The organism is Paucisalibacillus globulus (genome assembly GCF_900184735.1).
Classification (GTDB): domain Bacteria; phylum Bacillota; class Bacilli; order Bacillales; family Amphibacillaceae; genus Ornithinibacillus; species Ornithinibacillus globulus_B.
Window position 1 is genome coordinate 1 of sequence record NZ_LT855385.1, and the last position, 57,671, is coordinate 57,671.

Genomic DNA, 57,671 nt, shown 5'->3' on the forward strand with positions numbered 1-57,671 from the left:
CCCCGGAAGAGCTTTAGCTCTGAGGAGGCTCACCAGCCGCCCGTGGAAAGCGTAGTATATTTCCGGAGCGGGTCTATGCGCTTTTCATGTTCGTTCGGATTTTAATCAACTAAAACTCTTTTGTCCCAGCCTCAATTTTTAGTTCTTTTTATACAGATTTAACATCTCGAATCGCAGAACGATCGTATGTAAGTTTAGAACCATCACCTGCTTGTAACACGACTGTGCCTTCATCTAAAGCATGAATCACACCGTGAAATCCACCAATCGTTACAACAGAGTCACCTTTTTTAAGTTCAGACTGCATTTGTCTAACTTGTTTTTGACGCTTTTGCTGCGGACGAATAAGCAAGAAGTAGAAAATAACAAACATAGCTATTAACGGTAATAAAGTAGCTAATCCTTCCATGTATATGTCCCTCCTTTCCAGACAATTCGTTTAGATAACATGAAGCCCTCTAAACGTTCATTAAAAATTCTTTGCATCCGGTTTATTCAATCCGTATTGTTCAAAGAATTCTTCTTTAAAATCACCAAGTCGATCTTCGCGTATTGCGTTTCGTACTTGCTCCATTAATTTTAGCAGAAAATAGAGATTATGATAAGTAGTAAGTCTAAATCCGAATGTTTCGTTGCATTTTATTAGATGGCGAATATAGGCACGTGAGTAATTTCGGCATACATGGCAATCACAATTTTCATCAATTGGACCAAAATCCCGAGCGTATTTCGCATTTCTTACCACAAGTCTACCATTCGAAGTCATACATGTTCCATTACGAGCAATTCTTGTAGGTAGTACACAATCAAACATATCTATTCCTCTAATAGCGCCATCTATTAAAGCATCAGGAGACCCAACCCCCATTAAATACCTAGGCTTATTACTTGGCATTAATGGAGTCGTAAATTCTAGGACTCGGTTCATGACTTCCTTTGGTTCACCTACAGAAAGTCCCCCTACCGCATAACCTGGAAAATCTAGCGAAACTAAGTCCTGAGCACTTAATCTACGCAAGTCTTCATATTCTCCACCTTGAATAATTCCAAAAAGCCCCTGTACATCTTTTCGTTCATGAGCATTTAGACATCTTTCTGCCCATCTAGAAGTTCTTTCCACAGATGCTTTCATATATTCATGTGTTGCAGGATATGGCGGGCATTCGTCAAATGCCATCATAATATCTGAGCCAAGAGCATTTTGAATCTGCATGGCTTTTTCAGGAGAAAGAAATAACTTATCTCCATTTAAATGATTTCGGAAATGAACTCCTTCTTCTGTAATTTCCCGCATATCACTTAAACTAAAAACTTGAAATCCGCCTGAGTCAGTTAAAATCGCTCCGTCCCAATTCATGAATTTATGTAAACCACCAGCCTCTTTAATAATGTCTTCGCCTGGTCGTAACCATAGATGATAGGTATTGGACAGAATTATTTTAGCTCCCATTGTTTCTAAGTCTTCAGGGCTCATAGTTTTAACCGTTGCAAGAGTTCCGACGGGCATAAACATAGGTGTCTCAAAAGAGCCATGTGGTGTATGTACTCGTCCAAGTCTTGCTCCAGTTTGTTTGTCTGTTTTAATTAATTCATAGCGTATAGGTGAATTCATTCTATCTTTCCTTTACTAAATAATGAACATCGCATCTCCAAAACTAAAGAAACGATATTTTTCCTTAACTGCCTCATTATATGCTTTTAGTATAAAATCTCGGTCACTAAAAGCACTTACTAGCATAATTAATGTTGACTTCGGCAAATGAAAATTGGTAATTAAGCCGTCTATCGCTTTAAATTCAAATCCCGGATATATAAAAATATCTGTCCAACCACTAGACTCAACAAATTCTCCATTATTATCACGTGTAATGGTTTCGAGAGTTCTTGTGGAGGTTGTACCAACCGAGATAATTCTTCCCCCATTATCTCTTATTTCGGTCAATGTATTCGCTGTTTCTTTTGACATCATATAAAATTCGGAATGCATCTGATGATCATCTATATTTTCGACACTTACTGGTCTAAAAGTACCAAGACCCACATGTAGTGTTATAAATGCAATCGTAACACCCATCGATTTAATCTCTTCTAGCAATTCCTCTGTAAAGTGAAGCCCAGCTGTCGGCGCTGCTGCAGAGCCTTCTTCTTTTGCATAGACTGTTTGGTAGCGATCTTTTTCTGGCAATTGTTCTTTAATGTATGGTGGTAGCGGCATCTCTCCTAGTTCTTCGAGGACTTCATAGAAAATACCATTATATTCAAAATCCAAAATTCTTCCACCGTGTTCTAGTATTTCTTTACACGTCGCCTTCAGTTGCCCATCTCCAAATATCAATTTCGTTCCGACTTTAATTCGCTTTGCAGGTTTTGCAAGGACTTCCCATGTATCTCCTTCATTTTGTTTCAAAAGAAGAACTTCCACTTTACCTCCAGTATCTTCTTTTACCCCATAAAGTCTAGCTGGAAGCACCTTTGTATCATTTAAGACTAGACAGTCCCCACTCTTTAGATAATCTTTTATATCAGTAAAGTGTTTGTGGTCTAATTCTCTAGTCGCTTTATCTAACACCATTAGTCTTGAAGCACTCCGATTCTTTAACGGAGTTTGTGCAATCAAGTCTTCTGGTAACTCAAAATCAAAATCCTCAATATTCATGGGTGTTTCTCCTTCATGTAGATTTATCGAAATCTTCCTAGAATAAAGAAAATGAGCGATAAAACAATACTAATAATAATAGATGTCATAATTGGAAAATAGAAGGTAACATTTCCTTTTTTGAAGGATATATCACCTGGTAATCGACCAATAAAAGTCCAAATTATTCCGATTACAAGAAAAACAATACCAATTATAATGAACATCTTACCTAGATTCATGTTTCATCATTCACCTTCATACCAAAATGTTGATATGCCTTCTGTGTTACTATTCTTCCCCTAGGAGTACGTTGGATAAAACCTATTTGTAATAAATAAGGTTCATATACATCTTCTATTGTCTGAGATTCTTCCCCAATGGTAGCTGCAATAGTATCTAAACCAACTGGACCGCCTTTAAAGCCCTCTATTATACCTTTAAGTAATTTATGATCGATATGATCAAGGCCCACATCATCGACTTGTAGCATTCCAAGAGCTATTTCTGTTGTTTCAAGACTGATTTCGCTTTCTCCCTTCACCTGGGAAATATCACGAATTCTACGTAATAATCTATTTGCAATACGTGGTGTGCCCCTTGAACGTCGCGCAACTTCTACAGCAGCTTCTTTCGTGATTTTAGTTTCAAAAATCTCTGCCGTACGTTCGACAATTGCACATAAATCCTTGGTTTCATAATACTCTAATCGAGATAACACTCCAAAGCGGTCTCGTAATGGTGCTGATAATAGTCCGGCTCTGGTAGTAGCTCCGACAAGTGTAAAAGGTGGTAAATCAATTCTTACAGATCTTGCGCTCGGACCTGTACCAATCACAATATCTAAAAAGAAATCCTCCATTGCAGAGTATAACACTTCTTCTACTGCCCTGGGTAAACGATGAACCTCATCAATAAATAAGACGTCGCCAGCCTCTAGCGAAGTTAATATAGCAGCAAGATCACCAGCTCGATCGATTGCGGGTCCGGATGTGGACCTGAATTGGACTCCCATTTCATTCGCAATAATTGCGGCTAGCGTTGTTTTCCCTAGTCCTGGAGGCCCATATAGTAAAACATGGTCAAGTGGCTCATTTCGCATCTTAGCAGCTTGGATAAAAATCGTTAAATTTTCTTTTACCTTATCTTGACCAATATATTGGTTCAATGTCGTGGGGCGTAGACTAAGTTCTACATAGGATTCCTCATCATGTAATTCGCCAGTAACCATTCGCTCATCCATACTACCTGCCCCCTTACTATTTTTTCATTAGTAAACTCAATGCTTTTTTAATAATTTGATCTGTATTTGAATCATTTGTTACATTCTTTTGCAGTTCTGGTATGATAGCCTTTACTTCTCTATCCATATATCCTAATGCTTTTAAAGCCTCTAAAGCTTCTTTTAATTCAGCCGTTTGATTTGATTTTTTATCTGTAGTTTCTACTTCTTCTTTCGTAATGTTAAAGTTTGCTACTAATTTTCCTTTTAAATCTAAGATAATCTGTCTAGCAGTTTTTTTACCAACGCCAGGGAAACTAGTTAAAAACTTATCATCTTCCCTTTCAATTGCGGAAACAAATTCTGGTATATTCACACCAGATATAATTGCTAATGCTCCTTTTGGTCCAATTCCAGATACAGACAGTAACCTAGTAAATAAATACTTCTGGTCTAAATTTTTAAAGCCATATAAGATTTGTGCATCTTCTCTGACATGGAAATATGTATGTATGTGAAGTTCATTATCTAAATGTTCCTGAAAAACGAATGGATTCGGACAGATTACTTCATATCCAACACCATGGACATCCAAAATCACAGCTTCATCTTGAATAGAGACTAACTTACCTCGAATATAAGAAATCATTATATCTTCTCCCCACTATAAATCCTTTTCCTATTCTATCACAAATCTACAATGAGAGCATAGGTTTGGGACTATGCGGTCAAATTACAAAAAGCCTTTGAAAAAACAAAGGCTTAATTATTGTTAAAGAATTCATTTAGATTATTCTCAACATCCCGGTCCAAGTCTTTCGGGTTACTATTCAGATTTCGCATATGATCCCACCATGCTTTATCCGTATAAACCACTATTTCTTTATCCGGTACTATCTCTTTGACTTCCCTTGTAATGATCTCAGGTAATTCGGGAAAGTACTGATTTCCTGTCATCACTGCAACAATAATTCGATCATCAGTTTCTGCAATTTGTGATTGGACAATCTCTTTTCTTTCAGATAAATATTCTGAAATTAAATATGTTCTTTCACTTGTATATTGGTCCTCATTCTTCGCTTTAAAATTTTTATCCCCTTCATTAACATATTCTTGATCACTTTGTTTATATCCACCGATTTCTCCAATTGATTTTTCTCGGTCATTTGAGCGACTTTCTTGCTCCTTTGGTGTTTCATAATTAATTGGTTGAATACTCTTTTGGTTCACATCTGTATTCATCCCTTGTTCATTCTCATTGCCGCATGCTGCAATTATTAACAAACTAGATAGGATAATAATTATTTTTCCTCGCATCATAAAAACCTCCCTTATAGCTAGTTTGCTAAAAGAGAGGTTATTTACTACTGGTTAAATTATCCTGTTCAATTAAATTTATTACTTAAGAATTAACTTAGCTTTATTTAAAAATTCCTTACGACTAATCCACTCTAACTCCATTGTTTCCATATAATCTTCAATGCTTACACGACGTTTCCTTGTAAGAAAATGTAACCATTCACGGACTAAGTCACTCGGAATAAAAACAGAGTTTATAAACTTCTCCAGTTCTACATCTTCAACCATGTCATAGCCTAATAACGTCTCAATATCCCAATTAATATATGGTAAAAACCGTTGACCTAATTGAATATAATCATATATCTGAGGAGTACAGTGTAATAAATCAAAGTCTATCATGTAAGTTTTTTCATTTTGAATGAAATTATGAGAGGCTACATCACCATGTACCCATGATCCGTTTCGTTCGGCATCTAACTGTTCTTTATACCAAGAATAGGACTCAACAATTTCGAGATACTTTTTCATCATATAAGATATATCATTATAAAGAGTTAAATAGCCATTACGTTCAAAAATTTGTTCTGTTTCCAAAAACCTATAGAGCCTTGCATGCCACCTCTTATAAAACGGTTGTTTCCTCAATAACTTTTTTACATATATTTGATTTGCTTCAGCATGAAATCTTTTTAGTAATATCATTACTCTTTTTCTGTCTTCTGCGGTTTGATAGTTCAACTTTCTTCCTGAAACATAAGGTGAAATGGTCCAACTATAATTGGTCCCGGTTGTAATTTCTTTCTTACCGTTTGGGTATCTTTCGAATGGAACAACATTTCTTGATTGAATTCGTTCAAAAAATTCCCATTGTTGTCTCATATTGGAAGTGTTGGAATGACCTTTTAGTACATATTTTTCTCCTGAAGCAATTTCAATATAATAAATGTTACGTTTAATTGGGTGAATCTTTTTTGCCTCCAAGTTCCCCTCCCAATATAAAAAAGAAGAGAGACGATTGAATGGTTGATCGTCTCTACTTAGATGGTTGCTCAATCGGAGGATTCATCCTCGTTCATTCTTAACTCACCAAAACCTGGAGGGGTAGGAAAACCATTTGCCTGGAATCCAGACATTCCTGGTACTGTCATATTGGGTCCCATTTGTTGCATATTTTCCTGAAATTGTGAATTATACATGTTCATATTACTCATGCCTAAATCAAATTGAGGCATTCCACCCATTTGTGGTACTTGATAATTATTTCCACCACCACAACCACAATCATTATTATCCTCCTGCATCGGCATCATCATTCCCGGATGAGCCATCGGGCCAATTCCGTGTGGATGGTACATTGGCATTCCATGATGACCAACTGGTGGCATACCATAACAGCATGGATGTACAGGATAACAAGGAATCATTTGTACTGGTTGATACATTGGTTGATGGAAAATTGGTTGTTGTTGTGGTTCTACATGGTGCATACTTTCAGACGATTCACTTTCTTGAAAATTAAATTGCATATATAAATCTTGTTCAATTGTTGGAGCCTGCATCATTGGAGGTGTCTGCATTTGTGGAATTTGCGGCATTTGTGGCATCGGCATTTCTGGCTTCAAGTCCATTTGAGGCATAAGATCATCTTCTTTAACAACCGGCATTGGTTTAGGTGAAATATCTTTATATGGCGTTTCTACTTTTTGTTCCTTAATTGGCATTTGTACCTGTTGTTCTTTAATCGGTGCCTCTTTTTTCACCATTTCTTTTTTTACTGTTTTAGCTGATGTTGGAATACGAATCTTCATCCCCGGCATAATCATATCAGGGCTTGATAGTTGTGAATTTGCACTTTTTAATGCTTCAAAATCCACCCCATATTTCTTAGACAGTTCCCATAATGTATCTCCTTTTTGGACAATATGAATCTTCAATGTTAAATCGAACTCCTTTCACTTCTGAATTCTGGGCTAATCACTCTATATCAAGATATGCAAAATAAATCCAAATGTTGAACAGAAAGTGAAACTTCATTTGAATATGTATTTCTCCTTATTATTAAAGGAATGATTACTTCATAAAAAGTTGTAGTTGCTCAAGTTAAGTTAATCTAACAGTTAGTCGATAGAAACTGTGCGGTAACTAGGGATTTTGTGTAGAGCAACATACCCGCTACGGAAATACACTCCGCTTTCCGCGGGCGGCTGGTGAGCCTCCTCGTGCTACGCACTGCGGGGTCTCACCTATGCCTGTCCTCCCGCAGGAGTCTCCGTGTATTTCCTTCGCTAGTAATGAGTGAATGAGAATAATAATGCCAAATAAATCCAAAACATGATTCAATAACTAACAATAATTAGAAAACAAAACTAGCGTAGGCAGAATACGGAGACTCCTCGAAAATAAAGAACAATTTTCTTCGTGCGATGTATACGCTGACGAAGCATTCCTTGTCCTACGGGAATAGCACGTGTCCGAAGACCCCGCTGAGGCCGTGCCCGTGGAAAGCGGAGTATTCTGCCGTAGCGGTATCGTAAAGCTATACTTATTAATTATGGGATAAAATTGCAGTAGTTACCGCACAGTTTCTATAAAATAAAAACAAACTGTACTAAAAGAGCCAAAAAAAGTCGTTCTCCATTTGGAGAACGACTTCATTTATTAATCAACAAACTCAAATTCAAATTGTAAGATGCGAATTGTATCGCCGTCTTCTGCACCCCTCTTACGAAGTTCCTCATCGACTCCCATAGAGCGCATTTGACGAGCAAATCGACGTACTGCTTCGTCTCGATTGAAATCCGTCATCTTGAATAATTTTTCGATTTTCGGTCCTGAGATAACAAAAGCACCATCATCATCACGATTAATTTCAAATCCTTTATCTTCTTTCTGATAACGATATACCACTGTTTCATCTGTTTCTTCTACTTCAGGTTTAAATTTCGGAATAGTTTCTAATAGATCCGCCACAGCAAAGAGAATATCACGTAAACCCTCTTTTGTTAAAGCAGATATTGGATAAACCGGAATATCGTCACCAATCTTTTCTTTAAATTGGTTTAGATTTTCTTCTGCATCAGGCATATCCATTTTATTAGCAGCGATAATTTGAGGTCTAGTTATTAACTTCTCGTCATATTCACTTAATTCCTTATTAATCTTTTGATAATCATCAAAAGGATCACGACCTTCAGTACCTGCCATATCGATTACATGAATGATTACTCTAGTTCGCTCTACATGTCGTAGAAATTGATGTCCCAGACCAACTCCAGCATGAGCACCTTCAATCAGCCCAGGTAAATCAGCTAAGACAAAACTACGGTTGTCTGCTGTATCAACAACTCCTAAATTAGGAGCTAATGTTGTGAAATGATAATCCGCTATTTTGGGTTTTGCAGCACTTACTACAGATAAAAAGGTTGATTTACCTACACTCGGAAACCCAACCAGTCCCACATCGGCAATTAACTTCAATTCAACTTTTATATTTTTCTCTTCACCAGGCTCACCATTCTCTGCAAAGTCTGGTGCAGGATTGCGAGGGGTAGCAAAACGTGAATTTCCTCTTCCTCCTCTACCACCTTTTGCAATTACTGCCTCTTGTCCATGAATAGTAAGATCGGCAATTACTTGTTCTGTGTCTTCGTCAATAACGGTCGTTCCAGGAGGGACAGACACTACTAGTGGTGCTGAGTTTTTACCGTGTTGGTTCTTGCTCATCCCATTCTCGCCGCGCTTCGCTTTAAAATGACGGTTATAACGGAGATCCATTAAAGTATTTAATCCTTCATCAACTTTAAAAACAACATCTCCACCATTACCACCATCTCCACCTGCTGGTCCACCTAATGGAACATATTTTTCTCTACGATAAGCTACAAGACCATTTCCTCCATCTCCAGCTTTCACATAGACACTGACTTGATCGACAAACATATTCTCACCTCATCTAATCGGCAAAGGGAATGGTGAATATAATTCTTACTTCAGATTCCAATTCCTCTACCTGTATCAACACATTATTTAGCTTATCTGCCAAATGATTTTTCCATGCATCACAATCAATTGTTGGACTAGTTACTCTCACGGCCAAATCGATTGAATTATCATTGTATTTTAAGTTAATTTCACCTGTTATCGTATCAAATTTACTTGCTAATATATAATCCTCTACGGCATGTCCAATTTCCGCTAGAGAACTATCATAATGGAGTAAATTTTTATTATCTGTAAATATATCGTATGTAAAATGAATATGTTTATGTTGTAATTTCATTTGAATTAACCACAAAGCAAACTCTGGACAATTTGTATTCATTAGCGTTCTTTCTTGATTAAGGGTTCCAATAATATTGTTTACTTTCAATTTGACTTTGTCTGTCTTTCCCATACTTAAATAGCCATGAACAATTTGTAGATCATTCATCAAATCATGTCTTTGTAATCGTAATAATTGAATGATGTCTTTTGCTTCCACTTTTATCCTCCCCCAATAAGTAGAATTATAGCAGAAAACGGGGACGAGTTCATTTTTAGTTAAGAGAAGTTTGCAATTTGGGACGTACCAAGCTCATGTAGAAAGTTTTATTCGAAGTAATCCCTTCATTTATCCTAGCTCCACAAAAAAACTCCAACCACTAAATGATTGGAGTTTTATATGTCATATTATGCTTCTTGAGCAACTGGGTATACACTTACTTTTTTGCGGTCACGACCATAGCGTTCGAATTTAACAACACCGTCGATTTTTGCATAAAGAGTGTCATCTCCACCACGGCCAACGTTTTCACCTGGATAGATTTTCGTACCGCGTTGACGGTAAAGAATAGATCCACCAGATACGAATTGACCGTCTGCACGTTTAGCACCAAGACGTTTGGACTCAGAGTCACGACCGTTCTTTGTACTACCTACACCTTTTTTAGACGCGAAGAACTGTAAATCTAGACGTAGCATTAGAGCACCTCCTATTTACTTTGTATCTTAATAAATTGACTATAATCACGTTCAATTGTTTGAAGTGAAACAATCATTGCTTCGAACAGGAGTTGTACCTTTTCCTTACCTTCTGTATCTACAGAGTTAGGGATAGTTACACGAAGATAGCCACCTTCACTCCCTTGTTCGATGGCTAGCTCGATATCAGTAAGTTCCAAAACAGCGTTAACCGCTCCAAATGAAACCGCTGATACTCCAGCACACACCAAATCATATCCGTAGGGTCCACTTTCTGCATGGCCAGATAATTCAAAAGAAGTTATTCGATTGTTATCTCGGTATACAGTTACCTTTATCATGGCAGAAACCCTTATTGGTTAATTTTTTCGATTACTACTTTTGTATAAGGTTGACGATGACCTTGTTTCTTATGGTAGTTTTTCTTAGCTTTGAATTTGAAAACAGTGACTTTCTTTTGACGACCATGTTTTTCAACTTTAGCCGTAACAGTAGCACCTTCAACGTAAGGAGAACCAACTTTAACATCTTCCCCACCTACGAAAAGTACTTTGTCAAACGTAACAGTTTCATCAACATCAGCTGTAACTTTTTCTACGTAAACTACTTGGCCTTCTTCAACTTTAACTTGTTTACCACCAGTTTCGATAATTGCGTACATAACTGCACCTCCTTGTTAAACTCAGACTCGCCATACAGGTAACTTATGTAAGTTTTAATAACCTGTTCTGTGCGGTTGTAGCACGGGTGCTACGATGAATAACATACAAATGTTATCACGTGAACTAATCTTTTGTCAAGCTTATTTCTATATTGTAGTTAAGGATGCTACCTCACCAATTGTTTTATGATAGCTCTTATCAAAAAAATAAGATCTTAAACAATCGGTTTCGTCTATTGCCAGTCGCCTATCATTAGGCATTTGGATATAAATAGAATGTTTCACATCTCTTTTGAAATGTGAAAACACCTCCATAAGTGAAGAATTAGAGGGCACGATAATAGGCTTTACGGATTTAATCCAATTATTACCTTTGTATCGATTTAATAGAAATCGAATAAATACGAAATGCCTATTTTTCCATTCTGATCTATTTTCTATTATTAGGAAGACCATGATTAAAAATGCACTTAATGTAAATGGAAGAAATAATAATTGAACGATTATTATAATAAAACATAGCGCCATTGATAAGATGATAATCACATGATAGGCTTTTTGAAAAGATAATTTTTTAGAAATTAAAAAGAACAATATCTTACCTCCGTCAAGAGGCCATATTGGTAACAAATTAAAGACAAAAATAGTTGTGTTATAGATAAGTATCGTGCTTATTATCGAAGATGGAAGTAGTGATAGGGATGATATTATGAGCATAAAAAAATAAATTATGACATGTTGAAAAGGACCTGCTATAGTAACAATAAACTCTTCGATAACAGGTCTATTACCATGCTCATCTGTGTCCATAACCCCCCCAAATATCCAAAGCATCACTTTATTCACTCGCCATTTAAAATGTGCTGCAGCTAGATAATGACCAAGTTCATGCCATAAAACGATTCCTAGGATTATAAACATCTCAACAAATGTACCGGTTAGGAAAGATATGATAATAAAGACAAACATTATTGGGTGAATATGTATAGGAGGTAGAGTTTTATGGATTGTCATCAACTTCAACCACCTGAACAGGGTCGACATATTCATTATTTTGTTCAATAGCAAAATAGACCATTTCATTTGCTTCCGTAGGATTGAATTCACCTATTCGCTGGTTTGAATTAACAACTTGGTACAAATGAACATCAATAGAACTTAGAAAACCATAAGTAGTTGTAGTATTATCGGCATGCTGTACAACAACTGTTTTATTCGTATCTGATTTCTTTCCAGAAAAAATTACGACCCCTTCCCTAAGGGCGGATACTGATGTTGTTTCATTCGGAGCAATCATAATTCCTTTACCATTAGCTTGAAATGTCTCAATAACATTCCCGGATACAGGCAGTGCTAGAGCAGCCTCTTCGATATTCTCTGATTCCTTGCTAGGTGTAAATGCTAAGGGTGTACCAAATGAGTCCTTATACCACTGATAAACACTGGCAAAGGGAAACTCCTCTGTTAAAACATTACTTGTCCATTGCTTTGGTTTTTCAAAAATATCTGCATCGTTTTGCCATATGATAGCAATGGAAAAGAACAGCATGACAGAAAAAATACCTTTAAAAATAATACCCGTAATCGTGTTACTTCTAGATTGGTTGGATACTGAAGGATCGATAAAACTTGGATAGAATCCATGCTTCTCTTCTTCTTGCGGTAGAGAAGGCATAATAGTGCTCACTTTACCTCTATCCGTTTTCGATGGTATGCCTCGAAGTTTTTTACGATCGTTTATGGACTTCCGAATTTGTTTTATATCTTTTTTCATTCTCCTCATTCCCTCATTCCTTGTTTATACAAGTGTATGAAAGAGGTGGACAAGATATGATTGGACGTAACCACATAAAATTGTACTGAACTATTTATATATATAAATTAATAATCACAGAAGAAAAGAAGTTACCTAATAACAAGTCTTTCACCACAATGCCTGCAATAATGCACATGGTTTTTAGCATACATTAGTCTTTCAAGGTTTTCAAAACCTTTACAATGAGGACATCGTAATTTATTTTTATCTAAAATAAAGTAAGCTACTATAAATATCCCGGAAAAAAATAGTAATGTCCAATTGATTATAGTTAATCCTAACATTAATCCAGATAAAATAATCAAGACAAACCCGAGATTAATTTGATTTCTTGAAATAAATTTCATATTTCTCCTCCCAATATTGTCTTAGGTCAAAAAAAGAGCTCTAAAATCCATGATGATTTTAGAGCTCTTGATAGATTAGCCAGTATTTATAATGAATAATATATATTAACTTCTAATACCAAAAAACTTTTTAACCTTTTTAAACATTCCTGATTCATCTTCTAATGATTGCAAAGGTACTGACTCCCCAAGAATTCGTCTTGCAATATTTCTATACGCAATGGAAGCTTTTGTATTTGGTTGAAATGCTACAGGTTCGCCGTGGTTAGATGCTTTTATAACCTCATCATCATCTAGTACAATACCGATTAGATCAATAGATAGAACTTGTACAATTTCATCAATATCTAGCATATCACCGTTTTTCATCATGTGCTTACGAATTCGGTTAATTACTAGAGTTGGGGGATCTATATCCTTCTTTTCTAATAAACCTATAATCCGATCAGCGTCACGAACACTAGATTTCTCAGGTGTTGTTACAACAATAGCTCTATCCGCTCCGGCAACAGCATTTTGAAAACCCTGTTCAATACCAGCCGGACAGTCAATGATAATATAATCATATTCTGTTTTTAATTCTTTAATAATTTCTTTCATACCTTCTGTTGTCACAGCAGATTTATCACTTGTTTGAGCAGCTGGGAGCAATGACAAATAATCAAATCGCTTGTCTTTTATGAGGGCTTGTTTTAATTTGCACCGGCCATTAATGACATCCACAATATCATAGATTATTCGGTTTTCTAACCCCATTATGACATCGAGGTTTCTAAGTCCTATATCCGTATCTATTAAACAAACTTTCTTATCCAATAACGCTAGAGCAGTCCCTATATTTGCAGTAGTAGTAGTTTTCCCTACCCCACCCTTACCAGATGTGATAACGATTGCCTCACCCATTGATTATTCTCCTTTCAAATGCCCGTAGACTTTTACGTTTATGGGCTAAAACTTGTAATCTATCAATTATTATTTTATCTTTTTCGACATCGACTAGACCACATTCCATGTATACACCATCTGATTCATAATCTGGAGCACGGCTTATATAATCAGCTATCCGAAGTTGGCTTGGATTCATGTAAGAAGCAACTATGATTGCATTCTTATCACCCTTTGCACCTGCATGAGCAATCCCATGCAAACTTCCCATGATATATATATTACCAGTTGATATAACTTTACCACCTGGATTCACGTCACCTATTAATAGTAAATCCCCTTTTACTTCTAATACTTGTCCAGAACGAACAATCCGATTTTCAATTTTTATATCAGTATCTTCAAGCATTTCAAGAGCATCACTTCTTAAAATTACGTTAGACTCTAACCTTTGTACTGTAAATTGACTTTCATCTGAAATAATTTTCTCCAGTTCTTCCTTTTGATCATCATAGAGATAGCGATTACCTAACTTAATCGTAACCGGTACCTCCTGTTCCTCTTTTTCAGGCCGATTAACTGCTAGCTTGTCTATTAGCTCCCTACACACATCCTCAAAGGAACAGCGATCATCGATGAATAGTGTAAGCCCATCACGAGTGCCTTTAATAGTTACATATTGTTTTGTTTTTGTATCCTGCATACTTTTCACCTCTGGTACCTGCTTCATATTTAGCGCGTGTAGGGTTTTATAAAATTGATTGTATTCTACTTTATCTTACTATTTTTCCATTTATCCAGTCGTTTTGCAAACAATGGATATATGATTAACAAGAAAATAGAATTTGCTAAAATGGATGGCAATAAGCGTTCCATCAAATAATCTATCCAAATCGAATCCATTATGCCTACAACATAATAGATAAGATTAATAATTAATTCAGCAATTGTTAAACCTATTATACCAAACAATAGGGAGGAATAAATATTACTATGCAATAAATTTCTAAGTTCATGAATAATGTAGATTACCACTGCATAAGTAAACATGTAAACGCCTAATATTCCCGTATAGGCAATATCTATTAGTAATCCAGAAAACACTGCGTAGATAATTGAATGATATGAATTACGGCTGTCATAGAACATTGCAATTAATACTAAAAACATAAGCACCCAATGTGGAGTTATTAAAATGTTGCCATCAATGAGGCTACTAGGTAAGATATCAAGTGCAACCCCTTCTAATACAACTAAAAACAGCAGAATAAGAGGTAGGAATATATGTCTCATTCCTCCTCCCCCTCTTCTTCTCCTTCTAATACACGATCTACTACAATAACATTATTAATGTCATACATATTGGCTGCAGGTTCTACTAACGCAGTTCTAGTTAACCCATATTGATCTGGTACAACTTCCTTCACTGTTCCAATTGGTAACCCTGCTGGAAATACGCCACCCATTCCAGAAGAAACAACAAGTTCTCCTTCTTTCAAATCTTTGTCCGACTCTTCGATTATCCTAAGAAAAAGAGAGTTTGTTTCTTCGTCATATTCTTCAATTAATCCAAAGATATCATTTCCATCTTTCCGAGAAATCGTAGCAGAAATACGATTAAATTCATCGAAACCTGTCAATAGTTGAACCGTTGAGGTTAACTTAGAAACACTTTGGATTTTTCCAACCATACCTTCTGCTGTTATGACTGCCATATTTTCTTTAACTCCTGCAAGTGACCCTTTGTTAATTGTGACTTGATCAATCCAGCGTTCTGGAGACCTAGCTGTTACAGTTGCATGTATAGGATTATAAGAACGAATGGTATCTGCCTTATCAACTATGTCTCTGAGTTCCTTATTTTCTTCCTTAAGCTCTTGGACCTCATAAATTAATCCTTTATATTGTGCTAGTTTTTCTCTCAATAATTGGTTTTCATCATATGTGTTGCGAATATCGTCAATATTTTCGAAAATATTCGTTACATATTTTACTGGAGTGGAAATCACATTTTGGACCATGCCAATTATGTCACTCACGAACTGTTCTCCAGTAGTTAAATTAGTCCTATCCCTAAGTGAATACCCTATTAAGACGACTAAAATAATAATTCCAATCAATATTGTAAATAATCTCTTTTTGCGAAACATAAAAACACCTACTTATTCTACTGTGGGACGAGTTGAGACGTTGGGTTGTGACTTAAAGTGTTGAATATAATCCAGGGATTTACCTGTTCCAATAACAACACTATCTAGTGGATTATCTGTCACAAAGACTGGCATCTTTGTCTCATCACTTAATACACGGTCTAAATTTCTTAATAAAGCTCCACCGCCAGAAAGCACTATACCTCGGTCCATAATGTCAGCAGCTAATTCTGGTGGGGTTTTTTCTAATGTCACTTTTACAGCTTCAACGATGGCATTTACTGTGTCTTGTAATGCCGTTGATATTTCTTTACCATTTATCGTAATCGTTTTTGGTAATCCTGTCAGCAAATCTCTACCACGAATCTCCATTTCAGCATTTTCCAAGTTTTCGTCACTTGCTGAACCTATTTCAAGTTTAATCTGCTCCGAAGTTCTTTCACCAATCATTAAGCTATATGTTTTACGAATATGATTGATAATTGAAAGGTCCATATTATCACCAGCATTTCGAATCGACTGTGCTGTTACAATTCCACCTAAAGAAATAACCGCTACTTCTGTCGTTCCACCGCCTATATCGACAATCATACTTCCAGTTGGCTCCCATACCGGAAGGCCAGCACCTATAGCAGCAGCAAAGGGTTCGGCTATTGGAAAAGCCTCTTTAGCACCAGCTTGTTTTGATGCATCAATTACTGCCCTTTCCTCAACCATAGTAATTCCAGAGGGAACACAAATCATTACATTAGGTTTTTTTGCAAAAAAGGAACGGCTTCTCATAGCACGTTTAATATAGTATTGTATCATTGTAGCAGTTGTATCATAATCTGCAATGACCCCTTCCTTCATTGGCCTAATGACAGAAATTGTACCTGGATTCCTACCTATCATGTTTTTAGCTGAATTTCCAACAGCTTCAATTTCACCTGTTTCCACATTTTTGGCGACTACAGATGGTTCTCGTAAAATTACACCTTTACCTTTTACAAAGACAAGTGTATTAGCTGTACCTAAATCAATACCTAAATCTTGAGAAAAGCCAAAAATCCCCAATAAAATCTCCCTCTCCAGTATTTCTTTATATAAAGCTTGACCCCTATTTTTAGTTTATGTGTTACTCCCCATAATATAATCCAAATATCAATCTCCAAAACGAATATGTAATTTATTTTACCTTTATTCAACTAATAAGCGCCACTTTCAGTGATAATGAAAATGGCGCAATGTACCCATCTATACAATTATACGAAAAAAAGCTAAAAATTGATAGTGCTATAAGTATCCTTTTTCCTTAAGCGATACAAATTTACGATCACCAATGACAAGGTGATCCAGTAACTCAATCCCAATCATTTTTCCTGATTCTGCTAATCTTCGCGTAACATGGATGTCTTCCTGGGATGGCGTAGGATCTCCGCTTGGGTGGTTATGCGCTACAATGATAGAGGCCGCGGAACGTTTTACAGCTTCACGGAATACTTCACGAGGATGTACAATGGAGGCATTCAAACTACCAATAAAGATAGTTTGACGATGGATAATCTGGTTCTTCGTGTTTAGAAAAAGAACAACGAAATGCTCTTGATTAAGGTTCCGCAGCTCTTCCATTACATAATCTGCACCATCTTCTGGTGACCTGATGACGTATCTTTCATTTGGTTTATACTGGCTTAATCTTTTACCCAGTTCCAAAGCAGAAAGAATCAATACCCCCTTCGCACTACCAATACCTTTAATTGCTGTTAATTCTTCAATCGTTGCATCTTTTAACAGTTTTAATCCTTCAAAATGCATTAACAATCGGTTAGATAAGGCCATTACAGATTCTTCTTTAGTACCACTACCTAATAAAATTGCTAATAATTCTTGATTGGATAGATGACTAGCTCCTAAATTGAGTAGCCGCTCCCTTGGACGATCTTCTTTTGGAACATCTTTAATCATAATGGATGTTGATTTCAATAAGATTACCTCCTTCTATTCTAAATTAGAATAGCTCAGATAAATATACCTTACAAATCTATTAATATTAAAATTGCAATTGCATCTAACCATTAAAATATAAAAAACAGTATTGAAAGTAACCATTTTCCAATACTGTTTCATTCTAGAAATTTAAATTTATATATTATTCAAGGTTCATTTGTTCAGAAGATATAAATTCGTCATACGACTTCCACATGGCTAACAATAGTTGACCTGGATTATTATCGTTAAAACTAGTTAATTGTTCTTTTAAGCTAGTAACAAAACTATTAAATGATTCTGTCCCCTTAGGAGCTTGCTCCACCATTTTATTCCATGTATCAACTTCTATTAAGCCTTTACCTGTGGCAATATTCCATTGATCTTGGAAAGAACTAACCCAGTTCGATTCTTCTTCTGAAAGCTTTATTTTACTCTCGCCTATTACCCATTCTTTTGCATAAACATCTATGCCACTACCTACCAGGACATTTATGTCATCCTGTAAATCCTCTTTTGATAGTCCCGAACTAACCAGAAGGTAATACTGGCTATCCTTCTCCCAAATAACTGGTGAATATCCTTGGTCTATAAACTTACTTGACTCAGCTTCTGCATTAGATGCACTTGAAAAAACACCGCCCTGCAGAACAAACGCGGACATTGGATCAAGGGTAATTAATGTGCCTCCACTAGTAGTCTCGTCTTCAACACTTTTATTTTGATCATCTTGGCCTTGTCCAGGTATTGTCTGATAGGCCGGAGTAGCATTTACGTCATTATCAAAATTCACTATAATTTTTAACATTACAAAACCCATAATAGAGCCGATAGTAATAGCAGAAATTATTGCAATGATAATAGGTTTAAACATATTTAAGTTAGTATTCTGGTTCTTAGTTTTAGATAGCTTTAAGGTCGGATCATACTCTCTAGCAAAAGTATGGATATTATTTTCACTAGATTCTTCCATTGCTGCCGCCTCTTCGATTCCTATCTTTTCTACGACTTCTATATTACGATTTCGTTCTCTATTAAACTTTTCCTTTGCTTGTTTTCCATCTATCCTGACAACAATCGGTTTCTTTGCACTCATATTGTGTCCCCCACTTTGCTAGATTAGTTTAATCAACTCTAGCACAGTCAAACTGAAAAGTAAGGAGAATATTGTCATGTCTAATACAATTTATTTCAACATAAATTGCAATAACTTTACATCAGTTGTTTGTTATATAATCTCGAATTAATCCAATAAATGTAAGAGATCCTGCAAAGAAGTAGTGTTGATCCAGTTCACCCTGTTCCAAAATAAGGTCTACCTTCTCCTTCCAACTCGCAACTGATATTCTTTCAGATAGATTTTTAATGATATTCTCAACCTTTTCAGCTCTTGGATGGTCAAATGTGGTTACAGTAACTGTATCAAAATAAGGTAATGCCATCTTTAGCATGTTAGTTAAGTCCTTATCATGGAATCCAGCAAAGACTAAATGTTTCCTTCTATGTTTATATAGGTTATGTACTGTATTAAGAAAAGCGGCCATTCCATCTGAATTATGAGCACCATCCAGTATTATCTCCGGTTTGTCATATATTTTCTCAAACCTGCCTGCAAGTTGAGATGAACGAAAAGACTCCAATACATTTTCACGGTCTAAAGGAAATGCTAAATCTTGCAATATTTTTAATGCCATTAATGCGACTGATGAATTCTCAATTTGATGCATGCCTTTCATTTTAATTTCAATAGGGATTCTTAGTTTATCGTGGTACCATCTAAAAGTCTGCTTATCCTTTATATTTGACACTTCGTCATAAAAGAAATCCTTTTCTAAACAATAGATGATCGAGTTTTTGTTACTTGCTTCCTTTTCAATTATAGAGAAACAAGGATAATCAACCTTCCCCACAACAGTAGGCACATCTTGCTTAATGATACCTGCTTTCTGATATGCAATTTTTTCAAGAGACCCTCCTAAATAATTAGCATGGTCCATGGCGATATTTGTTATAATAGACAAAATAGGTCGAATACAATTTGTCGTATCTTCCCGACCGCCCATTCCAGCTTCAATAATGGCAATATCGATCTTTTCATTAAAATACATAAAAGCAATAGTTGTAATAATTTCAAATTCGGTAGGATGCATGTCTAAAACATCCAGGTTCTGAATAGCAGGTAATAATTGATTCAACAACCTTAAGAAGTTTTCTTCACCAATTGGCTTATCATCTATTAACATATGGCCTGTGTAACCAGTTAAACTAGGCGATGTGAAAACACCTACTTTATAATTATTTTTCTGAAGAGCGTTTTTTATAAATGTTAATGTAGATCCTTTACCATTTGTACCAGCTATATGAATTGCTTTAAAATTCAAATGTGGGTTAGATTGCGATTCTAATAAGTTATACATTCGGGTAAGGCCCGGTTTAATACCAAAAGCCCTTCTTTCTTTAAAAAAACGTTCTACTTGTTCAAGATCTTGAAACATCTATATCACCATCTTTATCATCACTTAGACCTAAAGTATAGCATAACAAGAAAGGAAAATCGTTCATTGAAAACTGGTTGGATTATATATAATGGCAATTTGCCAGGTAATAAATTTAGAGATTTTGCAGAAATGCTACACGAAGCTGCAGCCAAGCAAAATTCAAAAACACATATCCTAAAAAATAATGACCTTCTTTCATCTTTCGACTCTATATATCTTGGTATTATTACTAATTATGAATTGCCAGATTATGTACTCTTTACGGACAAGGATATTTATCTAGCAAAACAACTTGAATTATTAGGAATTCCTGTTTATAACAGTTCACATGTTATTGAGACAAGCGATGACAAAATAGCAACATACCAAATTCTAGCTAAACATAAATTACCCATTCCAAAGACAGTGGTTGCACCTAAAGTTTATTATAATCGTGAGGAAAAACACCTACCAAACCTTGATGAAATTATTAATATTATTGGATTACCAATGGTGGTTAAAGAGGCATTTGGCTCTTTTGGTGAACAGGTTTATCTAATTCATACTCGTGAAGAACTAATAGAAAAGGTTCAAGAGCTCTACGGGAAACCATTTATGTTTCAAGAGTTTATTGAGACTAGTGCAGGAATGGATATAAGACTGCAGGTAGTTGGGGACAAAGTTGTCGCTGCAATGAAACGTACATCTGCACATGATTTTCGGGCAAACGTAACAGCAGGTGGGCAAATGGAATCCTATGAACCATCTTTAAAAGCGAAAGAAATTGCTATTTCAGCTTCAAAAGCAATGGGTGCAGATTTCTGTGGTGTGGATTTACTATTTGGAGAAGATGACCAATATATTATATGTGAGATTAATTCCAATGCACATATTAGAAATCTTTACGAGTGTACAGGAATTAATGCAGCAGACGCAATTGTTTCCTATATACTAGATAAATTGAGGGATTAAACATGTATCAAGGTTGGCTAATTTATAGTGAGCAAGACGCAATATACAATCAATCTTATATAAAATGGTTTATCGATGAAGCGAAAAAACAAAATATAGCTCTTCAATTAATCCTTCGTGAAGAACTGACAATAGGGGTATCTGGAAATAAGAATTCTACACTATTAAAAGGAAAGAAAACCATATTACCGAATTTCGCTATTATTCGAACGGTGGAACCTTTACTTAATTTACATTTAGAATCGCTAGGTATGCCTATTTTTAATTCATCCTATATATCAGAAGTGGCTAACCATAAAGCAAGAACATATTTTGAAGTGGCGAAACTTGGAATACCAATGGTCAACACTGCCTTTTTCAATAGAAATAATCTAACAAGTCATGTACCGATGCCCTTCCCTTTTGTAATAAAAGAGGCAGCAGGTAGAGGCGGGAAACAAGTCTATTTTATTGAAAATGAGCATGATTGGGATGTATTTATATCAAATGCTTCTCCAACTGATTACGTAGTTCAATCTACAGATGTTCAATTAGGTAAGGACCTAAGAGTATTTATAGTAGGTAAAGAAATCATTGGGGCTGTACTAAGGGAAAGCAGCTCTGATTTCCGAGCTAACTTCAAGCTAGGTGGATCTGCTAAACTATACCGACTTTCATTAGCTGAAAAGGAGATGGTTGGTAAGATTATCAATCATTTTGATTTTGGAATGGTTGGGATAGATTTTTTAATTGGTCACCAAAATGAGTTACTGTTCAATGAAATAGAGGACGTTGTTGGTTCCAGAACCTTAAGTGCAGTTAGTGATATTAATATTTTAGAGAAATATGTGACCCATATTAAAACAAGGCTGCTTTCCTAATGATTGTTGATCTTTTCTTTCATAGTTGATAGAAACTGTGCGGTACAACATTATTAGATTTGGGGAAGCTTGATGCTACCGCTCCGGCAGAATACTCCGCTTTCCGCGGGCGGCTGGTGAGCCTCCTCGTGCTTTCGCACTGCGGGGTCTCACCTATGCCTATCCTCCCGCAGGAGTCTCCGTATTCTACCTGCGCTAGTGATTTCTTTTATTTAAGCGTGTCTGCTATTAGTTTATTATCAAGACAATAATTATTTGGAATAATAAATTGCCACACATGCTAGCGAAGGAAATACACGGAGACTCCTACGGGAATAGCACGTGTCCGAAGACCCCGCAGAGGTGGTCTTTCCTCGAGGAGGCTGAGGCCGGGCCCGTGGAAAGCGGAGTGTATTTCCGTAGCGGGTATGATGCACTATCCAAAATGCTTATTACCGCACAGTTTCTAACAAATTGTGTGACTCTTTTATGAAACAAACTAAAACAAAAATAATCCAGGATTCGTAATAATTCTTATGAATCCTGGATTATGATTAACCTCGTAATTCTGCAAGTCGAGTTTTTACAGCTTCCTGCTTATCTAAATAATCTTGTTCCTTCTTCTTTTCTTCCTCAATTACCGCTTCAGGTGCTTTGGAGATAAAACCTTGATTCTGTAATTTCTTTTGAACACGTTCTACTTCTTTGTTCCACTTATCAAGTTCTTTCTCAAGTCTAGCGATTTCTTTGTCAAAATCAATTAATCCTTCAAGAGGTAGGAAGATTTCCGCTCCTGTAACAACTGCAGTCATTGCCTTTTCAGGTGCATCAACATTCGTAGCAATCACCAATTCACTTGGATTACAGAAACGTTCTAAATATCCTCGGTTTGTTTCTAGTTCAGCTACAATGGAATCATCTTTCGCCTGTATTAAGAGACTAATTTGTTTGGACATTGGCGTATCCACTTCTGCACGGATGTTACGAACGGATTTAATAATTGACACCAAGCGTTTCATTTCTTCCGCCGCTTTTTCATCATGGAAATCTTCTCGTACTGTTGGCCAATCGGCAACAGTAATTGATTCTCCTTCATGTGGTAGCTTTTGCCATATTTCCTCTGTGATAAATGGCATAAATGGGTGTAATAGGCGCATAGTTTGGTCTAATACATAAGCTAAGACAGATTGTGTCGTTTTCTTCGCTTGTTCATCGTCCCCATAAAGTGGTAGTTTTGCCATTTCAATATACCAATCACAAAGTTCATCCCAAATGAAATTATGCAGATGGCGGCCCGCTTCACCAAATTCATACTTATCGTTATTTCTAGTTACATGTTCAATCGTTTCATTTAATCTAGTTAGAATCCATTTATCTGCAAGAGATAGTTCCCCTGATAAATCAATATCCTCGTAAGTAAAACCTTCCAAGTTCATTAATGAAAAACGTGATGCATTCCAGATTTTATTAGCAAAGTTCCAAGTCGATTCTACCTTTTCCCAGAAGAAACGCATATCTTGACCAGGTGATGATCCAGTTAATAAAAAGTAACGCAGTGAATCCGCTCCATATTTTTCAATTACATCCATTGGGTCTACACCATTACCTAAAGACTTACTAAATTTGCGTCCTTGTTCATCACGGATTAGACCGTGAAGTAATACATCTTTAAATGGACGTTTACCAGTAAATTCTTTCGATTGGAAAATCATTCGCGCAACCCAGAAGAAAATAATATCATATCCAGTAATTAAAACATCAGTAGGGAAATAACGTTTTAAATCCTCTGAGTCTTCATTTGGCCAGCCCATTGTAGAAAACGGCCATAGCGCACTTGAGAACCAAGTGTCCAATACATCTTCATCCTGTTCCCAATTCTCAATATCAGTTGGTGCAACTTTACCTACATATATTTCACCTGTTTCTTTATGGTACCAGGCTGGGATTCGGTGTCCCCACCATAGTTGGCGGCTAATACACCAATCACGGATATTTTCCATCCAATTGAAATAGGTTTGCTCAAATCGTTTCGGAACAAAGTTAATTTTCTCTTCTGTATTTTGCATTTCCAATGCTGTATCAGCTAATGGTTGCATTTTTACAAACCATTGTGTAGATAAATATGGTTCGACAACTGCTCCACTACGTTCAGAATGTCCTACCTGATGAATATGTTCTTCTATCTTAAAGAGTACTCCCATTTCCTGAAGATCTTTAACAATCTGCTTTCTACATTCAAAACGATCCATGCCTACATATTTCCCGGCATTTTCATTCATTGTTCCATCTTCATTCATTACTAGGACACGTTCTAAGTTATGACGATTTCCAATTTCGAAGTCATTTGGATCGTGTGCTGGCGTAATCTTAACTGCACCGGAACCAAATTCTCTATCGACATACTCATCGGCAACAATTTTAATTTCTCGACCAACGATTGGAAGAACAACTGTCTTACCAATTAAATGCTGATACCTTTCATCTTTAGGATGAACCGCTACAGCTGTATCCCCTAACATAGTTTCTGGACGGGTTGTAGCAATTTCAATAGTTTCATCACTATCCTTGATTGGATATTTCATATGATAGAAATTACCTTTAACCTCTTTATAGATTACCTCAATATCAGATAAAGCAGTTTTGGTTTGTGGGTCCCAATTGATAATGTATTTACCACGATAAATTAGTCCTTTTTCATATAAAGAAACAAAAACTTCCTTTACAGCATCGGATAAACCTTCATCAAGGGTGAAACGTTCTCTTGAATAATCTAAACCTAAACCTAACTTTTCCCACTGTGAACGAATAAAAGATGCGTACTCTTCCTTCCAGTCCCAAGCTTTTGCAAGGAATTTTTCTCGACCGAGTTCATATCGGTTAGTTCCTTCTTCTTTTAGACGGGCTTCTACCTTCGCTTGTGTAGCTATTCCTGCATGGTCCATACCTGGTAGCCATAGTACATCATACCCTTGCATTCTCTTCATTCGTGAAATAGTGTCTTGCATCGTTGTATCCCAAGCATGACCTAGATGTAAACGCCCTGTTACGTTTGGGGGTGGGATGACGATGGAGAATGGTTCCTTCTCTGGGTCATCTTTTGCTTCAAAATATTTACCATCTAGCCAAAACTTATAACGAGAATCTTCTACTGCTTTATGATCGTACTTGGGTGGTAATGTAGTGTTGTTTTCCTGCATATTTATAGCCTCCTTTTTATAATAAAAAAACCCTCTTCATCCTAATAAAAGGACGAAAAGGGTATAATTTCCGTGGTACCACCTTTGTTTACAGGCAAATTAACTCCTGTACACTCATTGCTTGATAACGGTCATGAACCGGCAATCTCCTACTCATATTTTCAGAGTTGCTGCATCAAGGGCGACCTTCCAAAACGTTTACCTGGAAAACTCTCACCTAATGTTTTCCTCTCTTTAAAGCAACTATTCTGTACTCTTCCCTCTCACTTGCTTCACTTATAGTATTATTTTCTTATTTTAGCCAATTTCTTTTATAAAATCAACTATTAAATGGATTATTGCACGAATTAGCTTGGTTTATACATATAGTATTACAAAAAGTTCTGTTTGGTGCATCCCAATAATGACTTGAGGTGATAGTTAATGTCTAGATATTATCGATATCGTTTACCACCCTGGGCTAGAAATTGCTTGCATATCGCTGAAAAGGTAACTTTGCCTTTGCTCATTTTCCAATTAATACGTACGATTTTTATACCTACTACGTTTGATGTATTGCTTACACTGCTATTTGCTACTATTTTTATCGCATTCTACCTTAAATGGATTTAGCTTTCACTTTCATCTAACGAGACCATCTCAAACTCTTCCTCTACAAATTCAGAGAAATGAACTCCAAATAGTATTTGACGATGTAATCGTTGCAATTTAATCACATAATCTATCGTATTATCATCTGACTTTCGGTTAGCATAATGATCAATGGTTTCAAGATAGCGTTCTGGGTCGAGTAAATAAATAGCAAGTAATGTTAATTCATGATTTTCTAACTTATTCTCATCCGTGTAGACTTTTAATTTGTCTAATAACAATCGTTTGTCTGTATCATAATGCAAGCTCTTATTCTTCATTATCATCGCTAAATCTACAATTGGGTGTTGGTAGGTAGCGTGTTCCCAATTAATAAAATAGAGTTGATTCCCATGAATCACATGGGAATCTTTTAGTTTCCCATGACAAAGGCTTATCTTCCATTCTGCTATTTCATCAAGTGATTCCAAGTATTGGTTTAATCTTCTTTCTAATACATAAAACACTTGTACCAAATCACGATATTGTGTACAAACCAATAATTCTACTGGTGACATAAAATGCTGTGCTTCGAAATGTTCAACGTGGTTTAAAAGCTTTTTACGCAACTCTCCAACCTTCTTTTTATAAACCAGAAAGTTTTCACGAGAGCTATCCCGCATTTCACTAGAAAGAGATTGGACATTTCTTGTTTTAGCATGTATATAACCTAAATTTTGATAGACTTTTTCAATTGAGTAGGCTCGATTTTGAGACTCAACCCACGGGGTTAAATAATAAATATCATTCCCGTCTCTGGAATATAATTCACCTGAATGATTAAGATATACTGGTAATATATTTTGGAGGTTCTGTGATTGTGCAATCTGGTAAATCTCTAACCAGCGTGTAAGACTTTTATCATCTAAGGAAGCTTTTTTTAACGCATAACTTTGTTTATTACTTTGCACATAATAAACTCGATTGGTAACTTTATTAATGTCTACTGGAAATACTTGATAGGATTCTAGTACTCGCCTGACATTCTCCAAACTTTTACACCACCTATTGGATCCATTAATAGACCCCTTGACTAAAGACAAGGGGCAGATCAAACACTTATTTAATTTTTTACAGGAATATAGAGTAATTGTCCTTCTCTTAAATCATCATCTTCTAAACTATTTTGATTACGAATGTGTAAAGTAGATGTCTCATACTTTTCCGCTATTTTTTCCAATGTATCATTGTCCTGAACAATACAAAGTCGGACCTTTGCAAATTCTTCTTCATCACTACGGAACATATCTGCAAGGTATGTTAAATCAGCTTTTTCAGTTCTAGATTCATAGCTCTCATCTAGACTATGTGATTCAATATCTAAGTAGGATGATGATTCTTCCACAACTTCTTCGATTACTTCCTCAACCTCAGGTTCTTGGTTCTTTTGGAAAAATTCATCAAAGGTTTGTGTCTTTTGCATGAATTTCCAACGGTCACCATCATCATCACTATCTTTGACTTCTAATGTAGGAAGCTGCTCCGGTGACTCTTCTACATAACTGGAAGACTCGTTTTCTTGCTTTACTTCAAATTCAAATTGGTCACTTAAATCTCTTGCCATCAAGCTCGATTCTTCATTTTCAACGCTCTCAGATTCTTCGGCTACATCTTCTAACTGGCTATTGATACCATGAATTTCAATGGTAGATCGTAGGTAAAGATGATCTGATGCTGGTAGTTCATAATCAAATTCAGAAATCATCACCGTTACATCATCTAAATTTTCCACTCGATAGGATGGTACCGTTATTTCCACAGGGAAACGATGCATGAACTCGGCTCCTCCGAGTTGCGTGTCTGTTACTCTTTCCATGTAACGCTTTGAATCATATCCTTCTAAGTATGACTCGTCATCTTCGTTACTTAAGTTTTGGGTCTTTTGATAAGAACCTTGTAATTCCACTACTCCTCTAATAGAAATATAATCAGAAAATTCTTGTATTGAAATCTCAGGTTCTAGGGAAATACCCATAATTTCAGCGACTTCTTGGCCTTTTTCAAAATAAAGTGATTCATTTAGCTCAAAACGGAATACTGAGTTTTCGTTTACCAAGTTGATTCCTCCCTTCAAAACATGCATGCGATATGCTCTTAGCTACTAATTATCTATATGAGCCAAGACCATAGGATATGCTAAGTAAGGGAAATCTCTTTGTAAATTAAGGCTGTTTTCAAACAGTTTGTTACTGTTGATAGAAACTGTGCGGCTAATAAATTTTATTTGGGAGCACCTAACTCGCTTCGGAAATACACTCCGCTTTTACTGTCAGCACAGGTGCGACATCTGTTCGAGAAGACCTCACAGTATCTACCTTGCCGCGGGCGGCTGGTGAGCCTCGGGCCAACAGGATGTTGGTCACAAAGGCGTTGCCTCAGGATGAGGCGTTCTTAGTCTTTGAACCCCTATTTTGCTCTTGCGGGGTCTCACCGATGCTCTACCTTGCCGCGGGCGGCTGGTGAGCCTCGGGCCAACAGGATGTTGGTCACAAAGGCGTTGCCTCAGGATGAGGCGTTCTTAGTCTTTGAACCCCTATTTTGCTCTTGCGGGGTCTCACCGATGCCTATCCTCCCGCAGGACAAGGAACGCTACGAAAGAGGTACATCGCACGCAGAAAAAGTGATTTTCTTTTTCAAGGAGTCTCCGTGTATTTCCTTCGCTAGTATTGAGCGAAAAAAATTTTAGCAATTAAAATCAACACAATAATTACTTACTAACTTAAAGTTAGAATACCCAAACTAGCGCAGGCAGAATACGGAGACTCCTCGAAAATAAAAAGCAATTTTCTTCGTGCGATGATTTCGCTGACGAAGAATTCCTTGGGACTGCGATTACTCGCCCCACCGAAAACCTTTGTCCTGCGGGAAAAGCACGTGTCCGAAGACCCCTAGAGAGACGAACTTTCCTCGAGGAGGCTGAGGGCGGGCCCGCGGCAAGGTAGACACTGCGACGGTCTTTTCGAGCAGATGTCGCCCCTGTGCTGGCAGTAAAAGCGGAGTATTCTGCCGGAGCGGTGTCGTACCAATATTCACTGCAATAGAATGAGAAGATTGATAGTAGTTACCGCACAGTTACTATCTACTATTTGCTAGATCACTATCAGGATAGAAAATAAAAAGAAGGCTAACCTTTTAAAAAATCAAGGGTTAGCCTTCTTTTTATTTTAGTAGTGAAAATGCTTTTCTAGCTGCTTGGATTGTTTTTTTGATGTCTTCCTCTGTATGTTTTGTAGATAAGAATAACCCCTCAAATTGTGATGGAGGTAGGAATATTCCTTCTTCAATCATGGTTCGGTAATATTGGTTAAAGTGTTCTAAATTAGATTTAGAAGCAGTCTCAAAGCTCGTAACAGGTTCTTCAGCAAAGAAGACTCCTACCATAGATCCTGCTCGGTTAATTTGTAATGGAACATTATAGTCTTCAGCTGCTTTTTTGTAGCCCTCTACCAATAGATCCACTTTCTTACTCATATCTTCATAGGATTCCTTTGTTAGTGCATCTAATGTTTCATAACCTGCTGTCATTGCTAAAGGATTGCCTGATAAGGTTCCAGCCTGATAAATTGGTCCTGCAGGTGCAACTTGCTGCATAATTTCCCTTTTTCCACCATATGCTCCAACTGGTAATCCTCCACCGATTACTTTACCGAGACAAGTTAAATCAGGTATTACATCATAATAACCTTGTGCACAATGATAATCAACACGGAATCCAGTCATGACCTCATCAAATATTAATAAAGACCCATGGTCTTCCGTTATCTTTCTTAAGAACGGTAAAAAGTCATTGACTGGTGGTACTACCCCCATATTACCGCAAACTGGTTCAGCAATTACTGCTGCAATATTTTCACCATATTTATCAAAAGCAGTACGAACCCCTTCTTGGTCATTATAAGCGACTGTAATTGTATTTTGAGCAACTGACTTAGGGACTCCAGGACTATCTGGTAATCCTAGTGTGGCCACACCAGACCCTGCCTTAATTAATAAGGAATCTCCATGACCATGGTAACTCCCCTCAAATTTTAAGATTAGATCTCTACCAGTAAATCCACGCGCTAATCTTAAAGCACTCATCGTCGCCTCAGTACCAGAATTAACCATACGAACAACTTCAATTGAAGGTACACGTTCAATAACTAATTTTGCTAATTTATTTTCTAATACAGTTGGGGCACCAAAGCTTGTTCCATTTTCAATTACCTCGTGTAATTTACCAACTACTCTCTCATCAGCATGACCTAATATAAGAGGTCCCCAACTCAAAACATAATCGATGTATTCATTGCCATCAATATCTTTAATTTTAGAGCCCTTTCCACTTTCCATAAAAATTGGGTCCATTCCAACTGATTTAAACGCTCGAACTGGTGAGTTTACACCACCGGGCATTAAATCAACAGCTTCCTTGTATGCATCAATTGATTGATTAAATTGCTTCAATTTTTACACCTCACTATTTAGCTTCTTTAAGCCAATTTGCCACATCTTTTGCAAAATATGAAATAATTAAGTCCGCTCCAGCACGTTTCATCGATGTTAGTTTCTCTAATACAAGTTCTTTTTCATTAATCCAACCATTTTGTGCTGCAGCTTTAACCATTGAATATTCTCCACTTACATTATACGCCACAATTGGTAAATTAAAGTTATTTCGTACATCACGCACTATATCTAAATAAGACATTGCAGGTTTCACGATAAGGAAATCTGCTCCTTCTTCAACGTCTGATTCTGCCTCCCTCAATGCTTCTAAGCGATTTGCTGGATCCATTTGATATGTTTTTCGATCACCAAATTGAGGGGTACTATCTGCAGCATCACGGAAAGGACCGTAGAATGCCGAAGCATATTTTACAGCATATGACATGATTGGTATATTGGTAAATCCTGCTTCATCTAATGCCTCTCTAATTACCCGTACAAAACCATCCATCATATTAGATGGTGCAATAATATCAGCACCAGCTTCTGCTTGTGATACGGCTGTTTTGGCTAATAATTTTAACGATTCATCATTATCTACATCTTGATTATGAATAACTCCACAGTGACCATGAGACGTATATTCACAAAGACAAGTATCTGCCACAACCAAAATATTAGGATATTTACTTTTTACTAGACGTGTTGCTTCTTGCACAATACCGTGATTGTGATATGCGCCAGTACCGACTTCATCTTTGTCATTTGGAACTCCAAATAAGATAATAGACTGAATACCTAAATCATCCACTTCTTTTACCTCATCAAGTAACAGATCCATGGACACCTGAAAAACTCCTGGCATAGATGGAACTTCTTTTTTAATATTGGACCCTTCCACGACAAACATTGGATAAATAAAATCTTCTACTCTAAGATGATTTTCTCTAACCATTGCTCTCATTGAATACGATGAACGCAATCGGCGGTGTCGTTTGAAATTTGTATTTAATTCCATATTCTTCAATCCTCTCTCATAACAATATCACACATAACTTGTATCATACCTTCTATAGTAAATAAGTCTGATGAAATAACATTGTTGAATCCAAGTTGTCTCGCCCGCTCCTCGGTTGTTGTTCCAATACAAACAATTAGTGTATCATTCGAAATCTCTCTATTTGAGAATTTCACAAAAGCTTCAACTGTCGAGGGACTCGTAAAGGTAATAAAATCAAACTTAGTGGTATTAAGCACTTGCTGTAGATGTTCACTTATCTCACCATTATAAACAGTTTCGTATACGACTATTGTATGATAAGGTACTCCAGCTTCCTCAAAGCCTCTTTCGATTACATCTCGAGACCTGCTCCCTTGAACTAATAACACTTGTCCAATATTATGATAGTTTTCCAGGAATTCTTTAACCATAGTCTTTCCATCATACTTAGAAGGAATTATTTCAGCTTGATAACCGTATTGATTTAGGACTTCCCCTGTTTTGTGTCCAACTACAGCAAATTTTACGTTTGATAAATCCCAATTCTTATTGATTACTATTTCAAAAAAGCATCTTACTCCATTGACACTAGTAAAGAAAACCCACTGAAATTTTTCCAAAGGTTGTGGTAATTTTTCTATAAAATCAGTCCTACATGCTATTTTCAATAAGGGAACTTCTACTACACTAGCACCACATTCATGCAGTTGATTAGAAAACAACTTCGCTTGGCTTGCCTCTCGTGTTACCAGAACTTTCTTCCCTGATAATGGAAGAGCCATTACTTATCGAGCTCCACTTTCACTTGCTCGATAATTTCTCTGGCACCTTGTTTCATTAACTTTTCAGCAGCCTCTTTACCTACTTGCTCAGGGTCTGTTCCACGAACAACCTCATTTAGAATTGTTTTTCCATCAGGCGTACCAACCAGCGCATTTAAGACCACTTCGTCATTCTCTAAGTAAGCGAATCCCCCGATAGGTATCTGGCATCCACCTTCTAATAAATTCAAGTAAGTTCTTTCAGCAGTAACCGTTCTTACTGTATAATCATCATTTATTTTAGAAAGAATAGAACGAATCTCATCATCATCTTCACGACATTCAATTGCTAATGCTCCTTGACCTACAGCAGGAACACAGACTTCTGGTTCTAGGTATTCTGTAATTAGTTCTTCATTTAATCCAACACGCTTTAAACCAGAAACTGCAAGAATAATTGCATCATAATCTTCTTCTTGTAATTTACGAATTCTAGTCTCAATGTTTCCACGAATCCATTTAATTTCGATATCAGGTCTAGTTGCAAGTATTTGTGCTGCGCGACGTAAGCTACTCGTACCAACGATGGCCCCTTGAGGTAGATCCTTCAACAATACATTATTCTTTGAGATTAAGGCGTCCCTGTGATCTTCCCTAATCGGCATGGAAGAAATAACCAATCCTTCAGGTAATACAGCAGGCATATCTTTCATACTATGGACAGCAAAATCAATCTCTTTATCATAGAGGGCTTTTTCTATTTCTTTTACAAATAGGCCCTTCCCGCCTACTTTAGATAAAGTGACATCTAGAATGCGGTCTCCTTTTGTCATTATTTTTTTTACTTCAATCTCATTTTCTACTCCTGCTTTTTTCAATTCATTAATAACCCAATTTGTCTGAGTTAATGCAAGATTACTTTTTCTTGAACCAACAATTATTTTTCGCAATCTAATTCCTCCTAATTAAATATGAAAGTTCGATAGTTCGGTAAATAAAAAGAAATTAATAATTAAAATTAGAAATGCATAAGTGTTATATCTCGCTAATGTTTTACCTGAAAACCTACGTACAATCCGCAGTATTAGATAAACAATATATACACATAAAACTAATATGGAACCTAATGTTTTTAAATCAAACCAATAAAATTCAACATGTTCGGTATAGGCCCATACGAAACCTAAGATTATCCCTATAAATAATAATGGAACACCAATCGATATAGTACGAAAGGTGAAGTAGTCGAGCCTATCTAAATCTCCTATGCGCCACATCCATTTTATCGCTTTTTTCTCTTTTAAGAAATGATATTGCACCATATACATTAAGGACACAAGAAAGGATATTGTAAAAAATCCATACGAGATAATTGCTAAAGATATATGAGCGATTAGTATCTCATCAACAAGTTTAATACCATTACTAACAACTTGTGATTGCGCAACAAGAGATACATGCATAAGTAAAATGAAAAAACCGAATAAATTAATGAAGAAAACAATAAAATTCATTTTAAATAAACGATTCATAATGATAGAAAACGTGACAAGGACCCAAGCATAAAAATAAAGGCTATCTATTATAGTAGCGATAGGTATACTTTTTTCTATCCAAATATGTTGAAATAAAAAAAAGGTTTGTAAGACCCAAACCATACAAAGTAACCAGAAGGCGGATTGTTTTGCCTTCCGGTTTTGCTGTACAAAATCAATAAAGAAACCAATAAGACTTAAAACATAAATAAATAATATACACTCATAGATCCAACGAACATCAACCATACTACAAATCCTTTACTAATTTAATTCGTAGCGACCTTATTTATTAGAGGAATTTCATTTTTAATAGATTGTAATATAAGTTCATTTTTTTCTACTTGTTTTGCAAATTCCTCTTTTACTTGTTCTTCAATACCAAATATATCAATAAATAATTGCAATGATTCTGCAGCATTCTCAGAACCAGCTAACTCTTTTGCTTGTGTGATAGGATCTTTCAACAGCTGATTAATAATACTTTTTGTGTGTTTACTAAGAACTTTTCTTTCTCGATCTGTTAAGTCTGGCATCTTTCTTTCAATACTCTTCATTGTTTCAGCCTGAATAGTAAGAGCTTTATTTCTTAAAGCTGAGATTACTGGCACAACCCCTAATGTTTTGAGCCATTCCTTAAAAGTGACGATCTCTTTTTCAAGTAGGATTTCAATCTGTTCTGCAGCTTTTTTACGTGTTTCTAAGTTTTCATCAACAATATGTTGAAGATCATCAATATCATATAAAAACACATTGTCCATTTTACCAATAGCAGGGTCGATATCTCTAGGTACAGCAATATCGACTAAAAACAACGCTTTACCTTTGCGTTCTTTCTGGATGGATTGAAGCATTTCATTTGTTAATACATAATCATTAGAGCCCGTAGAACTAATCAAGATATCGGTTTGTGTTAGAACTTGATTGAGGTTATCTAGTTGTTCGGCCCTTGCATTAAATTGATTGGCTAGATCCATTGCTTTCTCTAATGTGCGGTTTACAACAGTGATATTCGTCGCACCAGAACCCTGTAAATTCTTCGCTGCAAGTTCGCCCATCTTTCCAGCACCAAGTATCACGACATGTTTATCTGCTAAAGTTCCAAAGACTTTCTTTGCAAGTTCAACAGCTGCATAACTTACAGAAACTGCATTTTCACCAATAGCTGTTTCTTTTTGAGCCCTTTTAGCAAATGTAATAGCTTGTTTAAACAGTTCATTAAATACCGTCCCTGTTGCTTTAATCTCCTGTGAAGCTAGAAATGCATTTTTCACTTGACCAAGAATTTGTGTTTCGCCAAGAATCATAGAGTCTAGACCCGCCGAAACTTTAAACAAATGTTCCAAGGCTCCATCGTCTTCAGTAATTCGTAGACACGAAGAAAACTCTTCCTTATCTATACCAAACCAATCAGCAAGAAACTGCTTTATATAATAACGACCTGTATGTACCTGGTCGACTACAGCATAGATTTCAGTTCGGTTACAAGTTGAAACGATAACGTTCTCTAATATACTTTTACGGTTTTTTAATTCTCTCATGGCATCCTGAAGAGAGTTTTCTGAGAAAGTTAGTTTTTCTCTAATTTCAACAGGGGCTGTCTTATAATTTAAACCAACTTTTAAAATATGCACCTTATCTCTCCTCCAAAAGTTAAGCGGTTCAAATAGGCTTGAACATTATAATGATACTTTATATTATAACATAGTAATATCGTTTAATTTTCTGCTATTGTGAACAGATTTTGAAACAATATGCTATCATAAAGATAAATACAGATGTACTCTAACATACCATGATATTAGAAGCAAGAAATCAACATGGATTCTCTTGATAGTTAAGCGAGGTGAAACAATGAAAAATAAAAATACATTAACTGCTTATATGCTAATTGGAATTGGGCTTTACTTTTTACTTAGACAATTAAAACTTCCTATTTTTACAGACTTTTATTCCTGGCCAACCATTTTAATCGTTATCGGACTTGCACTTTTAATTTACAGCTTTCAGACAAAAGAATATAATTCATTATTTAGTGGAACACTTGTTTTCGGACTTGGGATTCATTTTCACGGAATTAGACATTATAGTTTTTGGATTGACCATTGGGCAATGTATCCATTGATAGTTGGGATTGCTTTTCTTGTGCGGTACTTCAAGACAAAACAAGGATTATTACCTGGACTTATTCTTCTGTTAATTTCTTGTATCTTTATCTTCTCTATTAATATTCCGTCATGGTTTGATTGGATACATGATGTTGCTGATTTCATTGATGTATATTGGCCAGTTGTATTAGTTGTGATAGGTGTTTATCTCCTTAAGAAAAAATAAGAGTATTCTTTATCCTAACGAAAACGAATTATGCCACCTAGTTCTTTTATTTTATGTATATTCTTATTACATATTTTATAGAAACTGTACAGTAACAGAGGTAACATTATTTGATTTGGTGAAGCTTGATGCTACCGCTCCGGCAGAATACTCCACTTTCCGCGGGCCCGGCCTCAGCCTCCTCGAGGAAAGTTCGCCTCTGCGGGGTCTTCGGACACGTGCTTTTCCCGCAGGAGTCTCCGTATTCTGCCTGCGCTAGTTTGGTTTTTTAACTTTAAGTTAGTAAGTAATTATTGTGTTATATTTTTTCCGCTCAATACTAGCGAAGGAAATACACGGAGACTCCTGCGGGAGGATAGGCATCGGTGAGACCCCGCAAGAGCTTTAGCTCTGAGGAGACTCACCAGCCGCCCGCGGCAAGGTAGACACTGTGAGGTCTTTTCGAACAGATGTCGCCCCTGTGCTGGCAGTAAAAGCGGAGTGTATTTGCGTAGCGGGTATGCTCCTCTATCCAAGATGCTTATTTACCGCATAGTTTCTATCAAAATTGCAACAAATACTGGAATTTAGGCAAAAGAAAAATCCGAACTAATGGTAAGATTAGTTCGGATTTCTGTTTGACTCTTATAAAATAGAACTTAAAAATTCTTTTGTTCGTTGTTCTTTAGGGCCATCAAATATTTCTTCAGGTTTTCCGTATTCAACGATTTTACCATCATGCATATAAACAACCCTATCCCCTACTTCACGAGCAAATCCCATTTCATGAGTTACAACAACCATCGTCATACCCTCTTCAGCCAATTCTTTCATGGTATTTAACACTTCTCCAACTAACTCTGGATCAAGAGCTGAGGTTGGTTCATCAAATAACATTACTTCTGGATTCATTGCAAGTGACCTAGCTATGGCAACTCTTTGCTTTTGTCCTCCTGATAACGTTGATGGATAAACATGATATTTATCAGACAGACCAACCTTATCTAATAATACTTTCCCTTCTTCGATTGCCTGTTTTTTGGGCGTGTTTTTCACTAAAATGGGTGCTTCAATCACATTTTCTAATACTGTTTTATGCGGAAATAGATTAAAGTGTTGAAATACCATGCCAACTCTTTGACGAATTTCATTCAAATTATGTGTATCCTTTTCAACTTGTTCACCTTCCAGAAATATTTTCCCATCATCTTTAATCTCTAGAAAATTCAAGCAACGTAATAATGTACTTTTCCCAGAACCACTTGCACCAATAAGAACAACAACATCACTTTCTTCAACTTGGAGATTAATATTTCTTAACACATGTAAGTCTCCAAATGATTTATTTAATCGTTCTACCTGCACCATTAATTTTTTAGCCATTCCCTAGAACACCTCCTTAATCACTTTTCGCCAATCTTTTCTCTATTCTATTCACAACAACAGATAGGACTAATACGATGACTAAGTAATAAATAGCCGCGATGGAATAGAAAGTTAGAAAATCAAATGAATTAGAGCCTAAAGAGCTTGAAACACCAAATAACTCTTGAGCTCCAATAAAGGAAACAAGTGAAGAGTCTTTAATACCAATTATGAATTGGTTTCCTAGGGAAGGAATAGCCCTACGAAAGGCCTGTGGTAGAATAATTCTTCTCATGGTTTGTAGCTTAGTCATACCAAGTGATCTACCAGCTTCCATCTGCCCTTTTGCAATGGACTGAATAGATCCCCTGATTATTTCTGCAATATAAGCACCACTATGAATAGCTAAACCAATAGCACCCGCCCAAAATGCATCTATCAATATAATTTCAGTAATCCCATAATATAGGACAAAGATTTGTACAATTAAGGGAGTACCTCTTATTAACCAAATGTAAGCATCTGCAATCCATTGTAATGGCTTAATACTGGAGATTTTTAATATGGCAAAAAACAACCCAATAACAAATGCCATGACCAAGGAAGCAGCCGATAAATATAGTGTTATCTTTAGACCTTCCAAGAATATCGGATAGCTTTCCATAAATACATCAAAAAAATGAGACAACGTGTGACAACTCCTTATGATTTTTACAAGCTCAAGACAGTAACTATTCTAATTCTTCCGGTTCTTGAGTTATGTCGACACCTATCCATTTTTCTGCGAGTTTGGCTAGCTCACCACTGTCTTTTAACTCTTGAAGTGCTTGGTTAATTGCTTCTAATAAAGCATCATTCTCTTTATTAACTGCAATAGCTTGCTCACTAACCCCTAATTGTCCACGGTTTTCAATTTCAAGACCATTCTGAATGGCTGTTTGGCCTGTTATGTCATCGGTAATCACCGCATCATGATGTCCCTTAGCCAAAGACTGTAATGCTACAACATCACTATCAACTTGTGGAATATTGTTCGTGTATTCCCCTGCAATCTCAACATATGTGGAACCTCTTGATACGGAGATTTCTTTACCATTCAGATCGTCCGCAGATTGAATATCACTATCTGGTCTGGTATAAATAACTGGGCCAGAATAATAATAGGCCTCTGAAAAGTTAACTTTCTCTAGCCTCTCCTCTGTAATCGTATGACTAGCAACAGCAATGTCATAACGCCCCTCATTTACCCCGGTAACAATTCCAGAGAACTTCGCTTTTTGTTGAACCGCTTCAAGCCCAAGCTTCTCAGCAATTGCTTCTGCTACAGCAATGTCATAACCGATCATTTTATTACCTTCCATATAACTAAACGGCTTGAACTCTCCTGATGCAGCAAAAATAAGCTTACCTTCCTCAATTAACCCATACTCCGAACTTGTATTTTCGCTATCGCTGCTTGATGAACTTTCGTTTGGCTCTGTTGTTGATTCCTTGGAGCCACATGCAGCTAGTACCATTATTGATAATACGAAAAAAAGTGTAATTTTCAGTTTTCTCATAAGATAAATAATTCCTCTCTTCCTATTTTTGAAATGACAAAAGTCATCTCCTGCTTAAAAAGTATAACAAGTTATTAGTCGAACAACCAATTGCAAATTATCTGATAAATTAGAATTGAAAAGGAAGAAACCCGGTTATGGGCGTATAACTATATATCCCTTATAATTACTAAAGGATACTCCATGAGACTCTAATATCATCAAAAATCATGTTTATTGATGATTACATAACAAAAAAAGACCAAATTCTAAATGAATTTGATCTTTTTATCGTGATTATAGATATTTTTTTAATATACCCCAAGCTTCATCTTTACCTTCACCAGTTTCAGCTGAGAATGGCAATACTAAATCACCTTTTTCAACTTGCAACGTATTAATTGTTCTCTTTAAATGACTTGCTCGTTTACCTTTTGGTATTTTGTCCATTTTGGTTGCAACAACAATGACGGGTAGTTCAAAATGCTTTAAGAAGTCATACATCTGGATGTCATCTTTTGTGGGCTCATGTCGTATATCCGTAACAAGGAGAACCGCTTTTAAATTCTCTCTTGTCTGGAAATATTCTTCCATCATCTTGCCCCATTTTTCACGTTCTGTTTTGGATACTTTTGCATATCCGTATCCCGGAACATCCACGAAGTAAAATGCATCATTTATTTTATAGAAATTTAAAGTTTGTGTCTTTCCTGGTTTTGAAGATGTTCTAGCTAAACTTTTACGATTAATTAATTTATTGATAAAAGAAGATTTACCAACATTAGATCGCCCCGCTAACGCAATCTCTGGTAATAGATCATTTGGGTATTGTTTTTTACTAACTGCACTTATTACAATTTCAGCGTTTGTTACTTTCATGTGATTCCTCCACTAAGGCGTGCTCTAAGACTTGGTCTAAATGACTTACAGATATAAATGTGAGTTCTTTCCTTACACTTTCAGGAATATCGTCTAAATCCTTTTTATTATCTTCAGGGAAGATAATCGTTGTGATTCCTGCGCGATGGGCACTTAATGATTTCTCCTTGAGGCCACCAATCGGTAGAACTCGACCTCTTAATGTAATTTCACCTGTCATGGCAACTTCTTTTTTTACTGCACGATTGGAAAGTGCTGATACTAGGGCTGTTGCCATTGTTATTCCAGCTGATGGGCCATCCTTAGGGGTTGCCCCTTCTGGAACATGAATATGGATATCATATTTCTCATGAAAATCAGGTTCAATACCGAGTTCTTCAGCTCTAGATCGAATATAACTGAATGCAGCTTGAGCAGATTCTTTCATTACATCTCCTAATTTTCCAGTAAGAGTAAGTTTACCCTTACCAGGATAGTGAGAAACCTCTATCGATAGAGTATCTCCGCCAGCTGTTGTGTACGCAAGACCTGTTGCAGCACCAATTTGGTTTTCTGTTTCCATTTGTCCATAGCGGAAGATTGGTTTTCCTAGCAAATCTTCTAGGCTCTTCTCTGTAACAACTACACGCTTCTTCTCATCTGATACAATTAATTTGGCAGCTTTCCTGCAGATCTTTGCAATTTGCCTTTCAAGGGTCCGAACACCAGCTTCCCTTGTATACACTCTAATTAATTTCAACAATGCTTCATCACGAATTTGCAAATTGCTTTTTTTCAAGCCGTTTTCTTTCAATTGTTTTAGAACCAGATGTTCTTTTGCAATATGAAGTTTCTCAAACTCTGTGTAGCCTGATAATGAAATAAGTTCCATCCTGTCTAAAAGTGGACCTGGTATATTATTTACATAGTTTGCAGTTGCAATGAACAATACATTTGATAGATCATATGGTTCTTCAATAAAATGATCACTAAAGCTATTATTTTGTTCCGGGTCCAATACTTCCAGCATAGCTGAAGATGGATCACCACGAAAATCATTTGACATTTTATCTATTTCATCTAATAAAAATACTGGATTCACTGTTTTAGCTTTACGCATTCCCTGAATAATACGACCAGGCATTGCTCCAATATAAGTTCTACGATGACCACGAATCTCAGCCTCATCACGAACTCCACCTAAGGATATTCTGACGAAGTTTCGATTAACCGATTTAGCAATAGATCTGGCTAAGGAAGTTTTTCCGACACCAGGAGGTCCTACCAAACAAAGAATAGGTCCCTTTAAAGAATTTGTTAGCTTTTGAACAGCTAAGTATTCTAGAATCCTTTCTTTGACCTTATCCAGCCCATAATGATCCCTATCTAGTATCTCTTGAGCTAACTTAATTTCTATTGTATCCTGTGACTTTTCAGTCCATGGTAAGGCTAATAACCATTCTAAATAATTACGAATTACTGCACTCTCTGCAGATGACTGTGGAACTTTTTCATATCGCCCTAATTCCTTTAGTGCAACTTCTCTAATTCGTTCTGGCATATCCGACTCACCGATTTTTTTTCGCAAGTCGCTTACTTCACCAGATTTACCATCCTTATCACCGAGTTCTTTTTGAATAGCCTTCATTTGCTCCCGGAGATAGTACTCTTTTTGTGTTTTCTCCATGGAAGACTTTACTCGTTGACCAATTTTCTTCTCTAAGTCTAATACTTTCTTTTCATTCGATATTAATTGGATTAAATGATGTAGTCTTTCCTGTGTATTCAACATTTCAAGTAAATCTTGTTTTTCTTTTAATTTAAGAGAAAGATGAGATGTAATTATATCCGCTAATCTGCCTGGTTCTTCAATATCACTAACTGTTGTAAGAGTTTCTTTTGTGATCTTCCTAGACACTTTTACATATTGTTCAAAAAGTTTTAATATGTTACGCATTAATGCTTCTTCTTCGATTGCGTCGCCATATTCTTCCTCTAAATCTTGTACTTCTACTACGAATTCCTCTTCTTGATCGATAAATCGTATAATTTCTCCTCGGTTTAGCCCTTCCACAAGTACACGAAATGTTCCATTTGGAAGCTTTAGCATTTGTTTAATCTTTGCTAATGTACCTATACGGTAAATTTCTTCAGGGGTTGGCTCATCGATACTTACTTTTTTTTGAGCTGCAAGAAAGATAATTTGATCATCTACCATTGCTTTTTCAATTGCTGCAACAGATTTTTCTCTTCCTACATCTAGATGAAGTACCATTGTTGGAAATACTAATAAACCACGTAATGGGAGGAGGGGAACTTGTTTTGTATCACTTGACATTATGTATGTACCTCCAAACAATCAAATTTCATTTTAAAAATATGTCTATATCCTCTTAAAGTTTATAGAACTGTTATTAGTTTGTAAATTAATTGAGTTTCCTAATTAGTTTACCCTTGGTTTTAGTAACTAATTCTTGATATTACCTACCAGCCAGATCCAACCGGTCACACTTCTCTTATTCATTTAGCATCTAAATGTTTATTCTTTTCAAAACAACAGTTGATAGAAACTGCGCGGTAACTAGTTTAATTAAAACAGAATTAGTTATTGGGTATAGCTGTTCGACACCGCTCCGGCAGAATACTCCGCTTTCCGCGGGCCCGGCCTCAGCCTCCTCGAGGGAAGTTCGCCTCTGCGGGGTCTTCGGACACGTGCTTTTCCCGCAGGAGTCTACGTATTCTGCCTGCGCTGGTTTAGTTTTCTAATTAATGTTAGAGGTTAAATTACGTATTTTAATAATTAAATGCTATTAAATTTATTCATTTCCTTCTTACTAGCGAAGGAAATACACGGAGACTCCTTGAAAAAGAACATCACTTTTTCTGCGTGCGATGCATTGCTGCCGTAGCATTCCTTGTCCTGCGGGAGGATAGGCATAGGTGAGACCCCGCAGTGCGTAAGCTCGAGGAGGCTCACCAGCCGCCCGCGGAAAGCGGAGTGTATTTCCGTAGCGAGTATGGTCCTCTATCCAAGATGCTTATTTACCGCACAGTTTCTAACATATTTTGTAATCAATATTAAGCTTTAAATTAATAAGCTGATAAAAAAGGGCTGACTAGGGACTTTAATTCCGCTTCAGATGATCATCTGGTTGGGAGCAAAGAATCCTAGTCAGCCTCTTTGGTTAATGTTTGTTTATTGATTAAGCACTTTCTTTTGGTAACTTTGTAATTTCTTCCGTAACGGTTCCATCAGTAAAATACAGTTTTGGACTACCGTTTTCGTTGGTGACTGTTTCCTTGGTGATGACACATTTTTTAATATCTTCACGAGAAGGAAGTTCGAACATTACATCTAACATAATAGTTTCGATGATGGATCGTAAGCCACGAGCACCAGTATTTCGTTCAATGGCTTTTTTAGCAATTTCTACTAATGCTTCCTCTTCAAATTCGAGTTCAACATTATCTATTTGGAATAATTTCTCATATTGTTTAACTAGAGCGTTCTTTGGCTTTGTTAATATCTCAACTAAAGCAGATTCATCTAATGGCTCTAAGCTACCAATAACAGGTAATCTTCCAATAAATTCTGGGATTAATCCGAAGCGATGTAAATCCTCAGGTAAGACTTTTGCTAGTAATTGACCTTTATCCAACTCTTCCTGCTTTTCATTGGCACCGAATCCAATAACCTTTTTACCAAGTCTTCGTTTAATGATTTGCTCGATACCATCAAATGCTCCACCACAAATAAATAGGATGTTTGTTGTGTCGATTTGGATAAACTCTTGATGTGGGTGTTTACGTCCACCTTGAGGAGGCACACTCGCTACAGTTCCTTCCAAGATTTTAAGAAGTGCTTGTTGAACACCTTCACCAGAAACATCTCGAGTGATAGACGGATTCTCGGATTTACGTGCAACTTTGTCAATCTCATCAATATAAATGATACCTTTTTCAGCTTTTTCAATATCATAATCTGCCGCTTGAATTAGCTTAAGCAAAATGTTCTCTACATCTTCACCAACATATCCGGCTTCTGTTAGAGAAGTGGCATCTGCCATTGCAAATGGAACATTGAGTATTCTAGCTAAAGTTTGGGCAAGTAGTGTTTTACCACTACCTGTTGGCCCAAGCATTGCAATATTACTCTTGGATAGTTCCACATCATCATTACTCTTAGGTGAGTTAATACGCTTGTAATGATTATATACCGCTACAGAAAGGTTCTTTTTGGCCTTTTCTTGTCCAATTACATAATCGTCTAATATGTCACAGATTTCTTTTGGTTTTGGAACTTCTTTGAATTCCAATTCTTCTTCTGTTCCAAGCTCTTCCTCTACGATTTCAGTACAAAGTTCTATACATTCATCACATATATAAACGCCAGGTCCAGCGACTAGTTTACGTACTTGTTCTTGACTCTTACCACAAAACGAGCACTTAAGTTGCCCTTTTTCATCATTAAATTTAAACATTAAATTCACCCCTAAAGTTTCTGGTCGAATAACACAAAACGTTAAGTTATAATAGTTATCATATCAGAAGGTGTTTTGAAAACAAAATAATTTACCCTGAGTTTGCTATATACGCATCTTGATAGTGGTTTACTTTGTATTCAATCTAAATATAATCCATAACTAATCATTTTGTATTTCATTAGTTTATATTAGTATATGTCACTATGCCCAATAAAATTGACAATGAAACGCGCAAGATTGGACTTTGTTTTTTAATCATACTAAAAATACCTTTAAATTACTAAAGAAAAGGGTTATAATCCTAGCTTTTTTAGTAGTAACAATTATCATAGTGTAAAAAAACAAGGTACGAAATCTCGCACCTTGTTTTTTGTATCGTAACAGTTTTGTATTTAATTATGCAACTGTTTTACTATTTTCTACTAAGAAATCAATTGCTTTACGGAATAATAAATCTTCCTTAATTGCATCTAGGTTTCCACCTAGCATTTGCTTCAATTGTTCCTTATCAGTACCATACATACCTGCCATTGTTTCTAACTCAGCATTTACGTCTTCATCAGAAACGTCTAGGTTTTCAGCTTTTACAATTGCTTCTAATGTAAGGTTTGTTTTAACTCGCTTACCAGCATCTTCGCGCATTTGTTCTTTTAATGCATTCTCATCTTGACCAGAGAATTGGTAGTAAAGATCAAGCGTCATACCTTGCATTTGAAGACGTTGTTCAAATTCACGCATCATACGATCAAGCTCAGAATCTACCATAACTACTGGAACTTCAACTTCTGCATTATCAGTTGCTTTATTAATCAACTCTTCACGTTTTGCATTATCTGCATTTTGTTTCTTCTCTGATTCTAGTTGCTCACGTTTTTTAGTTTTTAATGCATCTAATGTTTCTACTTCATCATCAACATCTTTTGCAAATTCATCATCTAATTCAGGTAGTTCTTTTGACTTAATTTCATGGATAGTAACTTTGAATGTAGCTTCTTTACCAGCTAATTCTTCAGCATGGTAATCTTCTGGGAACGTTACTTGAATTTCCGTTTCAACGCCAGCTTCTTTACCAACTAATTTTTCTTCAAATCCAGGAATAAATTGACCTGAGCCAATTTCTAATGAATGATTTTCACCTTTACCACCCTCGAAAGCTTCACCATCTAAGAATCCTTCAAAGTCCATTACTACAGTGTCGCCTTCTTCAACGGAACCTTCTTCTTTTACAACTAACTCTGCATGACGCTCTCTAAGTTGTTGTAATTCGTTATCTACATCCTCATCTGTTACAGCAACTTCAAGTTCTTCTACCTCTAGACCTTTGTAATCACCTAGTTTTACTTCAGGTTTAACTGTCACATCTGCGGTAAATACTAATGCTTTTCCTCTTTCAATTTCTTTAATATCAATGCTTGGTTGATCAATTGGATCAATTCCAGACTCTTCCACTGCTTTTACATAAGCATCAGGTAATACGATATCTACTGCATCTTGATATAGAGATTCCACACCGAAACGTTTCTCGAACATTGCACGTGGCATTTTACCCTTACGGAATCCTGGAACCTGAACTGTTTTAACAACCTTTGCGAAGGCTTTATCTAAAGCTGTTTCAAATTCCTCTGCAGGAACTTCAAACGTTAATACTCCTTCATTACCTTCTTTTTTCTCCCATTTTACTGACATATAAATTCCCTCCAAAATCTATTATTTCCATTAACTACTTAAATTCATTAATTAGATTTAACCTTAAATTACAATTCACTTGTTAATTTGCAACCATCTTATTATACCATATTTATATACCCTTTCAAGCCATAAGCAAAAGTTAATGACTTAATCCTCAATGATAGATAGATATAGATGTTCACTTTTTATTATTTCATCAAGGTAGTATTTAAGATGCTTATCCATCGGGTCCTCTCCACCATGGTCTAAAATATAATTACTGAAATTCACTAAAGTCTCTGAGATTAATTCTTTATCATCACTTGGCGGAAGTATTGGATAATGTACATAAAGGTAACGATATAACGATTCAGATAAAAATATGTTCATAATTGGATTATTTTGTTCAAAGTTTCTTAGGTCATACATAATTGCTTTATATATATCTAGTTCTTTAATTTCGGGAATGTCGATAGGCTTTACCTGTAATTCTTGCCCAAGTTTATTAACCTTAACCAACTTTGAATAGCTTTGTTCTTGTAACCATATGAAAATGGCGGTTTTTATTACTGGGTGTACGCTATGATGAACTAGTAATTTAATAACCGCAGTATCAGGTTTAATATTCATTCTTCTTAGCTGCATAATATTGCGCCATTGTTTCTTATGATCAGAACTTTTAACAGCTTGTAATAATTCTTCTATGTAAAGAGATGTCTTTTCGTCCACAAGATCAGATTCCATTTTTTCACTCACATCATATAACTGTAAGAATTGTTCTCTAAGGATAGATGGCAGGTTATCAGATGTAAGTTCCTCCTCTATTCTTTCCTTTAGAAGGTCATATTTATTAGATTGAAATAAAATAGTGAGATAAATATGTACAAAATGGAAATAATGCTCATTATGTTTATCTTGGATAATTTCTTCGCACATATCTTCCGCTTCCTGCAAGCGACCTAATTCCATTAAACACATCATTTTACCAATTAGTATTTCCTGGTCAGTTACTTGATATTGAATTAGTTCATTTATCTTTTCCAAAGCTTCTTCATACCGCTTTGCCTGCAAGTCTTGAAGACTCTCTTCTTTTAATGATTCTTTCCATTTTGGAAAGAGAATAATATTTTCATCCTCTGTATGCATGTTTTCACCTCTTATCGTAGTTTTATCGATTAATATAAGTAAAATACATGGTAAACTCCTAAGCATACTTCTTAGGAATACCAAAACATTAAAAAAGAAACCTATGGAAATAGGTTTCTTTTCTTAGACGTCCCAGGAGAGATTCGAACTCCCGACCCACAGCTTAGAAGGCTGTTGCTCTATCCTGCTGAGCTACTGGGACAAATGTATAAGAGCGGGTGATGGGAATCGAACCCACGACATCAGCTTGGAAGGCTGGAGTTTTACCATTAAACTACACCCGCATGTCAGATATAAGTATTATATTATTTTTTAAACAATTCCATGCATTTTTTTGGTCACAAGAATCATTATAGGCAGTTTCGTTTTTATTGTCAACACTTAATTCTTATTCGCAAAATAAAGCATCAGTTGAAGGATATCTAAACGGTCTATCCTTCAACTGAAATCTTATAAACTCGTTACAAAAGATAACTCTTCAACCTTCTTGCCTTCTAATGTGATAAAATCAACTGCTATTTCCTCGTTTGTTTCCCAAGTTATGATTGCATAAGTTTTCTCTGATCGTGTTCTTGGCAAACGAATACTTCCAGGGTTTAGGAATAACTTTTGATTGACCTTTTCCGCTCCTGCGATATGTGAATGGCCAAAACAAACGATATCTGCACTTTTTTCTTCTGCACTATAAGCTAAATTCATCAGGTTCATTTTCACATTATGTAAATGGCCGTGCACAACAAAAAATGTTAAACCATTAATTTCCTTCTTCTGTTCATTAGGAAATTTCCCATTGAAATCACAATTTCCTGCAACTGTAATAACATTTTCTAATTCTTTGGCATCTTCTCTAAGTTCGGAATCACCACAATGAATAACAAAATCGGCTTTCTCACGATTCTTAATATGTTGAATTTCTTTTGTTAATCCATGGCTATCACTCAAGATTACTACTTTTGTCACGATATCCACTCCACTAGCCTTGATTTTTAATCCAATCCTCTAACTGACTAATTGCATTGCTACGATGACTTATCTTATTTTTCTCATCTGGAGTAAGTTCTGCCATAGTTTGCTTATATCCATTAGGAATAAAAATAGGATCATAACCAAATCCATGATTTCCTATTTCTTCCGTTCCAATTGTCCCCTCACAGATACCTTTCTTATAAAGGGTTGGTTTACCAGGTATAGAAACAGATAGCACACATACAAACCTGGCAGTACGCTCTTCTTCAGGTACATTTACTAACTCTTGTAATACTTTATGAATATTCTTCTTATCATCTTTAGGTTCTCCTGCATAACGTGCAGAATAAATTCCCGGTCTCCCATCTAATGCATCAATGATTAACCCCGAGTCATCTGCCATAACGGGGATATTTAATATCTTACATATTCCTTCCGATTTTAAAGCAGCATTCTCTTCAAATGTTGACCCAGTTTCTTCAATATCGGGCAGTTCTTCTTCTATGTCTAATAAAGAAACTGCTTTAATTCCATATCGGTCGAATAATGTTTTAAATTCTTCTGCTTTTCCAGCATTCCTTGTAGCAATTAAGATTTCTTTCATTTATTTAACTCCTTATTTACGTGTTTCACCGATACGTGTTACTAGTTCTCCCAAGGATTCTTTTTGTAATGTAAAGATTTCCTGTAAACCTTCATCTGCTAGTTTCAATAGTTTTTGTAATTGATCCATAGAAAACGTCGCTTCTTCTCCGGTTCCTTGTATTTCAACGAATTCACCTGAACCAGTCATCACAATATTCATATCGACATTTGCTTTAGAGTCTTCTTCATAGTTCAAATCTAATATCTCCGTTCCATCCGGAAGTATACCGACTGATGTAGCTGCAAGAAAATCCGTTACTGGCATTTTCTTTAATGTGTTTTTCTCTAATAGTTTACCAAAAGCAAGAACAAGAGCAACATACGCTCCAGTAATAGAGGCGGTTCTTGTCCCACCGTCCGCTTGAATGACATCACAGTCAATCCATACCGTTCTTTCTCCAATATTATCTAAATCAACTACTGAGCGAAGAGCTCTTCCAATTAGTCTTTGAATCTCCATAGTTCTTCCAGATACTTTTCCTTTAGAAGACTCACGAATATTTCTATCTTGAGTGGCACGGGGTAACATAGCATATTCTGCAGTGATCCACCCTTTTCCTTGTCCACGCATAAAAGGAGGAACCCTGTCTTCAATGGTAGCATTACAAATTACTTTTGTTTCGCCAACTTGTATTAAGACAGAGCCTTCTGGATGCTTTATAAAATTTGTAGTAATGGTAATAGGTCGTAAATTATTTACATTTCGTTGATCGGTTCTCATGTTTAAACTCCTCCTTCTCTAGAATTTAGCTTATCATATTTTACTGGAAAGATTCACCTTATTACAATCAGATGCTCAAGTAAGGATTGATGTATGTATCTCAATCCCTAAATACTTTCCTCTTTACCTAAAGATTCATCAATAATAATAAAAAAAGAAGAGCAAAATTGCCTGCTCCTCTTATCTTATACTATTATAACTTTTCAGATGGTGTAAGTGAATCACGTGTTACAGGTTCTGAGTAAACTTCTCCACTTTCATTGGCTATTTGCTCGACATTTTCAACCTTGATATTAACCGCTTCAATTGATTCTTGTTCTGTAAGGGTGCGTACCAAAGTTTCCATTACTTCATCTGCTATTACTCCATTTTCCATATCTTTTAAAATATCCTGATTAAATTCAAGCTCTAATACTCCGCTATTTAATTTAGGATTATTTAGTAACATGGTCTGATCATTAAAAACATGCATTAGATTCGTGTCATAAGCAGGCCCTTCTATAAGTGCATCTACGATTGCCTGATGAACATCTCCATCTTTGACTTCTAGGTATTGGGTTACCGGAACAAAATATTGGTTATCATCGTGTTCTGTCGGAAAATACATGGTAACCGCTTTACTGTTGATCAAATCGACTGTATCTGTCTGTACTATGTTAATTCCATTCGCTCTGGTGTATCCATTTGAAATTGGAGTACCATCAACTGGCATTGAAGATAAATCCTTACCACCAACCCGAAGCTTAACACGATCAATCGTATCAAATTGGGTTAAGGTAAATGTCATTGCTTCTAATATTCTCTTTTCATCCTTTGCTGCATACTCATTAAATTCTTCCGATAAATCAACAGTGGCCGTACCTGCTTCAATGCTTAATCCAAGTACTTCTGTTCCAGCAGGTAATACTGCTTGGAATCCATTTGGTAATAATGATGTAACCGGTCCATCCTGCACAAGATATTCTAGCACTTGTGAAGCAACTTCTTTAGAGTCCGGTACCGGTAATTCAACATTTTGTGGCGCTACTAATCCATTCGAATCTAGTAGAAATAACTGACGCATTACAGTTTGAGTCGCCTCTTCTGATTGATCAGCTTCTTCCGTTTCCTCTTGATTACCTGCCTCATTATCAGTTGCTTGATTTTCTTGTCCATCAACAGCTTCCGCATTCGGTGGTGGATCCATATCAGGCAGTGATTGCTCTCCTTGGAAACATCCAGTTAATAACATTAACGTAAATAATGATGCAAGTAATATTAGCAAATTTCGCTTTCTCATGTCATTCCCTCCTACGATGGTTTGTACTACTATGTATACGAGCCTATTTTTAATTTAGACCTTTTGAATAAAAAAAAATCTGCACATCAAATCCAATAATTTGATGTGCAAATCCATTTTTTAAAATATTTATAGGTTATATAACTGCTTTTTCAATAGCTACAGACTTAAGATTATCAATGGAACTATTAAAAATACGTTTCGTGAGTGATGTAAAGTTATCAACATCACCAGTTGTGTAAAATTGATGGTAACATGGTTCTGTTTCATCATTTAATAACTGGTTTATTTGAAGTATTGTACTTGTTTCTCTAGCAGTTTCTTCACTTGAGGAGATTAAAGTTATATCAGGTCCAACTACCTGTTGGATGACTTCTTTAAGCAATGGGTAGTGCGTACATCCTAAGATTAGTGTATCCATTTCACTAAACTGCTTCAAAGGTAATAGCCCATGTTCTACCGTCTTTTCAGCATAGCTACCGGAAAGTATACCCTGCTCCACAATTGGCACAAATGTTGGGCATGCCAAAGAGATAGTGTTCAATCCAGGCTTTAGCATTGTTAAGGCATTTGAATATGCATTACTACGAACAGTACCTTCAGTTCCGATGATACCTACATGGTTATTTAGTGTTGATTTAATCGCTGCTCGTGCTCCTGGCTGAATAACACCAACAACAGGTATTGTAAGATTTTTCTGCAATTGTTCTAACGTATATGCTGTGGCAGTATTACAAGCGACAACTAGCATCTTTATATCCTTAGTTAATAGAAAATCAACCATTTCCCAAGTAAAACGAATGATTTCTTTTTCTGTTCTTGGACCATATGGACAACGTAAAGTATCACCAAGATAAATTAGTTTTTCTCTTGGAAGTTGTCTCATTAATTCGTGTACAACTGTTAATCCACCGACTCCCGAGTCGATGACACCAATAGGTTTATTCAAAACTACCGCCTCTTCTAAGATGTTATTTTTCATTTACAGTTTTCATTTGATGATGCAATAGATTAAGAAGTTCAATCAATGTTTTCGTTTGTTCTTCAGAAAAGTTCTCTAAGACTTCATTAAGGTAATTTTGTCGTTTCAAAATAACCTCTTCAATAATACGATGACCCTTTTCTAATACATGTATACGAACGACACGTCGATCATTAGTATCTCGAACACGTTCCACTAAATCGTTTTTTTCCATGCGATCAACTAAGTCTGTTGTCGTACTAAACGCAAGCCCATTCTTAGAGGATAATTCACCAATTGTCAGATCCCCTTCTTCTCTCAGCCACTGTAAGGCAATGAATTGTGGGTTTGTAATAGGATAGTTATTTAAAATCTTACGACCATTTTGCTTGATTGCTCCCGATATATGTCGGAGTGTTTTTTCTAATTGAGCAATAGATTCTGTTGAGTTTTTGTTTTCCAAGACGTTTCCTCCCGAAATTCCAGTCATATAGTCATATTTTATCATAAAGAAACGAAAAACTTATGAATAATTTATAAAAAGTATTTTTCATAGGTAAAAGGGGGTAAGATAATATATTTTTTTCATCAATGAAATGTGCGCACCTATTAGTATTCTACACATAAGCTATTAGTGACTAAATAATTTCCCTTCATACTGCAGCTCTATGACAGCAAGGAGGGGTTAACATTTGAAGGACAACGAGTATAAACCGAAGCAATTATTAACGAAACGAGAAAAAGAAGTATTTGAGCTCTTAGTTCAAGACAAAACAACAAAGGAAATTGCCCAGGAATTGTTTATTTCTGAAAAAACTGTCCGTAACCACATTTCAAATGCTATGCAAAAATTAGGAGTCAAGGGGCGTTCACAGGCAGTTGTAGAGCTCATCCGCATGGGTGAATTAAAGCTCTAGAAAAAACCGACTTTCCTTATCGAAAGTCGGTTTTTATTTATGGATAGCTATTGATAGTTATTAATACCAAAGTTTATTAGAAACTGTGCGGTAACTAAGCATTATGGTAGCGAATCATACCCGCTACGGAAATACACTCCGCTTTCCGCGGGCGGCTGGTGAGCCTCCTCGTGCTATCGCACTGTGGGGTCTCACCGAAGCCTATCCTCCCGCAGGACAAGGAACGCTACTAGAGCGATACATCGCACGCAGAAAAAGTGATTTTCTTTTTCAAGGAGTCTCCGTGTATTTCCTTCGCTAGTAATAAGTGATTAAGGGCAATAGAACCACTTAAATCCAAAAATATGATTAATAACTAACAATAATTAGAATACTAAACCAGCGCAGGCAGAATACGGAGACTCCTACGGGAATAGCACGTGTCCGAAGACCCCGCAGCGGTGAACTTTCCGCGAGGAGGCTGAGGCCGTGCCCGTGGAAAGCGGAGTATTCTGCCGGAGCGGAATCATACCACTATACCCATTTATTTTTTTGAGAGATTAGCAGTGGTTACCGCACAGTTTCTAGCAAACCGTGTTAAATAACAATAACTTATTTAATTCGTACCACTTGTAACCAATAGTTTTTCTTTGATATCTTCACCCAGAGGTAATGGTTTTCCTGTAGCGGAATTTATATAAACTATCCGTCCTCTACCAGATAGACAAACTTCATCATCCTGATTGACACCCATATAATGAATATCGAATGATGTATTTCCTACTTGTGCTGCCTTAACATAGATCCGTAAACTATCTTGGAAAAACAATTGTCTATGATAATCACATTGTAAGTCAGCTACAATTGGAATTCCCTCTGTATTTGTATTGTCACCAAAAACACCGACTGATTTTAAATATTCTATCCGGGCTTCTTCAAAGTAAATAAAAGGACTAACATTGTTAACATGTCCAAACATATCCGTTTCTGAAAAACGAATACGAATAGGTATAAAAAAGGAAAATTCTTCTCTCCATTTAGTGAAGTCTTCAATATAAGAAATCTTACGCATGATTTACATCCCTTTCACGTTGATGAAAAAAAGACCCCTACCTAACATGCGGTAAGGATCTTGTTGTGTATAAATTTTGGAATTAATGTGCGTTATCGCTACCAAAGAAATTCTTAAATGATTGTACAGTAGCTGCACGGTTCATTGCTGCAATAGAAGTTGTTAATGGAATCCCTTTCGGACAAACTTGTACACAGTTTTGAGAGTTACCGCAACCTACTAGTCCGCCATCTTCCATCAATCCTTCTAATCTCTCACTAGCATTCATTTCACCTGTTGGGTGTGAGTTAAATAAACGAGCTTGAGAGATTGGAGCAGGTCCAATAAAGTTTGATTTGTCATTTACATTTGGACAAGCCTCTAAACAAACTCCACAAGTCATACATTTTGATAATTCATAAGCCCACTGACGTTTTTTCTCTGGCATACGAGGCCCTGGTCCTAAATCGTAAGTACCATCAATTGGAATCCATGCTTTAACTTGTTTTAACGCATCAAACATACGTTCACGGTCAATTACCAAGTCACGAACTACAGGGAATGTAGACATCGGCTCTAGTCGAACTGGTTGTTCTAATTCATCTACAAGTGCCGCACAAGATTGTCTTGGCACTCCATTGATTACCATAGAACACGCTCCACAAACCTCTTCCAAACAGTTCATATCCCATGCTACTGGTGTTGTCTTTTCCCCTTTAGCATTAACGGGATTTTTACGAATTTCCATTAACCCAGAAATAACGTTCATATTTTTACGATATGGAACATTAAATGTTTCGTCATATGGAGCAGAATCTGGGCTATCTTGACGCGTAATAATAAAAGTAACAGTCTTTTGTTCAGCCATTTTCACTTACTCCCTTCGCTATTTGCTTTCCCGTCCTAGTGTTTTGTCGTGTAATCACGTTTACGTGGCGGAATTAAGGATACATCAACATCTTCATAAGAGAACACTGGTGCATTCTCTTTTGCATCAAATTCTGCAATTGTTGTCTTTAACCATTCCTCATCATTACGCTCTGGGAATTCTGGCTTATAATGTGCCCCGCGACTCTCATTACGATTATACGCACCGATTGTAATAACACGAGCCAGATGTAGCATATTTTTAAGCTGACGAGTAAACATAACACCTTGGTTATTCCAGCGAGAAGTATCGTTGATATTAATATTTTCAAAACGCTCAAGTAATTCTTGAATCTTTTCATCGGTTTTTAATAGTTTCGGATTCTCACGAACTACTGTAACATTATCAGTCATCCATTCACCAAGTTCATGGTGAATTTGATAAGCATTTTCTTCTCCGCTCATATTCATAAGAGCCTCGAACTTCTCTTCTTCTTCTTTCACACGTTTTTCGAAAAGACTAGGGTCAATATCTTCTACGTGTTTATCTAAACCATCTGCATATTCAATTGCCTTAGGACCAGCAACCATACCACCATATATAGCAGATAGTAATGAGTTAGCACCTAAACGGTTTCCACCATGCTGTGAATAATCACATTCACCAGCCGCAAAGATTCCAGGAATACTTGTCATTTGATTATAATCAACCCATAGTCCACCCATAGAGTAGTGAACAGCAGGGAAAATTTTCATCGGTACTTTACGTGGATCTTCACCTACGAACTTTTCATAGATTTCGATGATACCACCAAGTTTAACATCAAGTTCTTTAGGATCTTTGTGAGAAAGGTCTAGATATACCATGTTCTCACCATTAATACCTAATTTTTGATTTACACAGACATCAAAGATTTCACGAGTCGCAATATCTCTAGGTACTAGGTTTCCATATGCAGGATATTTTTCCTCTAGGAAATACCATGGTTCTCCATCTTTATATGTCCAAACACGTCCACCTTCACCACGAGCAGATTCACTCATAAGACGAAGCTTATCGTCCCCAGGAATTGCAGTAGGGTGGATTTGAATAAATTCACCATTTGCATATTTAGCACCTTGTTGGTACAGTATGGATGCTGCAGAACCAGTATTAATCATGGAGTTGGTAGATTTACCAAAGATAATTCCTGGTCCACCAGTTGCCATTATAGTTGCATCTGAAGGGAATGATTTAATCTCATGAGTCTTCATATCTTGAGCGACGATACCTCTTCCGACACCTTCATCATCTAATACTGCTCCAAGAAATTCCCATCCCTCATATTTTGTTACCAAACCTTCAACTTCGTAGCGACGAACTTGTTCATCTAATGCATATAATAATTGCTGACCTGTAGTTGCCCCAGCAAATGCTGTACGGTGGTGTTGTGTACCACCAAAACGACGGAAGTCAAGTAAACCTTCAGGTGTACGGTTAAACATAACACCCATACGGTCTAACATATTAATAATTCCCGGTGCCGCTTCACACATTGCTTTTACCGGTGGTTGGTTTGCTAAGAAGTCTCCTCCGTAAACGGTATCATCAAAATGAATCCACGGAGAGTCCCCTTCCCCTTTAGTATTTACTGCACCATTTATACCACCTTGGGCACATACAGAGTGAGAACGTTTAACTGGAACAATTGAAAATAAGTCAACGCTTACACCAGCTTCAGCAGCCTTGATTGTAGCCATTAGACCAGCTAAGCCTCCGCCAACAACAGCGATTTTACGGTTACTCATTATGAAACCTCACTCCTTCTCTCTTTCCTTAAACTCCATAAGCGAATGTAATTAAAGTTCTAATACCGATATAACTAACTACTAAGAACACTAGTATTGTAGCGTATGTAACAATCTTTTGTGATCTTGGTGATTGTGCAATACCCCAAGAAACCAAGAAGCCCCATAAACCATTAGAGAAATGGAAAACAGCAGAAAGAACACCAATAATATAAAACCAGAACATGAATGGATTTGTTAAAATCCCTTCCATAAGACTGTAATCCAAGCTCGCTCCTAAAGCTACTTGTACACGAGTTTCAAACACATGCCACGCAATAAATACTAGCGTAATAATTCCTGTTACACGTTGTACATAAAATAACCAGTTACGGACAAATCCATATCTTCTTACATTGTTTTTAGCAATAAATACAATATAAACCCCTAAAATCGCGTGGAATAAAATGGGTAAATAAATAACAAAGATTTCCAATGCAAGTACGAAAGGAAGATTATGCATGAAGTTTGCTGCTTTATTAAAGCTTTCCTCTCCATATACTGCAAAGTGGTTAATAACCAAGTGTTGAACCATGAAAATCCCGATAGGAACTACCCCGAGTAACGAGTGTAATCTCCTATAAAAATACTCCCTATGTTCCGCCATGTGATACCCCCCCTTAGTTCTTTTGATGATTTTAGTAATTAGTCTGACATTTCACACAAATACAAAAAGAATATTTTTGTCTAAAATGTAGATTTTGCAACATGTTTATTGTACGACTATCTCTAATTAGCGTCAAGAAAAGGTATTCATTTTTAGTCAACGAATAAACATAAATACCATACTCAATACCCTTGCGTTTAAATTAAAATGCATGGATAATATCATTAGACTTATAATGGTACTATGTGACTTTTCTTACAGGAAGGAATCTAACGATGAAAACAAACAAAGAGACGCTTCCAATTGAATTACTGGATCAAATTCAATCAAGAGGGGCAGGATATGATCTACTGCGATATGTAAGTTTGCCAGATTTATTTGGAAATGAAGCAGAAGCATTACTATATTTCATGGGAAGAAACTTAGCTAGAAAATTTGAAATTAATGCCTTAAGTGATATTATTTATTTTTTTGAAAAAGTTGGTTGGGGCAGATTGGAGTTATTTAAAGAGAAGAATAATCAACTTGAATTCCACTTACTCTCCGATGCAGTTGTTCAGCGTTTAGCTATGCCTGTAGATGTAGAATTCCGATTAGAAGCAGGCTTTCTAGCTGAGGCCATTACTATACTTAAAGGTAAAGAGTGTGAGTGTATTGAAGAAGTCAGAAAAAAAATACATCAAGTTGAATTCACC

At 36.3% G+C, this 57,671-nt stretch carries 57 protein-coding genes, 2 tRNA genes and 2 other annotated features (1 of these 61 running past the window's edge); of the genes, 5 read left to right on the forward strand and 54 right to left on the reverse strand.

Going from position 1 to position 57,671, the window contains the following annotated elements:
* Positions 1 to 148: 148 nt before the first annotated feature.
* From yajC to BN999_RS01250, 25 genes are all read right to left on the reverse strand, one after another.
* Complete coding sequence (gene yajC, locus BN999_RS01130; RefSeq protein ID WP_042146131.1) at positions 149 to 409, reverse strand: preprotein translocase subunit YajC; 261 nt, start codon at positions 407 to 409, stop codon at positions 149 to 151.
* A gap of 60 nt (positions 410 to 469) precedes the next feature.
* Positions 470 to 1,612, reverse strand: coding sequence for a tRNA guanosine(34) transglycosylase Tgt (tgt, locus tag BN999_RS01135; RefSeq protein ID WP_096269561.1), 1,143 nt, complete (start codon positions 1,610 to 1,612; stop codon positions 470 to 472).
* 15 nt (positions 1,613 to 1,627) lie between these two features.
* Positions 1,628 to 2,656 (reverse strand): tRNA preQ1(34) S-adenosylmethionine ribosyltransferase-isomerase QueA, encoded by a 1,029-nt coding sequence (gene queA / locus BN999_RS01140; RefSeq protein ID WP_096269562.1) that lies wholly within the window; start codon positions 2,654 to 2,656, stop codon positions 1,628 to 1,630.
* Between the two features lie 23 nt (positions 2,657 to 2,679).
* Entirely contained in the window at positions 2,680 to 2,877 is a 198-nt protein-coding gene (locus BN999_RS01145; protein ID WP_096269563.1) for a DUF2905 domain-containing protein, read from the reverse strand.
* Positions 2,874 to 3,878 (reverse strand): Holliday junction branch migration DNA helicase RuvB, encoded by a 1,005-nt coding sequence (ruvB, locus tag BN999_RS01150; protein WP_096269564.1) that lies wholly within the window; start codon positions 3,876 to 3,878, stop codon positions 2,874 to 2,876. Before ruvB ends, BN999_RS01145 begins: the two co-directional genes overlap by 4 nt.
* A 16-nt stretch (positions 3,879 to 3,894) precedes the next feature.
* Entirely contained in the window at positions 3,895 to 4,506 is a 612-nt protein-coding gene (gene ruvA / locus BN999_RS01155; protein ID WP_096269565.1) for a Holliday junction branch migration protein RuvA, read from the reverse strand.
* A 113-nt stretch (positions 4,507 to 4,619) separates the two neighbouring features.
* A complete protein-coding gene (locus BN999_RS01160) occupies positions 4,620 to 5,174 on the reverse strand; it encodes a YhcN/YlaJ family sporulation lipoprotein (RefSeq protein WP_217988453.1) in 555 nt (184 codons plus the stop codon).
* Between the two features lie 81 nt (positions 5,175 to 5,255).
* Complete coding sequence (locus tag BN999_RS01165; RefSeq protein ID WP_096269567.1) at positions 5,256 to 6,140, reverse strand: phosphotransferase; 885 nt, start codon at positions 6,138 to 6,140, stop codon at positions 5,256 to 5,258.
* 68 nt (positions 6,141 to 6,208) lie between these two features.
* Positions 6,209 to 7,093, reverse strand: a complete 885-nt coding sequence (gene safA, locus BN999_RS01170) for a SafA/ExsA family spore coat assembly protein (protein ID WP_096269568.1) — start codon at positions 7,091 to 7,093, stop codon at positions 6,209 to 6,211.
* A gap of 724 nt (positions 7,094 to 7,817) precedes the next feature.
* Positions 7,818 to 9,098: a GTPase ObgE gene (gene obgE, locus BN999_RS01175; RefSeq protein WP_096269569.1), complete on the reverse strand. Its 1,281-nt coding sequence runs from the start codon at positions 9,096 to 9,098 to the stop codon at positions 7,818 to 7,820.
* A 13-nt stretch (positions 9,099 to 9,111) separates the two neighbouring features.
* On the reverse strand, positions 9,112 to 9,639 hold the full coding sequence (locus tag BN999_RS01180) for a Spo0B domain-containing protein (RefSeq protein WP_176481835.1): 528 nt from the start codon (positions 9,637 to 9,639) through the stop codon (positions 9,112 to 9,114).
* Positions 9,640 to 9,827: 188 nt separating this feature from the next.
* Positions 9,828 to 10,118: a 50S ribosomal protein L27 gene (rpmA, locus tag BN999_RS01185; RefSeq protein ID WP_042146149.1), complete on the reverse strand. Its 291-nt coding sequence runs from the start codon at positions 10,116 to 10,118 to the stop codon at positions 9,828 to 9,830.
* Between the two features lie 11 nt (positions 10,119 to 10,129).
* Positions 10,130 to 10,459 carry a ribosomal-processing cysteine protease Prp gene (locus BN999_RS01190; RefSeq protein ID WP_096269571.1) on the reverse strand — a complete coding sequence of 110 codons (330 nt, stop codon included), beginning with the start codon at positions 10,457 to 10,459 and terminating at the stop codon, positions 10,130 to 10,132.
* An 11-nt stretch (positions 10,460 to 10,470) separates the two neighbouring features.
* The gene (rplU, locus tag BN999_RS01195; protein ID WP_096269572.1) at positions 10,471 to 10,779 is read right to left on the reverse strand and encodes a 50S ribosomal protein L21; all 309 of its coding nucleotides are present in this window, start codon (positions 10,777 to 10,779) and stop codon (positions 10,471 to 10,473) included.
* Between the two features lie 13 nt (positions 10,780 to 10,792).
* Positions 10,793 to 10,866 (reverse strand) — a sequence feature (ribosomal protein L21 leader region).
* Between the two features lie 60 nt (positions 10,867 to 10,926).
* Entirely contained in the window at positions 10,927 to 11,793 is an 867-nt protein-coding gene (locus BN999_RS01200; protein WP_096269573.1) for a M50 family metallopeptidase, read from the reverse strand.
* Positions 11,780 to 12,553, reverse strand: coding sequence for a M23 family metallopeptidase (locus tag BN999_RS01205; RefSeq protein WP_096269574.1), 774 nt, complete (start codon positions 12,551 to 12,553; stop codon positions 11,780 to 11,782). The genes BN999_RS01200 and BN999_RS01205 overlap by 14 nt, the downstream gene beginning before the upstream one ends.
* A 131-nt stretch (positions 12,554 to 12,684) precedes the next feature.
* Positions 12,685 to 12,942: a hypothetical protein gene (locus BN999_RS01210; protein ID WP_096269575.1), complete on the reverse strand. Its 258-nt coding sequence runs from the start codon at positions 12,940 to 12,942 to the stop codon at positions 12,685 to 12,687.
* Between the two features lie 105 nt (positions 12,943 to 13,047).
* Entirely contained in the window at positions 13,048 to 13,845 is a 798-nt protein-coding gene (gene minD / locus BN999_RS01215) for a septum site-determining protein MinD (protein ID WP_096269576.1), read from the reverse strand.
* Positions 13,838 to 14,557, reverse strand: a complete 720-nt coding sequence (gene minC, locus BN999_RS01220) for a septum site-determining protein MinC (protein WP_373453617.1) — start codon at positions 14,555 to 14,557, stop codon at positions 13,838 to 13,840. Before minC ends, minD begins: the two co-directional genes overlap by 8 nt.
* A gap of 38 nt (positions 14,558 to 14,595) precedes the next feature.
* Positions 14,596 to 15,120, reverse strand: coding sequence for a rod shape-determining protein MreD (mreD, locus tag BN999_RS01225; RefSeq protein WP_096269578.1), 525 nt, complete (start codon positions 15,118 to 15,120; stop codon positions 14,596 to 14,598).
* Entirely contained in the window at positions 15,117 to 15,977 is an 861-nt protein-coding gene (gene mreC / locus BN999_RS01230) for a rod shape-determining protein MreC (protein WP_096269579.1), read from the reverse strand. Before mreC ends, mreD begins: the two co-directional genes overlap by 4 nt.
* Positions 15,978 to 15,989: 12 nt before the next feature.
* Positions 15,990 to 17,033, reverse strand: a complete 1,044-nt coding sequence (locus tag BN999_RS01235) for a rod shape-determining protein (RefSeq protein ID WP_096269580.1) — start codon at positions 17,031 to 17,033, stop codon at positions 15,990 to 15,992.
* Positions 17,034 to 17,252: 219 nt separating this feature from the next.
* Entirely contained in the window at positions 17,253 to 17,924 is a 672-nt protein-coding gene (radC, locus tag BN999_RS01240) for a RadC family protein (RefSeq protein WP_096269745.1), read from the reverse strand.
* Positions 17,925 to 18,108: 184 nt separating this feature from the next.
* The gene (locus BN999_RS01245; protein ID WP_096269581.1) at positions 18,109 to 19,041 is read right to left on the reverse strand and encodes an SPOR domain-containing protein; all 933 of its coding nucleotides are present in this window, start codon (positions 19,039 to 19,041) and stop codon (positions 18,109 to 18,111) included.
* Positions 19,042 to 19,162: 121 nt separating this feature from the next.
* Positions 19,163 to 20,440: a bifunctional folylpolyglutamate synthase/dihydrofolate synthase gene (locus BN999_RS01250; RefSeq protein ID WP_096269582.1), complete on the reverse strand. Its 1,278-nt coding sequence runs from the start codon at positions 20,438 to 20,440 to the stop codon at positions 19,163 to 19,165.
* A 66-nt stretch (positions 20,441 to 20,506) separates the two neighbouring features.
* On the opposite strand from BN999_RS01250, the gene BN999_RS01255 reads away from it, so the two are divergent.
* Positions 20,507 to 21,394, forward strand: coding sequence for an ATP-grasp domain-containing protein (locus BN999_RS01255; protein WP_255247375.1), 888 nt, complete (start codon positions 20,507 to 20,509; stop codon positions 21,392 to 21,394).
* Positions 21,395 to 21,396: 2 nt separating this feature from the next.
* Positions 21,397 to 22,254 carry an ATP-grasp domain-containing protein gene (locus tag BN999_RS01260; protein WP_096269583.1) on the forward strand — a complete coding sequence of 286 codons (858 nt, stop codon included), beginning with the start codon at positions 21,397 to 21,399 and terminating at the stop codon, positions 22,252 to 22,254.
* Positions 22,255 to 22,787: 533 nt separating this feature from the next.
* Here the strand turns inward: BN999_RS01260 and BN999_RS01265 are convergent.
* From BN999_RS01265 to hemA, 9 genes are all read right to left on the reverse strand, one after another.
* Positions 22,788 to 25,430 (reverse strand): valine--tRNA ligase, encoded by a 2,643-nt coding sequence (locus BN999_RS01265; protein ID WP_096269584.1) that lies wholly within the window; start codon positions 25,428 to 25,430, stop codon positions 22,788 to 22,790.
* A gap of 45 nt (positions 25,431 to 25,475) precedes the next feature.
* Positions 25,476 to 25,706: a binding site (T-box leader), on the reverse strand.
* Positions 25,707 to 26,038: 332 nt separating this feature from the next.
* Positions 26,039 to 27,052, reverse strand: coding sequence for a phosphotransferase (locus tag BN999_RS01275; RefSeq protein ID WP_176481836.1), 1,014 nt, complete (start codon positions 27,050 to 27,052; stop codon positions 26,039 to 26,041).
* Between the two features lie 71 nt (positions 27,053 to 27,123).
* Positions 27,124 to 28,116, reverse strand: coding sequence for a stage VI sporulation protein D (spoVID, locus tag BN999_RS01280; protein WP_176481837.1), 993 nt, complete (start codon positions 28,114 to 28,116; stop codon positions 27,124 to 27,126).
* 1,103 nt (positions 28,117 to 29,219) lie between these two features.
* Positions 29,220 to 30,506, reverse strand: a complete 1,287-nt coding sequence (gene hemL, locus BN999_RS01285) for a glutamate-1-semialdehyde 2,1-aminomutase (RefSeq protein ID WP_096269588.1) — start codon at positions 30,504 to 30,506, stop codon at positions 29,220 to 29,222.
* Between the two features lie 13 nt (positions 30,507 to 30,519).
* Positions 30,520 to 31,506: a porphobilinogen synthase gene (gene hemB, locus BN999_RS01290; RefSeq protein WP_096269589.1), complete on the reverse strand. Its 987-nt coding sequence runs from the start codon at positions 31,504 to 31,506 to the stop codon at positions 30,520 to 30,522.
* 5 nt (positions 31,507 to 31,511) lie between these two features.
* Positions 31,512 to 32,270 carry a uroporphyrinogen-III synthase gene (locus tag BN999_RS01295; RefSeq protein WP_096269590.1) on the reverse strand — a complete coding sequence of 253 codons (759 nt, stop codon included), beginning with the start codon at positions 32,268 to 32,270 and terminating at the stop codon, positions 31,512 to 31,514.
* Positions 32,270 to 33,199, reverse strand: a complete 930-nt coding sequence (hemC, locus tag BN999_RS01300; protein ID WP_096269591.1) for a hydroxymethylbilane synthase — start codon at positions 33,197 to 33,199, stop codon at positions 32,270 to 32,272. Before hemC ends, BN999_RS01295 begins: the two co-directional genes overlap by 1 nt.
* Before the next feature lie 15 nt (positions 33,200 to 33,214).
* Positions 33,215 to 34,033 carry a cytochrome C assembly family protein gene (locus BN999_RS01305; protein ID WP_096269592.1) on the reverse strand — a complete coding sequence of 273 codons (819 nt, stop codon included), beginning with the start codon at positions 34,031 to 34,033 and terminating at the stop codon, positions 33,215 to 33,217.
* A gap of 20 nt (positions 34,034 to 34,053) precedes the next feature.
* Positions 34,054 to 35,418 (reverse strand): glutamyl-tRNA reductase, encoded by a 1,365-nt coding sequence (hemA, locus tag BN999_RS01310; protein ID WP_096269593.1) that lies wholly within the window; start codon positions 35,416 to 35,418, stop codon positions 34,054 to 34,056.
* A 220-nt stretch (positions 35,419 to 35,638) separates the two neighbouring features.
* Between hemA and BN999_RS01315 the strand changes: the two genes are divergently transcribed.
* Positions 35,639 to 36,118 (forward strand): LiaI-LiaF-like domain-containing protein, encoded by a 480-nt coding sequence (locus BN999_RS01315; RefSeq protein WP_096269594.1) that lies wholly within the window; start codon positions 35,639 to 35,641, stop codon positions 36,116 to 36,118.
* A 624-nt stretch (positions 36,119 to 36,742) separates the two neighbouring features.
* On the opposite strand, the gene BN999_RS01320 is transcribed toward BN999_RS01315, so the two are convergent.
* The 16 genes from BN999_RS01320 to BN999_RS01395 all read right to left on the reverse strand — a co-directional run bounded on the left by BN999_RS01320 (position 36,743) and on the right by BN999_RS01395 (position 52,191).
* Positions 36,743 to 37,465: an amino acid ABC transporter ATP-binding protein gene (locus tag BN999_RS01320; protein WP_176481845.1), complete on the reverse strand. Its 723-nt coding sequence runs from the start codon at positions 37,463 to 37,465 to the stop codon at positions 36,743 to 36,745.
* Positions 37,466 to 37,496: 31 nt separating this feature from the next.
* The gene (locus BN999_RS01325; RefSeq protein WP_096269747.1) at positions 37,497 to 38,126 is read right to left on the reverse strand and encodes an amino acid ABC transporter permease; all 630 of its coding nucleotides are present in this window, start codon (positions 38,124 to 38,126) and stop codon (positions 37,497 to 37,499) included.
* Between the two features lie 67 nt (positions 38,127 to 38,193).
* Positions 38,194 to 39,021 (reverse strand): transporter substrate-binding domain-containing protein, encoded by an 828-nt coding sequence (locus BN999_RS01330; protein ID WP_096269596.1) that lies wholly within the window; start codon positions 39,019 to 39,021, stop codon positions 38,194 to 38,196.
* A gap of 276 nt (positions 39,022 to 39,297) precedes the next feature.
* On the reverse strand, positions 39,298 to 39,879 hold the full coding sequence (yihA, locus tag BN999_RS01335) for a ribosome biogenesis GTP-binding protein YihA/YsxC (RefSeq protein ID WP_096269597.1): 582 nt from the start codon (positions 39,877 to 39,879) through the stop codon (positions 39,298 to 39,300).
* Positions 39,860 to 42,196 carry an endopeptidase La gene (gene lon, locus BN999_RS01340; protein ID WP_096269598.1) on the reverse strand — a complete coding sequence of 779 codons (2,337 nt, stop codon included), beginning with the start codon at positions 42,194 to 42,196 and terminating at the stop codon, positions 39,860 to 39,862. Before lon ends, yihA begins: the two co-directional genes overlap by 20 nt.
* Before the next feature lie 865 nt (positions 42,197 to 43,061).
* Entirely contained in the window at positions 43,062 to 44,339 is a 1,278-nt protein-coding gene (gene clpX / locus BN999_RS01345; RefSeq protein WP_096269599.1) for an ATP-dependent protease ATP-binding subunit ClpX, read from the reverse strand.
* 399 nt (positions 44,340 to 44,738) lie between these two features.
* Positions 44,739 to 46,028, reverse strand: a complete 1,290-nt coding sequence (gene tig, locus BN999_RS01350) for a trigger factor (RefSeq protein ID WP_096269600.1) — start codon at positions 46,026 to 46,028, stop codon at positions 44,739 to 44,741.
* Positions 46,029 to 46,178: 150 nt separating this feature from the next.
* Positions 46,179 to 47,156: a tetratricopeptide repeat protein gene (locus tag BN999_RS01355; protein ID WP_176481838.1), complete on the reverse strand. Its 978-nt coding sequence runs from the start codon at positions 47,154 to 47,156 to the stop codon at positions 46,179 to 46,181.
* 128 nt (positions 47,157 to 47,284) lie between these two features.
* A tRNA-Arg gene (locus tag BN999_RS01360) sits at positions 47,285 to 47,358 on the reverse strand.
* 11 nt (positions 47,359 to 47,369) lie between these two features.
* Positions 47,370 to 47,440, reverse strand: a tRNA-Gly gene (locus BN999_RS01365).
* Between the two features lie 166 nt (positions 47,441 to 47,606).
* Positions 47,607 to 48,116: a metallophosphoesterase gene (locus BN999_RS01370; protein ID WP_096269602.1), complete on the reverse strand. Its 510-nt coding sequence runs from the start codon at positions 48,114 to 48,116 to the stop codon at positions 47,607 to 47,609.
* A gap of 13 nt (positions 48,117 to 48,129) precedes the next feature.
* Entirely contained in the window at positions 48,130 to 48,726 is a 597-nt protein-coding gene (locus tag BN999_RS01375) for an XTP/dITP diphosphatase (protein WP_096269603.1), read from the reverse strand.
* 12 nt (positions 48,727 to 48,738) lie between these two features.
* The gene (gene rph / locus BN999_RS01380) at positions 48,739 to 49,488 is read right to left on the reverse strand and encodes a ribonuclease PH (RefSeq protein WP_096269604.1); all 750 of its coding nucleotides are present in this window, start codon (positions 49,486 to 49,488) and stop codon (positions 48,739 to 48,741) included.
* Positions 49,489 to 49,681: 193 nt separating this feature from the next.
* Positions 49,682 to 50,767, reverse strand: coding sequence for a GerMN domain-containing protein (locus tag BN999_RS01385; protein ID WP_096269605.1), 1,086 nt, complete (start codon positions 50,765 to 50,767; stop codon positions 49,682 to 49,684).
* Between the two features lie 136 nt (positions 50,768 to 50,903).
* A complete protein-coding gene (racE, locus tag BN999_RS01390) occupies positions 50,904 to 51,716 on the reverse strand; it encodes a glutamate racemase (RefSeq protein WP_096269748.1) in 813 nt (270 codons plus the stop codon).
* 22 nt (positions 51,717 to 51,738) lie between these two features.
* The gene (locus BN999_RS01395; protein WP_373453618.1) at positions 51,739 to 52,191 is read right to left on the reverse strand and encodes a MarR family winged helix-turn-helix transcriptional regulator; all 453 of its coding nucleotides are present in this window, start codon (positions 52,189 to 52,191) and stop codon (positions 51,739 to 51,741) included.
* Between the two features lie 229 nt (positions 52,192 to 52,420).
* Between BN999_RS01395 and BN999_RS01400 the strand changes: the two genes are divergently transcribed.
* Complete coding sequence (locus tag BN999_RS01400; protein ID WP_010099041.1) at positions 52,421 to 52,645, forward strand: helix-turn-helix domain-containing protein; 225 nt, start codon at positions 52,421 to 52,423, stop codon at positions 52,643 to 52,645.
* A 595-nt stretch (positions 52,646 to 53,240) separates the two neighbouring features.
* Here BN999_RS01400 and BN999_RS01405 read toward each other — a convergent pair.
* From BN999_RS01405 to BN999_RS01420, 4 genes are all read right to left on the reverse strand, one after another.
* On the reverse strand, positions 53,241 to 53,696 hold the full coding sequence (locus BN999_RS01405) for an acyl-CoA thioesterase (RefSeq protein ID WP_096269607.1): 456 nt from the start codon (positions 53,694 to 53,696) through the stop codon (positions 53,241 to 53,243).
* A gap of 82 nt (positions 53,697 to 53,778) precedes the next feature.
* A complete protein-coding gene (gene sdhB / locus BN999_RS01410; protein ID WP_096269608.1) occupies positions 53,779 to 54,543 on the reverse strand; it encodes a succinate dehydrogenase iron-sulfur subunit in 765 nt (254 codons plus the stop codon).
* Positions 54,544 to 54,578: 35 nt separating this feature from the next.
* The gene (gene sdhA / locus BN999_RS01415; RefSeq protein ID WP_096269609.1) at positions 54,579 to 56,330 is read right to left on the reverse strand and encodes a succinate dehydrogenase flavoprotein subunit; all 1,752 of its coding nucleotides are present in this window, start codon (positions 56,328 to 56,330) and stop codon (positions 54,579 to 54,581) included.
* A 28-nt stretch (positions 56,331 to 56,358) separates the two neighbouring features.
* Positions 56,359 to 56,976, reverse strand: a complete 618-nt coding sequence (locus tag BN999_RS01420) for a succinate dehydrogenase cytochrome b558 subunit (RefSeq protein WP_096269610.1) — start codon at positions 56,974 to 56,976, stop codon at positions 56,359 to 56,361.
* Positions 56,977 to 57,251: 275 nt separating this feature from the next.
* Between BN999_RS01420 and BN999_RS01425 the strand changes: the two genes are divergently transcribed.
* Positions 57,252 to 57,671 carry the 5' portion of a YslB family protein gene (locus BN999_RS01425; RefSeq protein ID WP_096269611.1) on the forward strand. 18 nt of this gene lie beyond the right edge of the window, so 420 of the gene's 438 nt are visible here — the first part of the coding sequence; it begins with the start codon at positions 57,252 to 57,254; the stop codon falls past the right edge of the window.

Coding starts and splice junctions, on each gene's coding strand:
- yajC (WP_042146131.1), bottom strand. CDS start 409: ATGGAAGGATTAGCTACTTTATTACCGTTAATAGCTATGTTTGTTATT.
- rplU (WP_096269572.1), bottom strand. CDS start 10,779: ATGTACGCAATTATCGAAACTGGTGGTAAACAAGTTAAAGTTGAAGAA.
- obgE (WP_096269569.1), bottom strand. CDS start 9,098: ATGTTTGTCGATCAAGTCAGTGTCTATGTGAAAGCTGGAGATGGAGGA.
- mreD (WP_096269578.1), bottom strand. CDS start 15,120: ATGAGACATATATTCCTACCTCTTATTCTGCTGTTTTTAGTTGTATTA.
- sdhA (WP_096269609.1), bottom strand. CDS start 56,330: ATGAGTAACCGTAAAATCGCTGTTGTTGGCGGAGGCTTAGCTGGTCTA.
- ruvB (WP_096269564.1), bottom strand. CDS start 3,878: ATGGATGAGCGAATGGTTACTGGCGAATTACATGATGAGGAATCCTAT.
- BN999_RS01420 (WP_096269610.1), bottom strand. CDS start 56,976: ATGGCGGAACATAGGGAGTATTTTTATAGGAGATTACACTCGTTACTC.
- mreC (WP_096269579.1), bottom strand. CDS start 15,977: ATGTTTCGCAAAAAGAGATTATTTACAATATTGATTGGAATTATTATT.
- radC (WP_096269745.1), bottom strand. CDS start 17,924: ATGATTAAAGATGTTCCAAAAGAAGATCGTCCAAGGGAGCGGCTACTC.
- BN999_RS01305 (WP_096269592.1), bottom strand. CDS start 34,033: ATGGTTGATGTTCGTTGGATCTATGAGTGTATATTATTTATTTATGTT.
- BN999_RS01330 (WP_096269596.1), bottom strand. CDS start 39,021: ATGAGAAAACTGAAAATTACACTTTTTTTCGTATTATCAATAATGGTA.
- BN999_RS01160 (WP_217988453.1), bottom strand. CDS start 5,174: ATGCGAGGAAAAATAATTATTATCCTATCTAGTTTGTTAATAATTGCA.
- BN999_RS01205 (WP_096269574.1), bottom strand. CDS start 12,553: ATGAAAAAAGATATAAAACAAATTCGGAAGTCCATAAACGATCGTAAA.
- minD (WP_096269576.1), bottom strand. CDS start 13,845: ATGGGTGAGGCAATCGTTATCACATCTGGTAAGGGTGGGGTAGGGAAA.
- ruvA (WP_096269565.1), bottom strand. CDS start 4,506: ATGATTTCTTATATTCGAGGTAAGTTAGTCTCTATTCAAGATGAAGCT.
- yihA (WP_096269597.1), bottom strand. CDS start 39,879: ATGAAAGTAACAAACGCTGAAATTGTAATAAGTGCAGTTAGTAAAAAA.
- BN999_RS01265 (WP_096269584.1), bottom strand. CDS start 25,430: ATGCAGGAAAACAACACTACATTACCACCCAAGTACGATCATAAAGCA.
- BN999_RS01405 (WP_096269607.1), bottom strand. CDS start 53,696: ATGCGTAAGATTTCTTATATTGAAGACTTCACTAAATGGAGAGAAGAA.
- BN999_RS01210 (WP_096269575.1), bottom strand. CDS start 12,942: ATGAAATTTATTTCAAGAAATCAAATTAATCTCGGGTTTGTCTTGATT.
- BN999_RS01145 (WP_096269563.1), bottom strand. CDS start 2,877: ATGAATCTAGGTAAGATGTTCATTATAATTGGTATTGTTTTTCTTGTA.
- tig (WP_096269600.1), bottom strand. CDS start 46,028: ATGTCAGTAAAATGGGAGAAAAAAGAAGGTAATGAAGGAGTATTAACG.
- rph (WP_096269604.1), bottom strand. CDS start 49,488: ATGAGAACCGATCAACGAAATGTAAATAATTTACGACCTATTACCATT.
- tgt (WP_096269561.1), bottom strand. CDS start 1,612: ATGAATTCACCTATACGCTATGAATTAATTAAAACAGACAAACAAACT.
- lon (WP_096269598.1), bottom strand. CDS start 42,196: ATGTCAAGTGATACAAAACAAGTTCCCCTCCTCCCATTACGTGGTTTA.
- BN999_RS01320 (WP_176481845.1), bottom strand. CDS start 37,465: ATGGTGCAGGTAGAACGATTAAATAAATCATTTGGAGACTTACATGTG.
- BN999_RS01385 (WP_096269605.1), bottom strand. CDS start 50,767: ATGAGAAAGCGAAATTTGCTAATATTACTTGCATCATTATTTACGTTA.
- BN999_RS01200 (WP_096269573.1), bottom strand. CDS start 11,793: ATGACAATCCATAAAACTCTACCTCCTATACATATTCACCCAATAATG.
- BN999_RS01245 (WP_096269581.1), bottom strand. CDS start 19,041: ATGAGTGCAAAGAAACCGATTGTTGTCAGGATAGATGGAAAACAAGCA.
- BN999_RS01250 (WP_096269582.1), bottom strand. CDS start 20,440: ATGTTTCAAGATCTTGAACAAGTAGAACGTTTTTTTAAAGAAAGAAGG.
- BN999_RS01260 (WP_096269583.1), top strand. CDS start 21,397: ATGTATCAAGGTTGGCTAATTTATAGTGAGCAAGACGCAATATACAAT.
- rpmA (WP_042146149.1), bottom strand. CDS start 10,118: ATGCTACGTCTAGATTTACAGTTCTTCGCGTCTAAAAAAGGTGTAGGT.
- minC (WP_373453617.1), bottom strand. CDS start 14,557: ATGAAGCAGGTACCAGAGGTGAAAAGTATGCAGGATACAAAAACAAAA.
- clpX (WP_096269599.1), bottom strand. CDS start 44,339: ATGTTTAAATTTAATGATGAAAAAGGGCAACTTAAGTGCTCGTTTTGT.
- BN999_RS01295 (WP_096269590.1), bottom strand. CDS start 32,270: ATGGCTCTTCCATTATCAGGGAAGAAAGTTCTGGTAACACGAGAGGCA.
- queA (WP_096269562.1), bottom strand. CDS start 2,656: ATGAATATTGAGGATTTTGATTTTGAGTTACCAGAAGACTTGATTGCA.
- BN999_RS01190 (WP_096269571.1), bottom strand. CDS start 10,459: ATGATAAAGGTAACTGTATACCGAGATAACAATCGAATAACTTCTTTT.
- hemB (WP_096269589.1), bottom strand. CDS start 31,506: ATGGAATTAAATACAAATTTCAAACGACACCGCCGATTGCGTTCATCG.
- BN999_RS01325 (WP_096269747.1), bottom strand. CDS start 38,126: ATGGAAAGCTATCCGATATTCTTGGAAGGTCTAAAGATAACACTATAT.
- BN999_RS01315 (WP_096269594.1), top strand. CDS start 35,639: ATGAAAAATAAAAATACATTAACTGCTTATATGCTAATTGGAATTGGG.
- BN999_RS01355 (WP_176481838.1), bottom strand. CDS start 47,156: ATGCATACAGAGGATGAAAATATTATTCTCTTTCCAAAATGGAAAGAA.
- BN999_RS01375 (WP_096269603.1), bottom strand. CDS start 48,726: ATGAAAGAAATCTTAATTGCTACAAGGAATGCTGGAAAAGCAGAAGAA.
- sdhB (WP_096269608.1), bottom strand. CDS start 54,543: ATGGCTGAACAAAAGACTGTTACTTTTATTATTACGCGTCAAGATAGC.